This is a genomic window from Stenotrophomonas sp. TEPEL, from assembly GCF_004348785.1.
In the GTDB taxonomy this organism is placed as follows: domain Bacteria; phylum Pseudomonadota; class Gammaproteobacteria; order Xanthomonadales; family Xanthomonadaceae; genus Stenotrophomonas; species Stenotrophomonas indicatrix.
On record NZ_QQXJ01000001.1, the window covers coordinates 665,585 to 722,814 of the forward strand.

47 protein-coding genes (1 of these 47 cut by a window edge) are annotated in these 57,230 nt (G+C 67.1%); 24 read left to right on the top strand and 23 right to left on the bottom strand.

Annotated features, from left to right (window positions below):
- Window positions 1-115: 115 nt before the first annotated feature.
- Window positions 116-1,168 (bottom strand): NAD(P)-dependent alcohol dehydrogenase, encoded by a 1,053-nt coding sequence (locus TEP_RS03065; protein ID WP_132824223.1) that lies wholly within the window; start codon window positions 1,166-1,168, stop codon window positions 116-118.
- A 107-nt stretch (window positions 1,169-1,275) separates the two neighbouring features.
- Here TEP_RS03065 and TEP_RS03070 point away from each other — a divergent pair, with 107 nt between their 5' ends.
- The gene (locus tag TEP_RS03070) at window positions 1,276-2,160 is read left to right on the top strand and encodes a LysR family transcriptional regulator (RefSeq protein WP_025874084.1); all 885 of its coding nucleotides are present in this window, start codon (window positions 1,276-1,278) and stop codon (window positions 2,158-2,160) included.
- An 83-nt stretch (window positions 2,161-2,243) separates the two neighbouring features.
- Here the strand turns inward: TEP_RS03070 and TEP_RS03075 are convergent, their stop codons facing one another.
- Window positions 2,244-2,897 (bottom strand): TetR/AcrR family transcriptional regulator, encoded by a 654-nt coding sequence (locus tag TEP_RS03075; protein ID WP_132824224.1) that lies wholly within the window; start codon window positions 2,895-2,897, stop codon window positions 2,244-2,246.
- Window positions 2,898-2,981: 84 nt separating this feature from the next.
- On the opposite strand from TEP_RS03075, the gene TEP_RS03080 reads away from it, so the two are divergent.
- Window positions 2,982-3,677 carry a hydrolase gene (locus TEP_RS03080; RefSeq protein ID WP_132824225.1) on the top strand — a complete coding sequence of 232 codons (696 nt, stop codon included), beginning with the start codon at window positions 2,982-2,984 and terminating at the stop codon, window positions 3,675-3,677.
- 12 nt (window positions 3,678-3,689) lie between these two features.
- Here TEP_RS03080 and TEP_RS03085 read toward each other — a convergent pair whose 3' ends face one another.
- Complete coding sequence (locus tag TEP_RS03085) at window positions 3,690-4,106, bottom strand: VOC family protein (RefSeq protein ID WP_132824226.1); 417 nt, start codon at window positions 4,104-4,106, stop codon at window positions 3,690-3,692.
- A gap of 108 nt (window positions 4,107-4,214) precedes the next feature.
- Window positions 4,215-5,318, bottom strand: coding sequence for an alkene reductase (locus tag TEP_RS03090; RefSeq protein WP_132824227.1), 1,104 nt, complete (start codon window positions 5,316-5,318; stop codon window positions 4,215-4,217).
- Between the two features lie 131 nt (window positions 5,319-5,449).
- Here TEP_RS03090 and TEP_RS03095 point away from each other — a divergent pair, with 131 nt between their 5' ends.
- The 5 genes from TEP_RS03095 (at window position 5,450) to TEP_RS03115 (ending at window position 10,375) form a co-directional block, all read left to right on the top strand.
- A complete protein-coding gene (locus TEP_RS03095) occupies window positions 5,450-6,358 on the top strand; it encodes a LysR family transcriptional regulator (protein ID WP_132824228.1) in 909 nt (302 codons plus the stop codon).
- 56 nt (window positions 6,359-6,414) lie between these two features.
- Entirely contained in the window at window positions 6,415-6,690 is a 276-nt protein-coding gene (frmR, locus tag TEP_RS03100) for a formaldehyde-responsive transcriptional repressor FrmR (protein ID WP_005411009.1), read from the top strand.
- Window positions 6,691-6,753: 63 nt separating this feature from the next.
- Window positions 6,754-7,863: an S-(hydroxymethyl)glutathione dehydrogenase/class III alcohol dehydrogenase gene (locus TEP_RS03105; RefSeq protein ID WP_132824229.1), complete on the top strand. Its 1,110-nt coding sequence runs from the start codon at window positions 6,754-6,756 to the stop codon at window positions 7,861-7,863.
- 50 nt (window positions 7,864-7,913) lie between these two features.
- The gene (fghA, locus tag TEP_RS03110) at window positions 7,914-8,744 is read left to right on the top strand and encodes an S-formylglutathione hydrolase (RefSeq protein ID WP_132824230.1); all 831 of its coding nucleotides are present in this window, start codon (window positions 7,914-7,916) and stop codon (window positions 8,742-8,744) included.
- 185 nt (window positions 8,745-8,929) lie between these two features.
- Entirely contained in the window at window positions 8,930-10,375 is a 1,446-nt protein-coding gene (locus TEP_RS03115; RefSeq protein WP_132824231.1) for a GGDEF domain-containing protein, read from the top strand.
- A 119-nt stretch (window positions 10,376-10,494) separates the two neighbouring features.
- Here the strand turns inward: TEP_RS03115 and TEP_RS03120 are convergent, their stop codons facing one another.
- The 6 genes from TEP_RS03120 to TEP_RS03145 all read right to left on the bottom strand — a co-directional run bounded on the left by TEP_RS03120 (window position 10,495) and on the right by TEP_RS03145 (window position 15,842).
- Window positions 10,495-10,893, bottom strand: a complete 399-nt coding sequence (locus TEP_RS03120) for a hypothetical protein (RefSeq protein ID WP_132824232.1) — start codon at window positions 10,891-10,893, stop codon at window positions 10,495-10,497.
- Window positions 10,894-11,064: 171 nt separating this feature from the next.
- Window positions 11,065-11,403: a hypothetical protein gene (locus tag TEP_RS03125; protein WP_132824233.1), complete on the bottom strand. Its 339-nt coding sequence runs from the start codon at window positions 11,401-11,403 to the stop codon at window positions 11,065-11,067.
- 78 nt (window positions 11,404-11,481) lie between these two features.
- Window positions 11,482-12,423: a DegV family protein gene (locus TEP_RS03130; protein WP_132824234.1), complete on the bottom strand. Its 942-nt coding sequence runs from the start codon at window positions 12,421-12,423 to the stop codon at window positions 11,482-11,484.
- Window positions 12,424-12,518: 95 nt separating this feature from the next.
- Window positions 12,519-13,151, bottom strand: coding sequence for a DsbA family protein (locus TEP_RS03135; protein ID WP_132824235.1), 633 nt, complete (start codon window positions 13,149-13,151; stop codon window positions 12,519-12,521).
- Between the two features lie 19 nt (window positions 13,152-13,170).
- Entirely contained in the window at window positions 13,171-14,433 is a 1,263-nt protein-coding gene (locus TEP_RS03140; RefSeq protein ID WP_132824236.1) for an amidohydrolase family protein, read from the bottom strand.
- Window positions 14,433-15,842, bottom strand: a complete 1,410-nt coding sequence (locus TEP_RS03145) for an amidohydrolase (protein ID WP_132824237.1) — start codon at window positions 15,840-15,842, stop codon at window positions 14,433-14,435. Before TEP_RS03145 ends, TEP_RS03140 begins: the two co-directional genes overlap by 1 nt.
- Before the next feature lie 255 nt (window positions 15,843-16,097).
- Between TEP_RS03145 and TEP_RS03150 the strand changes: the two genes are divergently transcribed.
- From TEP_RS03150 to TEP_RS03160, 3 genes are all read left to right on the top strand, one after another.
- Window positions 16,098-19,727, top strand: coding sequence for an autotransporter serine protease (locus tag TEP_RS03150; protein ID WP_132824238.1), 3,630 nt, complete (start codon window positions 16,098-16,100; stop codon window positions 19,725-19,727).
- Between the two features lie 130 nt (window positions 19,728-19,857).
- Entirely contained in the window at window positions 19,858-20,634 is a 777-nt protein-coding gene (locus TEP_RS03155; protein WP_025874105.1) for an AMP nucleosidase, read from the top strand.
- A 43-nt stretch (window positions 20,635-20,677) separates the two neighbouring features.
- On the top strand, window positions 20,678-21,217 hold the full coding sequence (locus TEP_RS03160; RefSeq protein ID WP_049464768.1) for a DUF924 family protein: 540 nt from the start codon (window positions 20,678-20,680) through the stop codon (window positions 21,215-21,217).
- 121 nt (window positions 21,218-21,338) lie between these two features.
- On the opposite strand, the gene grxD is transcribed toward TEP_RS03160, so the two are convergent.
- Complete coding sequence (gene grxD, locus TEP_RS03165) at window positions 21,339-22,265, bottom strand: Grx4 family monothiol glutaredoxin (RefSeq protein WP_025874107.1); 927 nt, start codon at window positions 22,263-22,265, stop codon at window positions 21,339-21,341.
- A 60-nt stretch (window positions 22,266-22,325) separates the two neighbouring features.
- On the opposite strand from grxD, the gene TEP_RS03170 reads away from it, so the two are divergent.
- Window positions 22,326-23,105: a polysaccharide deacetylase family protein gene (locus TEP_RS03170; RefSeq protein ID WP_132824239.1), complete on the top strand. Its 780-nt coding sequence runs from the start codon at window positions 22,326-22,328 to the stop codon at window positions 23,103-23,105.
- A gap of 166 nt (window positions 23,106-23,271) precedes the next feature.
- Here TEP_RS03170 and TEP_RS03175 read toward each other — a convergent pair whose 3' ends face one another.
- The 3 genes from TEP_RS03175 to TEP_RS03185 are packed head-to-tail and all read right to left on the bottom strand — an operon-like array spanning window position 23,272 to window position 25,903.
- Window positions 23,272-24,003, bottom strand: coding sequence for a class I SAM-dependent methyltransferase (locus tag TEP_RS03175; protein ID WP_132824240.1), 732 nt, complete (start codon window positions 24,001-24,003; stop codon window positions 23,272-23,274).
- A gap of 4 nt (window positions 24,004-24,007) precedes the next feature.
- On the bottom strand, window positions 24,008-24,625 hold the full coding sequence (locus TEP_RS03180) for an SGNH/GDSL hydrolase family protein (protein ID WP_132824241.1): 618 nt from the start codon (window positions 24,623-24,625) through the stop codon (window positions 24,008-24,010).
- A 3-nt stretch (window positions 24,626-24,628) separates the two neighbouring features.
- Window positions 24,629-25,903, bottom strand: coding sequence for a pyridoxal phosphate-dependent aminotransferase (locus TEP_RS03185; RefSeq protein WP_132824242.1), 1,275 nt, complete (start codon window positions 25,901-25,903; stop codon window positions 24,629-24,631).
- A 122-nt stretch (window positions 25,904-26,025) separates the two neighbouring features.
- On the opposite strand from TEP_RS03185, the gene rsgA reads away from it, so the two are divergent.
- Both rsgA and TEP_RS03195 read left to right on the top strand, forming a co-directional pair.
- On the top strand, window positions 26,026-27,126 hold the full coding sequence (gene rsgA, locus TEP_RS03190) for a ribosome small subunit-dependent GTPase A (RefSeq protein ID WP_240790623.1): 1,101 nt from the start codon (window positions 26,026-26,028) through the stop codon (window positions 27,124-27,126).
- Window positions 27,127-27,297: 171 nt separating this feature from the next.
- Entirely contained in the window at window positions 27,298-28,551 is a 1,254-nt protein-coding gene (locus tag TEP_RS03195; RefSeq protein WP_132824244.1) for a flavohemoglobin expression-modulating QEGLA motif protein, read from the top strand.
- A gap of 429 nt (window positions 28,552-28,980) precedes the next feature.
- Here the strand turns inward: TEP_RS03195 and TEP_RS03200 are convergent, their stop codons facing one another.
- The 4 genes from TEP_RS03200 to TEP_RS03215 form a co-directional block, all read right to left on the bottom strand.
- Window positions 28,981-31,269: a TonB-dependent receptor gene (locus TEP_RS03200; RefSeq protein ID WP_132824245.1), complete on the bottom strand. Its 2,289-nt coding sequence runs from the start codon at window positions 31,267-31,269 to the stop codon at window positions 28,981-28,983.
- Between the two features lie 176 nt (window positions 31,270-31,445).
- Window positions 31,446-32,186 (bottom strand): acetoacetyl-CoA reductase, encoded by a 741-nt coding sequence (gene phbB / locus TEP_RS03205; RefSeq protein WP_132824246.1) that lies wholly within the window; start codon window positions 32,184-32,186, stop codon window positions 31,446-31,448.
- A 25-nt stretch (window positions 32,187-32,211) separates the two neighbouring features.
- The gene (locus tag TEP_RS03210) at window positions 32,212-33,540 is read right to left on the bottom strand and encodes a CitMHS family transporter (protein ID WP_132826436.1); all 1,329 of its coding nucleotides are present in this window, start codon (window positions 33,538-33,540) and stop codon (window positions 32,212-32,214) included.
- Window positions 33,541-33,615: 75 nt separating this feature from the next.
- Window positions 33,616-34,752, bottom strand: a complete 1,137-nt coding sequence (locus tag TEP_RS03215) for a porin (protein WP_132826437.1) — start codon at window positions 34,750-34,752, stop codon at window positions 33,616-33,618.
- 232 nt (window positions 34,753-34,984) lie between these two features.
- Between TEP_RS03215 and TEP_RS03220 the strand changes: the two genes are divergently transcribed.
- From TEP_RS03220 to TEP_RS03235, 4 genes are all read left to right on the top strand, one after another.
- On the top strand, window positions 34,985-35,674 hold the full coding sequence (locus TEP_RS03220) for a response regulator transcription factor (protein WP_025874118.1): 690 nt from the start codon (window positions 34,985-34,987) through the stop codon (window positions 35,672-35,674).
- Entirely contained in the window at window positions 35,667-37,058 is a 1,392-nt protein-coding gene (locus TEP_RS03225) for a sensor histidine kinase (protein ID WP_132826438.1), read from the top strand. Before TEP_RS03220 ends, TEP_RS03225 begins: the two co-directional genes overlap by 8 nt.
- Window positions 37,055-38,110, top strand: a complete 1,056-nt coding sequence (locus TEP_RS03230) for an ABC transporter substrate-binding protein (RefSeq protein WP_132824247.1) — start codon at window positions 37,055-37,057, stop codon at window positions 38,108-38,110. Before TEP_RS03225 ends, TEP_RS03230 begins: the two co-directional genes overlap by 4 nt.
- Window positions 38,111-38,182: 72 nt before the next feature.
- Window positions 38,183-38,839: a response regulator transcription factor gene (locus TEP_RS03235; RefSeq protein ID WP_132824248.1), complete on the top strand. Its 657-nt coding sequence runs from the start codon at window positions 38,183-38,185 to the stop codon at window positions 38,837-38,839.
- Between the two features lie 212 nt (window positions 38,840-39,051).
- Here the strand turns inward: TEP_RS03235 and TEP_RS03240 are convergent, their stop codons facing one another.
- Window positions 39,052-41,703 (bottom strand): PAS-domain containing protein, encoded by a 2,652-nt coding sequence (locus tag TEP_RS03240; RefSeq protein ID WP_132824249.1) that lies wholly within the window; start codon window positions 41,701-41,703, stop codon window positions 39,052-39,054.
- 68 nt (window positions 41,704-41,771) lie between these two features.
- On the bottom strand, window positions 41,772-42,941 hold the full coding sequence (locus tag TEP_RS03245; RefSeq protein ID WP_132824250.1) for a porin: 1,170 nt from the start codon (window positions 42,939-42,941) through the stop codon (window positions 41,772-41,774).
- A gap of 330 nt (window positions 42,942-43,271) precedes the next feature.
- Here TEP_RS03245 and TEP_RS03250 point away from each other — a divergent pair, with 330 nt between their 5' ends.
- Both TEP_RS03250 and TEP_RS03255 read left to right on the top strand, forming a co-directional pair.
- Window positions 43,272-44,627, top strand: a complete 1,356-nt coding sequence (locus TEP_RS03250; RefSeq protein WP_025874125.1) for a dicarboxylate/amino acid:cation symporter — start codon at window positions 43,272-43,274, stop codon at window positions 44,625-44,627.
- 229 nt (window positions 44,628-44,856) lie between these two features.
- A complete protein-coding gene (locus tag TEP_RS03255) occupies window positions 44,857-47,148 on the top strand; it encodes an NADP-dependent malic enzyme (RefSeq protein WP_093817969.1) in 2,292 nt (763 codons plus the stop codon).
- Window positions 47,149-47,541: 393 nt separating this feature from the next.
- On the opposite strand, the gene TEP_RS03260 is transcribed toward TEP_RS03255, so the two are convergent.
- Both TEP_RS03260 and TEP_RS03265 read right to left on the bottom strand, forming a co-directional pair.
- Window positions 47,542-48,297, bottom strand: coding sequence for a basic secretory protein-like protein (locus tag TEP_RS03260; RefSeq protein ID WP_032951610.1), 756 nt, complete (start codon window positions 48,295-48,297; stop codon window positions 47,542-47,544).
- Window positions 48,294-51,638: a GH92 family glycosyl hydrolase gene (locus TEP_RS03265; RefSeq protein ID WP_132824251.1), complete on the bottom strand. Its 3,345-nt coding sequence runs from the start codon at window positions 51,636-51,638 to the stop codon at window positions 48,294-48,296. Before TEP_RS03265 ends, TEP_RS03260 begins: the two co-directional genes overlap by 4 nt.
- Before the next feature lie 437 nt (window positions 51,639-52,075).
- On the opposite strand from TEP_RS03265, the gene TEP_RS03270 reads away from it, so the two are divergent.
- The 4 genes from TEP_RS03270 (at window position 52,076) to TEP_RS03285 (ending at window position 55,490) form a co-directional block, all read left to right on the top strand.
- Window positions 52,076-52,273 (top strand): zinc-finger domain-containing protein, encoded by a 198-nt coding sequence (locus TEP_RS03270; RefSeq protein ID WP_132824252.1) that lies wholly within the window; start codon window positions 52,076-52,078, stop codon window positions 52,271-52,273.
- 15 nt (window positions 52,274-52,288) lie between these two features.
- Window positions 52,289-53,404 (top strand): glycosyltransferase, encoded by a 1,116-nt coding sequence (locus tag TEP_RS03275; protein ID WP_132824253.1) that lies wholly within the window; start codon window positions 52,289-52,291, stop codon window positions 53,402-53,404.
- The gene (locus TEP_RS03280) at window positions 53,385-54,716 is read left to right on the top strand and encodes an O-antigen ligase (RefSeq protein WP_132824254.1); all 1,332 of its coding nucleotides are present in this window, start codon (window positions 53,385-53,387) and stop codon (window positions 54,714-54,716) included. Before TEP_RS03275 ends, TEP_RS03280 begins: the two co-directional genes overlap by 20 nt.
- 324 nt (window positions 54,717-55,040) lie before the next feature.
- On the top strand, window positions 55,041-55,490 hold the full coding sequence (locus TEP_RS03285; RefSeq protein ID WP_132824255.1) for a transposase: 450 nt from the start codon (window positions 55,041-55,043) through the stop codon (window positions 55,488-55,490).
- 146 nt (window positions 55,491-55,636) lie between these two features.
- On the opposite strand, the gene TEP_RS03290 is transcribed toward TEP_RS03285, so the two are convergent.
- The gene (locus TEP_RS03290; protein ID WP_132824256.1) at window positions 55,637-56,554 is read right to left on the bottom strand and encodes an LpxL/LpxP family Kdo(2)-lipid IV(A) lauroyl/palmitoleoyl acyltransferase; all 918 of its coding nucleotides are present in this window, start codon (window positions 56,552-56,554) and stop codon (window positions 55,637-55,639) included.
- Window positions 56,555-56,614: 60 nt separating this feature from the next.
- Here TEP_RS03290 and waaA point away from each other — a divergent pair, with 60 nt between their 5' ends.
- Window positions 56,615-57,230: the 5' portion of a lipid IV(A) 3-deoxy-D-manno-octulosonic acid transferase gene (waaA, locus tag TEP_RS03295; protein WP_132824257.1), read on the top strand. It continues 683 nt past the right edge of the window; the window shows 616 of its 1,299 coding nt (coding positions 1-616); the start codon lies at window positions 56,615-56,617; its stop codon lies beyond the right edge, outside the window.

The following is a 57,230-nucleotide window of genomic DNA, read 5'->3' on the forward strand; positions in this document are numbered from 1 at the left end:
GCATGGCCCGGCGCTACCCGCCACGAATCCGGTGGCGGCGGGCCATGCCCGGCGGGTGGCGTACGCAAAAAAACCCCGGCAATGCCGGGGTTTTTTCATTCCATCAGCGCAGCGATCAGGCCTTGAGGGTGGCCATGTCGATCACGAAGCGGTAGCGCACATCGTTCTTGGCCATGCGCTCCCAGGCTTCATTGACGTTCTTGATGTCGATCATCTCCACGTCGCTGACGATGCCGTGCTCGGCGCAGAAGTCCATCATCTCCTGGGTTTCGGCCATGCCGCCGATCGCCGAACCGGTCAGGTTCCTGCGGCCGAAGATCACGCTGCCACCGGTCAACGGCGGGTCCAGTTCGGTCAGCACACCGACCAGGCACATGGTCGCTTCGCGCTTGAGCAGGCCCATGTACGGGTTGGTGTCATGGCCGACCGGGATGGTGTTGAGCAGGAAGTCGAAGCTGCCGGCATGCGCCTTCATCTGCTCGGCATCGCGCGAAACCAGCACTTCGTCAGCGCCCAGGCGCTTGGCATCGGCACCCTTTTCCGGGGTGGTGGTGATCATCACCACGTGCGCGCCGAGCGCCTTGGCGAACTTCACGCCCATGTGGCCGAGGCCACCCAGGCCGATCACGCCGACCTTCTGGCCCGGGCCGACCTTCCAGTGGCGCAGCGGGGACCAGGTGGTGATGCCGGCGCACAGCAGCGGCGCGGCTGCCTTCAGGTCCAGCGTTTCGGAGACCTTGACCACGAAACGCTGCTCGACCACCACGTGGTCGGAATAGCCGCCGTACGTCGGTGCGCCGCTTTTACGCTCGCGGCCGTTGTAGGTCCAGGTCGCACCTTCGGCGCAGTACTGCTCCAGGTCGTGCTGGCAGGCGTCGCAGTGGCGGCAGGAATCGACCATGCAGCCGACACCGGCGTGGTCGCCGACCTTGAAGCGGGTGACCTCGCTGCCGACTTCGGTGACCCGGCCGATGATCTCGTGGCCCGGCACCATCGGGTAGATCGAGCCACCCCAGTCGTCGCGGGCCTGGTGCAGGTCGGAATGGCAGATGCCGCTGTACAGGATCTCGATGCGCACATCGTTCGGGCCGACCGCGCGGCGTTCGAATTCGAAGGGCACCAGCGGGTCGGTATGGGTGTGGGCGGCGTAACCACGGGCGAGGGACATGGGGAATCCTTGGCAGGGTTTGTCGAAAGGCGTTTTACAATACGCCCCGTACCGCAGGGTAAGAAGCGTATATATCGGCATGATTCATCAAGGCAGACTGCACAATCATGGCCACTGACAACCTGACCCACCTGGCCGCCTTCGCTGCGGTCGCCCGCCACCGCAGTTTCCGCCGCGCCGGTGCCGAACTGGCCCTGTCGACCTCGGCGGTGAGCTACGCGATCCGCGCGCTGGAGGAACGGCTGGGGGTGGGCCTGTTCCACCGTACCACCCGCAGCGTGGCCCTGACCGAGGCCGGGCAGCGCCTGCTGGAGCGCCTGCAGCCAGCGCTGGGGCAGGTGCATGACGCGCTGGAGGAAATGAACCACTTCCGCGCGGTGCCGGCCGGCCTGCTGCGGATCAATGCGACGCGGGCGGCGGTGGCGACCCAGTTGGGGCCGCGGCTGGCGCGGTTCCTGCACGCCCATCCGGACGTACGGGTGGAGCTGACCGAGAACGATGGCCTGGTCGATATCGTTGCCGAGGGCTACGACGCTGGCGTGCGCCTGCACGAGTTCGTGCCCGAGGACATGGTGGCGGTGCCGATGGGGCCGCCGCTGCGCGGGTTGATTGTCGGTTCACCGGAGTACCTGCGGCGCCGGCCGGCCCCGCAGCATCCGCGCGACCTGGCCGCGCACGAGTGCGTACGTTTCCGTTTCGCCAGCGGCCATCTGTACAAGTGGCAGTTCGAACGCGATGGCCAGACCCTGGAGATCGACGTACCGGGTCGGCTGACGCTGTGCGAGCAGGGCACCGTGGTTGGCGCGGTGCTCGATGGCATCGGCCTGGCCTATGTGCTGGAAGACACCGCGCGGCCGTATCTGGACGACGGCCGCCTGGTAGCGGTGCTGGAAGACTGGAGCGAGCCCTTCGCCGGGTTTGCGCTGTATTACCCGAAGCAGCGACAGATGCCCGGTGCGCTGCGTGCGTTCGTGGACATGCTGCGCGAGTGAATCGCGGTGAGTGATGCGGTGCCGACCAACGATCGGCACCCACCCGCGTCGGTAGATCCACGCCATGCGTGGATTGCTGCCCGCTACGAAGTACGCAGCATCGGTTCCATCAGCTGCAGGCAGTCGCGCAGGTGCGCATCCATCGATGCGTCCTCGGCAACCATACCAAGGGCGCGCTCGCGCAGAGGTTCTGCCACGGCCATCGCCAGCAGCAGACGCGCCATGCCCTCAGGATCCCCTGCGCGCAGCAGCCCACGCTTCTGCTGCCGTGCCAGCCAGTCGGCCAGCAGTGCACGGCCACGTTCGATGCCATTTTCCAGGTAGGTCCGCAGCAACGTCGGCTTGCCAGGGAAGTCGCTGGTCAACAGACGGAACACCTGCACCGCCTGCGTTGACAACGCCTGCGCACATACCGCCTGCAGGATGCCGTGCAGCAGCGGCACCACGTCCTCGGCGTGGCGTGCATCACGCTGCAGCTGCGGTGCGAAGCCATCGGTCCACTCGCGCACCGCCAGGCCGACCAGTTCGTCGCGGTTGCCGGCGTGCCGGTACACCGTCTTCTTGGCCACGCCGGCATGCGCGGCGACCGCTTCGATGGTGGTCGCTTCGTAACCCTGCGCCAGCAGCACAGCCAGAGTCGCCTGCAGCACGGCATGGCGGACATCGCCCTCTGGCCGCGCGGGACGGCCGCGACGACGGGGGGGAGCGATCGGATCCGGTGGGGCGGCGGCGGTCATTGGGCACAGTCTAGCGCATTCCGGCAATTGCGAAACGTTTAGCGTTTCCGTATTGTTCGGGTTTCAACGCCCCGAGGATTCACCATGGACACCGTCGCAAACGCTCATGTCTGGCTGGACCACCACGACCTGCTCGATCCCGCACCGATGCACCTGGAAACCGGCATCCAGCGCCGTGCAGACGGCACCCTGCTGGTGGCGGTGCGCACCGACCTGCATGGCTGCAAGGGCCGCATGCTGGACTGGTGGTTCACCTTCTTCGAGACCACCCAGCACATCCGCTGGTGGCACCCACTGGACCACGTTGAACACCGTGGCTGGGATGCGGCCTGGCTGCGTGGGCGCAGCTACCATGGGGCCAGCATCCATGCCGTCGAGTCGCTGGCCGACATCCCACCGGTGGCGGCACGCCTGAAGTTCCATGACCCGCGCACGTTGCTGGTACCCGAGCGTCTGCAGGCGGCGCAGGATGCAGGCGCTGTGTCAGCAGTGATCGCCGCGCGGATCGGATTTGGTGATCACGTGCGCCTGGATGCACACGGTGATCCCTGTGATGGACAGATGCTGCATGTTGCGCGTGATACACCGTTCGGCTGCGTGCTGCGCAGCCGCTTCGTGCTCGGCCTGGACAGCGAAGACCCGCAGCGCGATGCCAGCGATGCGATCGGTCTTGGCCTGTTGAAGCATTGCTATACGGAGTTCAGTTTCCTGTCACGCCTGCTGCCTTCGCTGTACTACGGCGAACGAGCAAATGGTGAACAGGTGCCGCTGCCGTGGTGAGCCGTGCCCCGGTCATTCGACCAGCGCGTCATACCCTGCATCGCTGAACTGGATCAGGCAGAACCCATGGCCGAACGGATCGGCCAGCACGGCGATCCTTCCCCAGCGGCGTTCGCGGATGGGACGTTCGAGCGCGGCTCCCGCCGCAACCGCGCGGGCGAGCGCCGCGTCGATGTCAGCGACCACCCAGTCCAGATGCACCGGCGTCCAGTGGCGCTGGTAATTGCGCACATCGCCGTCTTCGGTCGCTGCGCTGCCGGCATCGTTCTGCAGCAGGTAAAGCGGCGTGGGGCCACCGAGCAGTTCCAGCGCGCCGGGGCCGAGCCGGCGGCTGCTGCGCAGGCCAAACGCCTGGTTGTAGAACGTCTCGGCGGCGCTGATGTCAGGGACGTCGAGGTTGACGATGAAGGAGGCGGCGGAGGCGTTCATGGGGCAGGACCGAGGTCGGGCCGGGCCACGATGCGCTCATGGCCCGGCAGGATCAAGGCGCGGCACACCGGCGGTGGCCGGTGCAGCGCATCCACGCGTGGCGTGGATCTACGGGGCCGGCGGGTAGTCGAGGTAGCCCTCGCTGCCGCCGCCGTAATAAGTGCTGCGGTCGGGGATGGCCAGCAGGACATCGCGCTGCAGACGCTCGACCAGATCCGGGTTGGCGATGAACGGTTGGCCGAAGGCGGCCAGATCGATGATGCCTTCCTCGACCAGCCGCAGGGCGCGTTCGCGGGTCATGCCGCCGGCCAGGATCACCGTACCGCCATAGGCCTGCTTGAAGGCCTTGAGGAAGGCCTCGCCGATCGCCGGTGCGCCGTGCAGGTAGTTGTCGTTCAGATGCACATAGGCCAGCCCGCGCTTGCCCAGTTCCTCGGCCAGGTACAGATAGCTGGCTTCGTTTTCCGCATAGGCGGGCATGTCGAATACCTGGCTGTTCGGCGCAAGGCGCACGCCGATGCGGTGCGCGCCGATGCGCGCGGCCATCGCATCCACGGTGTCCAGGATCAGCCGCGCGCGGTTGCGCAGCGAACCGCCGTACACGTCCTGACGGTCATTGGTGACCGGGTTGAGGAACTGCTCGAACAGGTAGCCGTTGGCAGCATGCAGCTCGATGCCATCGAAGCCGGCGGCGATGGCATTTTCAGCGCCGCGTATGAAGTCGCTGACGATACCCGGCACTTCGTCGGTGCGCAGCGCGCGCGGCGGCGTCGGATCGGCATGACCACGGCTGCCGTCGTCCAGATACACGAACGAGGTGTTCTTCGGATCGCTCGCCACCGGCCGCGTGCCGGCGCTTACCGGCTGGCCGCCGTCTGGCTGCAGCGAGGCGTGCGACATGCGGCCGACGTGCCACAGCTGGGCGAAGATCGCGCCCTGCGCAGCGTGTACGGCGTCGGTGACAAGCTTCCAACCGGCCACCTGCTCGGCCGACCAGATGCCGGGCACGTCGACGTAACCCTGGCCCTGCGGTGAGACCGGGGTGCCTTCACTGATGATCAGGCCGGCACTGGCGCGCTGCCGGTAGTACTGCGCGGTCAGTGCATTGGCGACGGCGCCGGGGTTGCGGGCGCGGGTCATCGGCGCCATCGCGATGCGGTTGTGCAGGGGCAGTCCAGCGAGGTCGAAGGGGCGGAACAGGGCGGCGGTCATGTCAGTCATCTCGGAGCGGGGGAGGGCGCCAACGGCGCGACAGCACCATGATGGAGTTGACATGAGGGCGCATAAAGGCGGTAGATTTCCCGTCAGGCGGGACAATCTGTCCCCAATAAGCGAGCCTGCCGATGCTTCCCGTCGAATCCCTGAATGGCCTGGCGACCTTCGTCACCACGGCGCGCTCGGCCACCTTCACCGAAGCCGCCGACGCGCTGGGCATCTCCCGCTCGGCGGTCGGCAAGGCCATCGCCCGGCTGGAGACGCGGCTGGGCGTGCGCCTGTTCCATCGCACCACCCGACGCATCGCGCTGACCACCGACGGCGAGGCGTACTACGCCTCCTGCGCCGCGGCCCTGGATGAAATCGCGGCGGCCGAAGCCTGCCTGGGCTCGGCTGCGCATCTGCCGAGCGGCCGCCTGCGCATCGACATGCCGTCCTCGTTCGGGCGGCTGGTGGTGCTGCCGGTACTGCTGCGCATGTGCAATGAACACCCGGACCTGCAGTTGACGATGACCTTCACCGATCACTTCGTTGACCCGGTGGAAGAAGGCATCGATCTGCTGATCCGCTTTGGCGGCCTGCATCACGCCGAGCACCTGGTCGCGCGCAAGCTGGCCAGCCAGCGCCTGGTGACCTGCGCGTCGCCGGCCTACCTGCAGGCCCATGGTGTGCCGCAGACGCTGGACGAACTGCGCGACCATCGCAGCGTGGTCGGCTTCCGTCATGGCCAGTCGGTGGCGTGGCGGATCGGCAGCGAGGGCACCAACGGCAGCTTCATCCCCAGTGCCACGCACCAGCTCAACGATGGCGATGCGGTGATCGAGGGGGCGATCGCCGGGTTGGGGATCTGCCAGATGCCGATGTCTCTGGTGCGCCATCACCTGGAATCCGGTGCGTTGCAGACGGTGCTGGACCACTGCACGCAGCACCATGTGGACATCCACGCGCTGTGGCCACAGACGCGGCATCTGCGGCCGAAGGTGCGTTACGTGGTGGAAGAGCTGACCCGGCTGGCCGCAGAGGGGGCCTTTGATTGAGGTCCGGATCGGCTCCTGTATACTATCCCCCAGTATAGTTCCGAGGCCGGCCCACGATGCCGCACTCTCCCGAAGAGAAAAAGAAGGTTCTGGCCCGCGTGCGCCGCATCCGCGGCCAGTGCGATGCGCTGGACCGCGCGCTGGAAGCCGGCGCCGACTGCGGGCCGGTGCTGCAGCAGATCGCCGCCATCCGTGGCGCGGTCAACGGCCTGATGTCCGAAGTGATGGAAGCGCACCTGCGCGAGGAGTTCGGCCAGCCCGCCGCCTCCGATGAACAACGCGCCGAACGCGTGCGCGACATGAGCGCGTTGATCCGCTCGTACCTGAAGTGAACGACGGCGCGACTCAGCGCCGCGCATCCTGTTTTCCGCAAGCCCTTTCTGGAGAGTGCCACCATGAAATCCCGTGCCGCCGTCGCCTTTGGTCCCGGCCAGCCGCTGCAGATCGTCGAGATCGACGTCGCCCCGCCGAAGGCGGGCGAAGTGCTGGTCAAGATCACCCACACCGGTGTCTGCCACACCGATGCGTTCACCCTGTCCGGCGATGATCCGGAAGGCCTGTTCCCGGTGGTGCTGGGCCATGAAGGCGCCGGCATCGTGGTGGAGGTGGGCGAGGGCGTGACCAGCGTCAAGCCGGGTGACCACGTCATTCCGCTGTACACCGCCGAATGTGGTGAGTGCCTGTTCTGCAAGAGCGGCAAGACCAATCTGTGCGTGTCGGTGCGTGCCACCCAGGGCAAGGGCGTGATGCCCGATGGCACCAGCCGCTTCAGCTACAACGGCGAGCCGATCTACCACTACATGGGCTGCTCGACCTTCAGCGAATACACCGTCGTTGCCGAGGTGTCGCTGGCGAAGATCAACCCGGAAGCGAACCCGGAGCATGTCTGCCTGCTCGGCTGCGGCGTGACCACCGGCATCGGCGCGGTGCACAACACCGCCAAGGTGCAGGAAGGCGACAGCGTGGCCGTGTTCGGCCTGGGCGGCATCGGCCTTGCGGTCATCCAGGGTGCGCGCCAGGCCAAGGCCGGGCGCATCATCGCGGTGGACACCAACCCGTCAAAGTTCGAGCTGGCCCGCGAATTCGGCGCCACCGACTGCATCAACCCGAAGGACTTCGACAGGCCGATCCAGCAGGTGATCGTGGAGATGACCACCTGGGGCGTGGACCACAGCTTCGAGTGCATCGGCAACGTCAACGTGATGCGTGCGGCGCTGGAATGTGCGCACCGTGGCTGGGGCCAGAGCGTGGTGATCGGCGTGGCCGGTGCCGGGCAGGAAATCTCCACCCGCCCGTTCCAGCTGGTCACCGGCCGCAAGTGGATGGGCACCGCCTTTGGTGGCGTGAAGGGCCGCAGCCAGCTGCCGGGCATGGTCGAAGACGCGATGAAGGGCGATATCGAGCTGGCCCCGTTCGTCACCCACACCATGGACCTGGACAAGATCAACGACGCCTTCGACCTGATGCATGAAGGCAAGTCGATCCGTTCGGTCGTCCACTACTGAGCCGCGCCGGGCGGCAGGCGCTTGCCTGCCGTCCCTCGGGAGGAAACCTCATGGAACGTATCGAACACCGCGCCTGTGCCGGCGGTTGGCAGGATGTCTACCGCCATCATTCGACCACGCTGGGCTGCGACATGCAGTTCGCCGTGTACCTGCCGCCGCAGGCCAAAACCCGGAAGCTGCCGGTGCTGTACTGGCTGAGCGGACTGACCTGCACCGAGCAGAACTTCATCACCAAGGCCGGCGCACAACGCTATGCGGCCGAGCACGGCGTGATCATCGTCGCCCCGGACACCAGCCCACGCGGCGATGACGTGGCCGATGCCGAGGGCTATGACCTGGGCAAGGGCGCGGGTTTCTATCTCAACGCCACACAGCAGCCGTGGGCCAAGCACTACCGCATGCACGACTACGTCGCTCACGAGCTGCCGGCGTTGATCGAGGCGGGTTTCCCGGCAACCGACACACGAGGCATCAGTGGCCATTCGATGGGCGGCCATGGCGCGCTGGTGATCGCGCTGCGCAACCCCGGTCGCTACCGCAGCGTGTCGGCGTTCTCGCCGATCGTAGCACCCAGCCACGTGCCGTGGGGGCAGAAGGCGTTCGCCGCCTACCTCGGTGACAACCCCGCCGACTGGGAGCAGTGGGATGCCTGCGAACTGGTGGCCCACGCCGGCGAGCGCTTGCCTCTGCTGGTTGACCAGGGCGAGGGGGATGAGTTCCTGCACAGCCAGTTGCAGCCGCAGCGCCTGCAGCAGGCCTGCGATGCTGCCGGTCATCCGCTGAGCCTGCGCCTGCAGCCCGGCTACGATCACAGCTATTACTTCATCGCCAGCTTCATCGGCGAGCACATCGCCCACCACGCCCGCGCGCTGTACGCCTGACGTTTTGCTGGTCGTGCCGGCCGCTGGCCGGCAACCTGCAGCCCCGTGATTCCGTGAGGTTGCCGGCCAGCGGCCGGCACGACCACAGCGTGTGCCCGGAGTATCGTTTTGCCGCAGTGGATCACGCCACTGTGGCGTGCCGGCGCGCTATCGTGCCGCCATACGGCCTTGCGCATGGGGGATGCATGCTGGTTGTGCTGGCGCTGATGTTCCTGATCTGCCATGGCGTGGTCGTGGCGTTCTGGCCGGGTGCGGCCGGTGAGGGATCGTTCGTGTTCCTGGCCGTGGCCCCCCTGCTGGCGGCCGCGGCCTGCCTGTGGCGCGGCCAGCGCGACCGCGCTGCGCTGGGCTGGCGTGCCACTGCAGTGGCGCTGCTGCTCTGGGCCGGTGGCATGGCCTTCAACATGGCCGACGCACTGGGCGCCGGACGGGCCGACATCACCCCGCGCGCCAGCCTGCTGCTGTATGTGCTGTACGGTGTGCCGCTGGTGTTCATCCTGGCCCGCGCCCGTCGCGAACGCTGGACCATCAGCCTGATCGACGGCGTGATGGCGGCCCTGCTGGGTGTGTTGTTCTTCGTGCATACCCAGTCCTTCGCCGACCGCATCGATATCGACGACCAAGCCATGGCGCACATGCAGCGCATGTTCGACATCCAGAACCTGTGCATCGCCGGTTTCGCGGTGGTGCGCTGGCTGGCCGGTGACGTGCCGGAACGGCGTAGTTTCTTCCGCGCGCTGGCGCTGTATGCGCTGCTCTACCTGCTGGTCGCGTTCTACATCAATCACTACACCGCCGAGCAGTCATTCGGCGCCTACAACGATCTGCTGATCGACCTGCCGTTCCTGCTGCTGGCCATGCTGGCACTGCGGCAGGCGCCAGCGCCCGGTTTCTCGCTGCATCCGCGTCTGTCGCGGCTGGTGCAGGCCGGAGGACCGATCATCCTGCCCTTGCTGCTGCTGGTGCTCGGCACCCTGGTGGTGGACCACGCGCGCCCGTTGGCGCTGACCGGGTTCGTGGTGGCAACGCTGGGCTTCAGCCTGCGCAGCACGTTGCTGCAGCTCGACCTGCTGGAACGACAGGCGGGCCTGGACCAGTTGGCACGCCAGGATGGCCTGACCGGCGTAGCCAATCGCCGTCAGTTCGATACGCTGCTGGCGGCCGAATGGAACCGGGCGCGTCGCAGCGGCAGCGAACTGGCATTGCTGCTGGTGGACATCGACCATTTCAAGGCCTTCAACGACCAGCACGGTCATCCTGCTGGTGACCGCTGCCTGCAGGCGGTTGCCGCAGTGCTGCAGGCTACCGCCGGGCGCGCGGCCGACAGCGTGGCGCGCTACGGCGGTGAGGAATTCGCGGTGATCGTGCCCGGCAGCCCACTGTCGGGTGTGCTGGCGCTGGCCGAGCGCCTGCGCGAGGCGGTGGAAGCGCTGCCGCTGCCGGAAGGCCGGGTCAGCATCAGTGTGGGCGTGGGTTACCTGCATCCGCCGGCGCTGGCCACCGCCGAACAGTTGCTGGCCGATGCCGATGCCGGCCTGTACGCGGCCAAGCGTGCGGGCCGCAACCAGGTGATCCTGCACGCACACGTGCTGGACGACGACGGGGGCGCGCACGACACGCTGGACTGTTGAGCATGCCTGCGCGACTGCCACGGCAGGAACGTGCGGGGCTCGCACGACCGCCCGGTCGGATCCCGCAGGCGCAGGCGTTGTCGGCCAGCGGCCGGCACTCTCCTGGCAGGCAGTTCGCGTCAGGCCGCCGGTTTTTCGCGTTTGCGGAACAGCAGATAAGGCCAGATACCGATCAACACCGCTGCGATGACCGTGCCGTAGACCAGCGCGAACACCGACTTGCCAGGCTCGGTCCAGACCATGCCCAGCAGAAGCAGGCCGAACACGATGGTCGGCCCGCCCAGCAGGATCATGGCGAAGATCTTTATGCGTCCACTGGTGGGTGCGTTGGCGAGCTTGCCGACCATGTCGGTACCACCGAAATGCACCTGCAGTGCATCGTTGGTGGAACGGGCGGGTTGCGGTTTTGCGGGTTCCGGCGGCGCTACCGGCTGCTGCAGATCCATTTCCCGAGGCGCCGGCGGCAGCAGGTCCGACAGGTTGGTCTGCTCGATGAGCGCTTTCAGCTTGGGGTCCATGTGCAATCCGTGCGGTCACCGTTGGCGGCGGCACGATACCAGCACACCCAGATGCCGGATAGTGCCGGCCGCTGGCCGGCAGCTCGGCAAGGTGAAGCCGGTAAATACCAACCTTGGTTGGCAGCCTTCAGGAAAGCGCCAACCAAGGTTGGCGCCTACCAGAGGCGGAACTCAGCGCACGTCGCGCAGTTCCCAGTGGTGCCCGGCCAGCAGGCGCAGGCGCTGCTTGAACACGTCACTGTCGATGCGGGTGGTGGCCACCAGGTTGATGCGCAGGTCCTTCTGCTCACCGGTCACGGTGGCCTCCGGATCGGTCGCGCCCCACTGCGGCTCCACCGCATCCGGGTCCGGCTGCTTGTCGCGCCAACGCTCGAACAGGCTGCCATTGCGCAGCGCGTTCTGCAGTTCTTCGGCGAAGCCGGCAGCGCCCTGCGAATGGAAAGACAGGGCGGGGTCGTTGCCGCGGGCCTTGGACGGTTCGGGCAGGCTGATGTGGTACTGCGCAGGCATGTTGATCTCCTTGAGGTGCGGCTAGGCTGGCATAGGCGCGGTGGAATCGATGTGCAGATTCCAGCGCGCGGTTGGCCTTCATTCAAACCGATGCGGCCCATCGGCAAAACCCACGGTGACCGCGCCCTTGCCGACGTTGACCATGCCGGTCAGGCTCATCACCGATTCGTACACGGTCACGCCATGGTCGGCGCAGACCTCCTTCATCTGCGCATAGCCGGGCAGGGCACGCAGCTCGTCCAGTTCGCCGCCGTAGCTGACGCACACGGTCGGCGTCATCAGGCCGGCGCGTACGCGCTGGCCGACCACGCCGAACAGCTTCAGCACGGCATTGTCGAAACCCTTGATCTTCGCCACCGGCCCGGTCTCGCCGCGATAGCCATGCAGCACCGGCTTGATGTCCAGCGCACTGCCCAGTGCTGCGCTGAGCAGGCCAACGCTGCGATCGCCCTTGTGCCGGGCGCGGGCACGCATGTAGTACAGGTCGCGGGTGACCATGTAGCCGTGCACATTGCCGGCCAGTTCTTCCAGACGCTCGCGTATCTGCTGCACGCTTGCATCACTGGCGCGCAGGCGCACCGCTTCCACTGCCGTCACCGCCTGGGCGGCGAACAGGTTCTGGGTATCCAGCACGCGCAGCGCGAACGGGGAGTTGAAGCCGGCCGCCTGCCGCACTGGCTTGTAGTCGTTGAGGATGGCGAAGCTGGCCTGCAGTGCGTTGTCGTGGATCGGGCTGCGGGTCTTGGTGATGGTCATGCAGAACACATGGTCGTAGTCGATCACCAAGCGTTGCAGGAACAGGTCGCGGATCTGGTTGACGCTGAAGGGGATGGTCTCCGCTTCGGCGCCGTGCTCGGCGACGTGCGCGTGCAGGAAGCTGAGCGTTGCCTGCTCGTCGCGGTGGTCGGCGAGCACCGCTTCGCCGATCCGCACGGTGATCGGCAGCAGCACGATGTTGTGCTCGGCAATGAAGTCCTGCGGCAGGTCGCAGGCCGAGTCGACGACGATTCCGATGCGCATCCGCGGCTCCCCCTCCAGGGCGGTTGTAGGTTCGGAAATGTGAAAACTATCTCAAAACTGGACCGGGCGCGCGAGGGAAAAGCGCCACTGCCTGTTCAGCGACTGCGCTGCACCGCCACCGGCAGCGCCACCGCCTGCTGCCAGTCCGGCCGGTCCAGCAGGCTGGGGTCGTCCAGCACCGCCGCCATCAGCGGGTGGGTATCGTTGCCCCAGAACAGTTCGCCGTCGATGGCCAGGGTCGGCACGCCGAACACCCCGGCCTCGATCGCCGCCTCGGTGTTGCGACGCAGCTGCTCCTTGATGGCCGGCGCGCCAATGGCCGCCTCTACGTCGCTGATACCCAGCCGGGCGGCGGGTTCGCGAAGGGTCTCGGCCGAGTCGCCGGCGTGGCCGTCGCGCCAGATCCAGTCGAAAAGCGCGTCCACCGCCGCAGTGCTGGCACCGGCGGCCAGGCACAGGCGCAGGGCCGCCAGCGGGTTGAACGGATGCCCGGGCGGGAAACGCAGAGGGGTGCCCTCGGCCTGCGCAGTCCACAGCAGCTGGCGGTACATGAAGCGGCGCTTGGCCGGGATCTCCGCCGGGCCCAGGTTGCCCAGATGGTGCAGTACCGCACCAAAGGCGATGGGCACCGGTTGGATGCGCCCGAACTGCGGCAGCTGCTTCACCTTCTGCCAGTGCAGGTAGGAATAGGGCGAGACGAAGTCGAAATACCAGCGCAGGGTGGGCATCGATGGCTCCTGGTAGCGGTCAGGGCTGCGCGTTGCGCTGCAGGTAGCGGTCGCGCAGTCCGGTCTGGCGCGAGCGCATCGGCATCGCGCGGCCGCCCAGCCAGACCTGTTCGGCATAGTGCGCCACATCCAGCGGATCGCCTTCCCACAGCACCAGGTCGGCACGCTTGCCCGGCTCGATGCTGCCGATCTGGTCAGCCACGCCCAGCGCCTCGGCCGGTACCCGGGTCAGCCCGGCCAGGCCGTCGGCCCAGGGCAGGCCATTGGCCACCGCGTTGCCGGCCAGCTGGCGCATCTTGCGTGCATTGTGCGAGGCGTCATCGCGCTGGGCGAAAGCCACCGGTACGCCCGCGCGCTGCAGCCGCGCGGCGTTTTCCAGGGTGGCGCCGATCTGGTCGAAGGTCGTCGGCAGGTTGCCCAATGCGTCGACGAACACCGGCACCTTGGCCGCTGCCAGTTCCGGTGCCAGCTGCCAGGCCTCGGCACCGCCGGCAATGGCGATCTTCACCTTCTCGCGGGCCGCCCAGCGCAGCAGCTGGCGGATGTCGGCCGCGCGGTCCACTTCCACCACGATGCGGCCCTGCCCGGACAGATAGCGGGCCAACGTGCGGCGGCCGGCCGGGGTCAGCAGCGCATGCGGCGAGTCGGCGGCCACCTGGCCGCGTGCCTCGTCCACCATCTGCTGCAGCAGCATCCACTGCGCCGCGCGCGATTGTCCGGTCAGTTCAGATGCTGCAGCACCCAGGCGCAGGAACAGCGCGCGCGGGCCGATCAGGTCGGCACTGCCATCGAAACGCACCACGCCGCCCTGGCCGGCGACGAAGCCACCGCCGGTGGCCGCGCCCAGCGCAGTGAAGCCGATGCCGTCCAGGCGTGCCACCGGAATCAGCACGGACGCCGGGTTATAGGCCAGTGTCACGTCGAACTCCGGGCGCAGCGGCTGCTCGCCGATCTTCAGTGCGCTGTCGACCGTGCTTGATTCACCGGAGACTTCCTCGATGCCAATCTCGGTGATGCCACCGAACAGGGCAGGGGTCAGCATGCGGCCCTTGGCTTCGACCACCGGCACACCGGCCGGTGCGGACAGGCCCCGGCCCACCGCACGGATGATGCCGCCCTGCACCAGCACATCGGCATCTTCCACGTTGCCACGTGCGCTGGCGGTAGCGACGGTCGCACCGCGCACCAGCAGGTCCTGCGCCGAGGCTGCGGTTGTCATCACCAACAGCGCAACCAAGGTAGCGCCGGGCCATGCCCGGCGACGCTTGTTCAACATGCCCATCAGCGCAACTCCTGTCCAAGCTGGAAATCCGACCGCGGCGTTGCCGGTGGCGTGCTGCGGTCGTACACACGGCGGCCATCGACGAACACCTGCTCGGCCAGTGCATACGAACTGAAGGGGTTGCCGTTCCAGATCACCACGTCGGCCATCTTTCCGGCCTCCAGCGTACCGGTCTGCGCCTCGATGCCCAGCGCCCTGGCGGCGTTGGCGGTCATCCAGGTGATCGCCCGTTCCGGCGCGATCTCCGGCATGTGCGCGCGGCGCGCGGCGGCCATCACCTTGGCTGCCTCCTGGTTCAGGCGCTGGATGCCCTCGGGCGAGTCGGAGTGGACGATGGCGCAGCTGTTCTTCGGCCGGTCGACCAGCGCGATGTTCTCGGCGATGCCGTCGAAGGCTTCCATCTTGAAGCCCCACCAGTCGGCCCACAGTGCCCCGCACACGCCCTCGGCCGCCAGCCGGTCGGCCAGTTTGTAGGCCTCCACGCCGTGGTGGAAGGCGGCCACCTTGAAGCCGAATTCCTTGGACAGGTCGAGCATGGTGGCCATTTCGTCGGCGCGATAGCAGTGGATGTGCACGCGGATATCGCCCTGGATCGCACCGGCGAGCGTATCCAGCTTGAGGTCGCGCTTGCCGCCGGCATCACCGGCGCTGTCGCCCTTGTCGCTGCCGAACCAGCCCTTGCGCTTGGCCGGCTTCGGCGTGTTCTTGGCGATGTAGTCGGCCGCGTCGATGAAGGCTGCGCGGTAACCGGCCACGTTGCCCATCCGCGTTGCAGGTGCCACGCCCTTGCCGCCACCGTAGACGCGCTTGGGGTTTTCGCCGCAGGCCATTTTCAGGCCCCACGGCGCGCCGGGGAACTTCATCGCCTGGTAGGTGGTGGCAGGCACGTTCTTCAGCGTTACGCCGCGGCCACCGACCAGGTTGGCCGAGCCGGGCAGCACCTGCATGCTGGTCACTCCGCCTGCCAGTGCCGCCTGGAAACCGGGGTCCTGCGGCCATACCGAGTGCTCGGCCCAGACGTTGGCGGTGACCGGCGCGGTCATCTCGTTGCCGTCGCTGTGCGCGCCGACACCGGGGCTGGGATAGACGCCCAGGTGCGAGTGCACGTCGATCAGGCCGGGCGTCACCCACTTGCCGTCGGCGTTGATGCGGGTGACGCTGGCATCGACCTGCAGCGCATCGCCGACGGCGACGATGCGGCCATCGCGCAGCAGCACATCGGCGTTGTCGAGGCGCTGGCCGGTGCCGGTCAGCACCGTTGCGTCCTGGATCAGCAGCGGCCCATCGGGGTGCGCCTGGTAGGTGCTCGGGTAGGGATCGGCCACGAAGCGCGAAGCGCCCACGGCCGGCGCCGTGCTCAGCGATACCAGCGCCAGACCCAACCCGGCGCGCAACAACGTCGATGTCATGCAGATCCCCTTGGCAGCGTGTTCAACCCACCGACGCTAGCCGGGGAGCGGCGTGCTTGCCAAGTGACCTTGGGCAGGGGCGAAGTGGGGATTTTCCTGACAGTGCCAATGTGAAAAATATATTAAGTTGCGGGTGCACCCGCCGATAACGACATGCGGGTGAGCGCGCGCTGACTCGCCGCGCAGGTGTTCCCACACAGCTCCATGAGGGAGCAGCACCTGAAACAATCCATGGAATCAAGGACGTAATCCCCGATGACTGCTGCAACGTCGTATCGCTCCACTTCTCTCCGTCGTTCCTTCCTGCCTTCCCCGCTCGCATCGGCCATCGTCGGCTCGCTGCTGATGGCAGCCACCCTGCCGGCTCTGGCCCAAGGCAACTCCGACGACCTGTCCCGCTACCAGTACCAGCGCAGCCTGCAGGCCGCATTCGCGCGCCCGGTCGTGACCGCAGCACCGGCAACGGCACCGCTGCCGGCGTCTGTCGGCAGCGCACCGATGGCCAGCGTCGAGCCGCAGCCAGTGATGGGCGCTCCCGCTGACCGCGCCAGCTGGCGTACCACGGAGTTCAACCGCGACTGGGGCCTGCAGGCCATCAACGCCGACGCCGCCTATGCGCGTGGGCTGACCGGTGCAGGAATCCGCCTGGGCGTGTTCGACAGCGGCACCGGGCTGGACCATCCCGAATTCGCCGGCAAGAACCACCGCAGCATCCACCTGGCCGATCGCCTGGCTGACGGATCGTTGTGCACCAACACCACCATGCTGAGCGGACCGGATGCCTGCTTCAGCAGTGATGGCAATGACGTGGCCATCGACATGACCCTGCTCGACATGGACCAGGCGAACATCGACAACGTCAACAGCCAGGGCTTGTTCGAAGGGCTTGCCTATAACACCCATGGCACGCACGTATCGGGCACCATCGCTGCCAACCGTGATGGCTCTGGTACCCACGGCGTCGCTTTTGGTGCCGATCTTTCGGTGGCACGCCTGTTCTTCAACAGCCTCACCGTATGGGATGTCGATCCGTCGACCCTCCAGTACCGCAATGGCACGGTCGGCATTGGTGCGTCCGATGCGGTGTTTGCCGACCTGTACGAGCAGTTGAATGCGCAGCAGGTCCGGGCCGTCAACCACAGCTGGGGTTTCACCAACGAGCCGACCACCGCTGGCCAGCAGGACGCGCAGTTCTTCAACAACCCGGCCTACGACGACTATTTCCAGATCATCGGCGATGGTTCGCGTGCCAATGGCATGATCCAGGTGTGGGCTGCCGGCAATACCTATCCGTACAACACCTCGCCGGAAGACGCGCCGATTGCCGGCGTGCACGCCAGCCTGCCGCGCTTCCAGGCCGACCTGGAGCCGTACTGGCTGAGCGTGGTCAACGTGGACCGCAACCTGGTGCTGGCAGAAAGCTCCATGCGTTGTGGCCTGAGCGCCAACTGGTGCCTGGCGGCGCCGGGCAGCGACATCACCTCCACGGCCTACGGCGCTGACTCGCAGATCGTCGGTACACCGTTCCAGATCGGCAACGATATCGGTCTGGACATCCAGCAGCGCATGCCGACCTATGCCTATGAGGACATGACCGGCACCTCGATGGCGGCACCGCATGTCACCGGCGCGCTGGGCCTGCTGTTCGAACGCTTCCCGTACCTGGACAACGCGCAGGTGCGCGACGTGCTGCTGACCACCGCCACCGACCTCGGTGCGGCCGGCGTGGACGACGTCTACGGTTGGGGCCTGATGAACCTGGCCAAGGCCATTGAAGGTTACGGCTCGCTGCGCGTGGACACCAACGTGGTGATGAACCAGAAGGCCGGCGGCCTGAAGGTGTGGGAAGGCGACGCGTGGGACGACTGGACCAATGACATCGGCGGTCCGGGCAAGCTGACCAAGAGCGGCATCGGCTGGCTGCGCCTGAGTGGCAACAACAGCTTCAACGGCGCCGTGGTGCGCGAGGGCGTGCTGGAACTTGACGGCGTCAATACGCTGGGCAGCGTGTGGGTACCGGGCGGTCGCCTGGCGCTGAACGGTTCGCTGGTATCGACCCTCCTGGGTGTCGACGGTGGCGAGGCCTGGCTCAACGCCGGATCCGTGGCAAGCAACACCGACATCAATCTGTCAGCCGGCAAGCTGGTGGTTGCCGGTAACGTCGATGGTCGCTGGTTGAACGTGACCGGTGGCACCGCCAGCATCACCGAGACCGGCAAGGTCCGCATGGACAACATCGACATGCGCGACGGCACGCTGCAGGTGGACGGCACGCTGAGCAGCACCCTCTTCTACATGTACGGCGGCAATACCCGGGTGGGCACCACCGGCGTACTGGACAACACCCTTCTGGATATCGTCGGCGGCGTGGTGTCGTTCAACGGTACCCAGAACGGTGGGATGACCGCGGTGGAAGTGGGCGCTACGCTGAAGGGCACCGGCACGCTCGGCTACACGATCGTCAAGGGCACCATCGCACCGGGCAATTCCATCGGCACGCTGACCATCAACGGCGACTACGTGCAGACAGAGACCGGCGTGTACCAGGCCGAGGTAGCACCGGGCAGCCGCAGCGACCAACTGCATGTCACCGGCACCGCCACGCTCGGCGGCACCCTGGTGGCGCTGCCGGAGCCGGGCATCTACTACCTGGGTGAGCAGTTCAACTTCATCCGTGCCGATGGCGGCGTGAACGGACAGTTCGCCATCACCGACTTCAGCGCGTTCTCGCCGTTCATGCAGTTCAACCTGGCCTACGGCGCCACCGGCGCACGCATTGAAGTGACCCGCGGCAACTCGCTGGCCAGCTCGGCCAACACCGCAAACCAGCATGCCGTGGCTACCGTGGTCGATACGCTGGCGATCAACCAGGGGCTGCCCAAGCCGTTGACCACGCTGTTCCCGCAGCAGGTGGGCGCAGCGCTGGACAGCCTCAGCGGTGAACTGCATGCAGCTACGTCGATCGCCCTGGTCGAAGGCAGCCGCCATGTCCGCGATGCGGCGCTGTCGCGTCATGCGGGTGCGACTTCACCAGGCGGTGACGAAGCGGCGGCGACCGGTGTGTGGGTGCAGGCGATCGGAGGCAGCGGCACACTGGATGGCAATGCCAACACTGCCCGCACCGAGGCCAACAGCAACGGCCTGCTGATGGGCGTGGACCGCCAGTTCGGCGGTTGGCAGGTGGGCCTGCTGGCCGGCACCGGCCGCACCGACGTCAAGCAGCAGGACGGCCGTCGGGCGAAGTCGAAGATCGACAACACCCACTTCGGTGCATACGCCAGCCACAACTGGGGCGGTTTTGGTCTGCGTGGCGGCCTGGCGTGGAGCGAGCACGACATCGACAGCACCCGCGAACTGGCATTCGCCGGCTACAGCGATACGCTCAGCGCGCGCTACGACGGGCGTACCCGCCAGGCCTTCATCGAAGCGGGGTACCGTTTCGGCGGCCGCGAGGCAGGTCTGGAGCCGTACCTGCAGGTGGCACGTGTTGAAGTGGACATGAAGTCGATCAACGAGCGCGGTGGCGCGGCAGCCCTGCAGGGTGACGTGGACGATACCCGCACCACCCTGGCTACGGCCGGTGTGCGTTTTGACAAGGGTCTGAAGGCTTCGTTCCAGCAGGACAGCTGGCTGCACGTGCGTGGTGGGGTAGGGTATCGCCACGCTTCGGGCGACCGCAACCCGATGGCCAGGCTGGGCTTTGCCAGCGGCGGCGACGCCTTCGCGGTCAGCGGTGCGCCGATCGCCGACAGCGCGGTGGTGGCCGAGCTGGGCCTGTCGGCCTGGCTGACGGCCAACCAGCAGCTGGAGCTGGGCTACACCGGCCAGTTCGGCGATGAAAGCCGTGACCATGGTGCCAATCTGCGTTGGTCGGTGCGCTTCTAAGCCATCCGGTTGCCAAGGCAAACCCCGGGAGGGCGGCCGCAGGGCCGCCCTTCTTCTTTGCCGCAGCCGCATGTATGGCGGGGGCGGGCGGGGGCCTACAATATCGGCCCCACGCCGCACCGGAGCGCCCATGAAGAGCAAGCAGGACATCGTCGACAACTGGCTTCCGCGCTATACCGGCGTGCCTCTGGACCAGTTCGGCCAGCACATCCTGCTGACCAACTTCGGGGGCTACCTGCATACGTTCTCCGCGCTGACCGGGGCGCCGGTGATCGGCCTGGACCGGCCGATGGCCAGCGCCACCATCGACGGCATCACCATGATCAACTTCGGCATGGGCAGCCCCAATGCCGCGATCATCATGGATCTGCTGTCGGCGGTGATGCCCAAGGCCGTGCTGTTCCTGGGCAAGTGCGGCGGGCTGAAACGCAAGAACGAGCTGGGCGACCTGGTACTGCCGATCGCGGCCATCCGCGGCGAGGGGACCTCGGGCGACTACCTGCCGCCGGAAGTGCCGGCCTTGCCGGCTTTCGCCCTGCAGCGTGCGGTCTCGACCATGATCCGCGACCTCGGCCATGATTACTGGACCGGCACCGTCTACACCACCAACCGCCGGGTCTGGGAGCACGACGAGGCCTTCAAGGAGCGGCTGCGGGCGATGCGCTGCATGGCCATCGACATGGAAACCGCGACGATCTTCGCTGCCGGATTCGCCAACCACATTCCCAGCGGGGCCCTGCTGCTGGTTTCAGACCAGCCGATGATCCCGGACGGGGTGAAAACCGAGGCGTCCGACGCCAAGGTCAGCTCGCAGTTCGTGGAAAACCATATCCAGATCGGCATCGAGGCGCTTAAGCTTATCCGGCGCAACGGCAAGTCGGTCCGCCACCTGCGCTTCGACGAATGATGATGATGGCCTGGCGCGGTGCGCCGGCCCTGGGGAGTAGGTGATGGACGTTGCCGCGCAAGTGGTGGAATTCTGGAAAGACGCGGGCCCTGAAAAGTGGTTTACCCGCGATGATGCGTTCGACGCGCGGTTCCGTACGCTGTTCGCGGACGAACACCACGCTGCCGCATCGCGCGCCCGCGAGCACTGGCTGGGCAGCGCCGAGGGCGCGCTGGCGCTGATGCTGCTGCTGGACCAGTTCCCGCGCAACTGCTTCCGCGGCACGGCCCATTCCTATGCCACCGATGGCCTGGCACGGCACTACGCCACGCGCGCGATCGAGGAGGGGCTGGACCTGCAGCTGGTTCCCAAGCTGCGCGCCTTCATCTACCTGCCGTTCGAGCACTCCGAAGATCCGCTGGACCAGGACCGCTCGGTCGCGATGTTCGACGTGCTGGGTGACAAGGAATACCTGCAGTACGCCGAACTGCACCGCGACATCATCCGCCGCTTCGGCCGGTTCCCGCACCGCAATGCGGTGCTTGGCCGCATTCCGTCGCCGGAAGAACTGGACTACCTGGCCGAAGGCGGGTTCGCCGGGTAACCGGAACGTCAGCCCCCGCGCTTGGGACACGGAAGGAGTAGATCCACGCCATGCGTGGATGGGCTCAACAAAAAAACGCCGGCTTTCGCCGGCGTTTTTCCTGTGCATCAAGCGCAGCCGATCAGTACTTCGGCACGCCGTTGTCCACTTCGTCCGACCAGGCATCGATGCCGCCGGTGACGTTGAACACCTTGCTGAAGCCCAGCGCACGGAACTGTTCTGCTGCCTGCGCGCTGCGGCCACCGTGATGGCACAGGAAGGCCAGGGCGGTGTCCTTGGGCAGCGCTTCCAGCTCGGCGCGGCCGTTGCCATCGAAGCTCTTGAACGGCACGCCGACAGCAGCGATGGCGCGTTCTTCGGCCGGGCGCACGTCCACCAGCATCACGTTGCCGGCACGCACCAGGTCGTCGGCATCACGCACGCTGATTTCCTGCACCGGCTTGGGCGCGTTCGGGTTGTCGATTGCCAGGCCCTTGCCACGGATGTCGTCGACCCAGTCGATGGTGATGCCATCGGCGCGGCGGGCGCTGGCCAGGTCGAACTGCACGCGCAGGCCGTTGGACTCGGCGGCGATCGCGCCTTCATCGTACGGGGCCAGCTGGAAGTTCGGCTGGAAGCGGGCATCGATGCCCAGCTGCAGCGACGCACCCGGCGAATCGGCCAGCGCGCCCTTCAGCATTTCCACCGCGGCCGGGGTGACGGTGATGCGCGGCGGGGTGCGGTCCGGTGCAGCCAGGCCCAGCACGCTGCTCAGCTCGCCGCTGGCGGCCATCTGCAGCACGATGTCGCTGCCGCCGACCAGTTCGCCGTCGATGTACAGCTGCGGGATGGTCGGCCAGTCGCCATAGGCCTTGATGCCTTCACGGATCTCCGCGTCAGCCAGCACGTTGACGTGGGCGAACTCCACGCCCAGGTCCTGCAGGGCACCCACGGCCTTGGCCGAGAAGCCGCACTGCGGCATCGACGGCTGGCCCTTCATGAACAGCACGACGCGGTTGTCGTTGAGGATGGTTTCGATGCGCGAACGCAGGGCGGGATCGAGGGACATGGCAGTCATGGGTCCGAAAAATTCGAATCATCAATTCTACCCCCCATGGCATCATGGGGCATGACCAACGCAGGAACATTGCATCGCATCCCGACCCGGCCCTGGCGCTGGGTGCCCTGGCTGGTGCTGTCGCAGCTGGCCGTGATCCTGGTCTGGGTGCTGGCGGGCTGGCACTGGGGCCTGGCCCTGATGGTGGCAAGCCACGCGTTGTTCATGGTGCCGGTGTTCCTGCCCAACAGCCGCTTCTACGCACCGGTGCTGAGCCGGTTGCCTGCGGCCGGCAACAGCGTCTGGCTGACCATCGATGATGGCCCCAGTGAACAGACCCCGGCGGTGCTGGATCTGCTGGACCGGCACCAGGCGAAGGCGACCTTTTTCCTGGTCGGCGAGCGCGTATTGGCGCATCCGGCCCTGGTGGAGGAGATCCTGCGTCGCGGACACGACCTCGGCAACCACAGCCACAGCCATCCGCAGGCGCGCTTCTGGCGGCTGGGCCCGGGCACGATGGCGGCGGAGATCGAGGGCTGCCAGCAGGCGCTGCAGGCGGTGAGTGGGCGACCGGTGCGCTGGTACCGCTCGGTGGTGGGCATGACCAACCCGTTCGTGGCGCCGGTACTGCGCAAGCTGGGCCTGGTGCGCGTGGGCTGGAGCGCGCGCGGTTACGACGGCGTCGGCTGCACCCCGGATGGCGTGCTGGCGCGTCTGCTCCCGGACCTGCGCGCGGGCGCGATCGTGCTGCTGCATGAAGGTGCCGCACATGGCCACAACCTGGCCATCATCGAACGGGTGCTGCAGGTGCTGGACGAGCGCGGCCTGAAAGCCGAACTGCCGGCCAGGTGACCGGTAGCGCCGGGCCATGCCCGGCGAGCGCGCAGCGCGGCAAGAGCGAAGCGACCCGCGTTTGCTCATCGCTTTTCTCCTGTCTTCCGTGGTGGACGCGCCCGTAAACCGTCCGTGTCTATCCCGCCCGGGCAGCCCCCGTAGACCGCCGCCCACCACGAGGGGCTCAGCCGTTGGCCGCAGTTCCCGGCCTCTCGGCCACCAGCAACCAGCTGTTGAACGGCGTGCGCCCATGCAGCGGACGCAACGGAGCCACCTGCATGCCGGCAGCCGCCAGCGTGGCCTGCAGCCGCTGTGGATCCGGGTAGTGACGCGGTCGCGTGCCCATCCAGCCGACCAGCCAGGCCAGGCGGTCAGCCACCCGCGTGGTGCGGTCGCGGCGGTCACCGGTCGCCAGCGGCGTGCGCAGCAGCAGGCGGCCACCGGGCGCGACCCGCGCGCTCACCGCGCGCAGCAGCTCCAGTTGCGGCGCTTCGTCCAGGTACTGCAGCACATCCAGCAGCAGCACATGCCCACGATGCACCGGCAACGGCGCCTGCACATCCAGACAGTCGAACCGTACGTCGGCCAGGCCGCTGCCGGCGCGCTGCGCACGGGCGATCTTGTCGCTGTCCACATCCACCCCGAGGTACCCCTGCTGGCGGCCACGCTGGCGCAGCACATGCGCGAACAGGCCCAGCCCGCAGCCCAGGTCGAGCACCGGCTGGCCGTCATCGGGAAGGTGCTGCAGCACGCCGTCATACAGTGGGTCGCTGCCCAGCTTGCCGCGGGTGTAGTAGTAATCGCGGCGGCTGCCCCAGGCCTGCATCGGCCGGAAGGACTCGGCGATCAGGCGCGCCTGCCCGGCATCAAGCGGCGAACAGGGCAGGGGCGTGCCGTTCCGTGGCGTGCCGTCCATCGTCTCAGTCCGTTCCGCCCAGCAGGTGTGCGGCCACCGGCAGCGCACGCGCGCTCCACAGCGCGTACATCCGTGCGGACGGGTGCAGGCCATCCTCGGCGATCATCGCCGGGTCAGCGCCGGTGTCGCGGCTGATATCGGTGATGTCGACGAAGGCCACGCCCTGCTGGGTGCTGATCACCTCGGCGGCAGCGTTGAACTCGTCGGTTTCCAGTTCGATCTGGCCCAGGTCGCGACCGCTGCCTGCACCGTACGGCGTGGTGCCCCAGTCCGGGAAGGACAGCACCAGCACCCGGTCCGCGCGGCCACCGGCAAAACCAATCGCGCGCTGCAGCAGGGCGTGGAACTGCACCTGGTACTCGTCCAGCGGACGCCCGCGATACTGGTTGTTGACGCCGATCAGCAGACTGACGAAGTCGAACGGCCCTTGCGGCGCCCCTTCGTCGATGCCGGCGTCGAGCTCGTCGGTGGTCCAGCCGGTGGTGGCGATGGTCTGCGGGTCGCCCAGCGCGATGCCCTGCGCGCGCAGGGCGGCGGCGAGCTGGTGCGGCCAGCGGCCGTCGACCGCGACCGCTTCACCGATGGTGTAGGAATCGCCCAGAGCCAGATACGACAAGCCCATCGATCAAGCCACCGACCGGCGGGGCTTCAGCGGCACCACCTTGGTGGCGTCTTCGGCACGGCGGGCGAGGGCGCGGTCGATACGGGCGAACACGTCGCGCATCACCGACGCCTCCGGCAGCAGGGTCACGCGGAAGTGATGGCGGTAAGGCACGTTGAAGCTCGAGCCCGGCACCACCAGCACGCCGTCGTTGTTCATCAGGTCCAGCGCGAAATTATGATCGTCGAAGCCCTTTGCAGCGGCACCGACGACGGCCGGGAACGCATACAGCGCGCCGGCGGGGGCAACCAGCGACAGGTGCTCGCTGGCCTCGCAGGCTTCGATCACCGCACGACGGGTTTCATACAGGCGGCCACCCGGTGCGCACAGCTCCGAAATGGTGTCCGGGCCGTTCACTGCGGCGTCGATGGCGTACTGGCCCGGCACGTTGGCGCACAGGCGCAGTGCGCCCAGCAGGTCCAGCGCGGCGCGGAAGTCGCCCAGCCGCGCGTCGTCGCCGCTGAGGTGCGCCCAGCCCACGCGCCAGCCGCAGGCGCGGTGCACCTTGCTCAGGCCGCTGAAGGTCAGGCAGGGATGGTCGCCGGCCAGTGGCGCGACCGGCTGGAACACCGCGTCGTCGTACAGGATCTGGTCGTAGATCTCATCGACCAGCAGCAGCAGGTTGTGGCGGCGTGCGATTTCGACCACCTGCTCCAGCAGCTCGCGCGGGTAGCTGGCGCCGCTGGGATTGTTCGGGTTGATCAGCACGATGGCGCGGGTGCGCGAGGACACCAGCGTCTCGATCTCGCTCGGGTCCGGCTGGAAGCCGTTCTCGGCGGCGCAGCGGTAATACACCGGGCGGCCGTCGTTGAGGATGGTCGAGGCCGACCACAGCGGGTAGTCCGGCGAGGGCACCAGCACTTCGTCGCCCGGATTGAGCAGCGCACGCAGCGACAGGTCGATCAGCTCGCTGACACCGTTGCCGACGAACACGCGGTCCGGATGGGCATCCGGTGCGCCACGGCGAGCGTAGGCGGCGGCGATGGCCTCGCGGGCGACCGGCAGGCCCTGCTGGTGGGTATACGGATCGGTGCGGCCCATGTCATCGGCGATCGCGCGCTGCAGGTGTTCCGGTGCACGGAAGCCGAAAGCGCCGGGATTGCCGATGTTGAGCTTGATCAGCTTGTGGCCCTGCGCTTCCAGCTCCCGGGCTCGCCGCGCCAGTTCTCCGCGGATTTCGTAGCGCACTTCGGAAAGGCGCTCGCGGATGACCAAGGGCTTGGGCGAGGGAGTGGACATGGGCGGTGGGCCGGCAAAAGGCATGGGGCTTCCATGGTAGCGGAATTGCTGCAGCGCATGGCAAGGGCCGCAGGGCCCGCCAACATTGGGCTGGGCGGCACCACACAGGTAGAATGGCGGCGATGACCCAGACCCCCGATTTCACCGCTCTGCAGACCATTGGCTGGCCCTGGCCGGGCCCGCCGGAGCAGGCCGACTGGCAGGCTGTGATGGCCGCACACCCGCAGGCCCATCCGGCGCGGGTGATCGAGCAGCATCGCACCCACTATGTGGTGGCTGATGGCCCGGAGGCATCGATCAAGGCCGAATCGCTGCCGGAGTGGCAGCGCCCGCGCTTCCCCAGCCACGAACGGCCGGCGGTGGGCGACTGGGTGCTGCTGGATGGCATCCGCATCGTTGCCCTGTTGCCGCGCCGTACCGCCATCAAGCGTGGCGCTGCCGGTGAGCATTACCACCAGCAGGTGATCGCCGCCAACATCGATACCGTCTTCATCGTCTGTGGCCTGGATGCGGACTTCAATCCGCGCCGTATTGAGCGCTACCTGCTGCTGGTGGGCGGTGGCGGTGCCGAACCGGTGGTGGTGCTGACCAAGGCCGACCAGACCGAGTACAGCGAAGATGCGCTGGCGGTACTGGAAGAACTGGAGATGCAGGGCATCGCCCTGCACGCGATCAATGGCCTGGATGCCGACAGTGTTGCAGTGCTGGAGCCGTGGCTGGGGCCCGGCCGCACGGTGGTGCTGGTGGGTTCTTCCGGTGCGGGCAAGTCGACGCTGACCAACACGCTGCTGGGCGAGCAGCGTATGAAGACCAATACGGTGCGCGCCAACGATTCGCGCGGCCGCCATACCACCACCCACCGCGCACTGATGCCACTGCCGATGGGCGCCTGCCTGATCGATACGCCGGGCATGCGCGAACTGAAGCCGACCGGCGAAGAAACGCTGGCCGAAGGCGGTTTCGCCGACATCGAAGCGCTGGCCGCGCAGTGCCGCTTCCGCGACTGCATGCACCAGCAGGAACCCGGCTGTGCCGTGCGTGCGGCGATCGATGCCGGCGAGATCGAAGAGAGCCGGCTGCTGAACTACTTCAAGTTGAAGGAAGAAGTGGCCGCCGCCGCCGCCAAGCTGGCCGTGCGCCAGGCCGAGACCGCGCAGGAACGCGGTGGCAGGAAGGGCAAGAGCCAGCAGTTCCGCCCTGCGGGCAAACCGCGCCGGCGTTAACCCCGCGGCGCCGGAAACCCGCTTCCGGTAGGTGCCAACCTTGGTTGGCACTGTCACGGCAGGGGCAGCCCGGTAGATCCACGCCATGCGTGGATGCTTTCCGCGCATGCATATCTGTGCCAACCAAGGTTGGCACCTACCAACGCGCGGGCAGGGCGTTATAGTCCGCCCATGGAACCGACCGCGACGCTGGACCGTGACGTGGCCCACCATGCAGCGCTCGATGCGCGCCTGGTCGAGGCCGTAGGAGGCATCCGCCTGCTGGGCCTGACCAGCTGGCCGGCGACACTGCAGGCCCCCTTCCTGGACAGCGTGGCCCGTGGCCAGCCGACGCTGCCGGTGGTCAACTACCCGAAGCTGGATTTCAGCGCAGAGCGTCGCGCGCTGGCCGCGCTCGCTGCCGAGTGTGACGAAAGCCATCCGCTGGGCCATTACGTGCAGCAGTCCGCGCAGAGCTGGGATCTGGCTGCGCAGCTGCTGGAAGGCCTCGGTACCGCGGCCGTCGATGCCTGTTCGGTGCAGTTGTTCGGTTCGCCCGAGCAGCCGTTGCCGGGCAACGGACCGAGCACGCGCGATGCGGCGCGCCACTTCATCCAGATTGCTACCGAACTGGATCACGAGCTGCTGGCACCGGAAGAGCAGGTGCCGGTATCGGCCATCGCCCTGCAGCTGCAGCTGCAGAATGACCTCGATGCGTTCTTTGAATCACGCATCATCCAGGTGCAGCTGGACCCGGAGCTGGTCTCGAAGGCGGCTGCCGGACCGACCCGCATCCGCCTGCGCACCAGTGCGCGTTTCAGCGCCTACGATCGCGCGCAGCTGTTCCACCACGAAGCGCTGGTGCATTCGTTGACGGCGTTGAACGGTCGCGCGCAGCCGGTGCTGCCGAGCCTGGCGCTGTCCTCGCCACGGGTGACGGCCACCCAGGAAGGACTGGCGACGTTTGCCGAGCAGATCACCGGCAGTATCGACATCGAGCGGCTGAAGCGCATCAGCCTGCGTACCGAGGCGATCGCGATGGCGCGCGAAGGTGCGGACTTCATCGAGGTGTTCCGCTACTTCTGCGATGCCGGGCAGAACCCGGAAGAGAGCTTCGCCTCGGCGCAGCGGGTGTTCCGCGGAGTGCCGCCAAGTGGCGGCCTGGCCTTCACCAAGGACACGGTGTACCTGCGCGGGCTGGTGTCGGTGCATACCTTCTTCCGCCACATGCTGGCCGAGGATCGCCTGCAGGTCTGCCGCTGGTTGTTCGCCGGCAAGATGAGCCTGACCGATGCGATCGCCTTCGCTCCGCTGTTCGAATCGGGTGTGCTGAAGCCACCGCGCTGGCTGCCGCACTGGATGAGCCGGGCCAACGGCCTGGCCGGCATGCTGGCGTTCTCGCTGTTTGCCAACCGCATCCGGATGGACCAGCTGGCGCCGGAATGAAATGCGTTGGCGGCTTGTGGCGTCTTGATTGATATCGGGGAGAGCGGGGGGCTTGCGCTGGCCAGGACACGCCGCAAGTACGTCCCTGTAGGCTCGGCCACGGCATCCATGCCGTGGACGGTCCTGGCCAGCGCAAGCCCCCTGCTCCAGACGTTTTCCAGCGAGACGGCCAGCAATCCACCAGAGGGATTGCGCTTGAAAAGCGAAGAGCCGGGCAACGCCCGACTCTTCGCTTTTTGCTCTTGCTTTCCATTGCCTCCGCGCCGGCGCAGGAAATTGTCGAGCGCGGTGGGACGGGCCGAGGCAGGACCGTGAGGCGCATGGATGCGCCGACCGAGCCTACAGGGACGTACTTGCGGCGTGTCCTGCCTCGGCCCGTCCCACCTCGCCCCGCTGCGGTACTGATGCGCCGCAGCGCCCGCTTCTGACTTAGAACTCCGCCGCCACCGTCATGAAGATCTGCCGCGGCGCACTCGCATGGATTGCGTACCGCGTGCCCTTCGGATCGGTCGGTGCGAACGAACTCAGCTGGCCCGCATAGCGCTTGTTGGTCAGGTTGGTCGCGTTCAACGACACCCGCACGTTGCGCAGGCCCATGCCCGGGCCGAAGTCGTAGCCGGCGCCGGCATCGAAGGTGGTCACGCCCGGGACCGACTGGTCGTTGGTGTAGGTGTAGTACCGCTTGCCGGTGTACTTGGCGCGCAGGCTGGCGAAGAAGCCATCGCGGTTCCAGCTGATTTCACTGGAGGCCATGCGCTGTGGCGTATCCACCGTGATCTTGCCGGCCACTGGCACCACCGCGCCGCCGGACAGGTAGTCGTCCTCGTAGGTGGTCTTGTTCCAGGACAGCGCGTTGTACCACTGCAGGCCGTCGATCGGCTTGAGGATGAAGGTCAGCTCCGCACCGTGGCTCTTCACCGAACCGACGTTGATGAAGCGCGTCACGCACTCCGGACGCGTGCCTACCTCGATGCTCGAGCACGGATTCAACGACAGCAGACGGTTGTCGAACTTCACGTTGTAGGCCGCGATCGACGCCTGGTATTTCTCGCCGAACGTACGGAAACCAGCTTCCAGACTCTTGGACTTCTCCGGCTCGAGGCCGGCGCTGGCCGCGAACGATTCCGGCGACACCTGCAGCGGACCACCGCTGCCGCCGCCGACGAAGGCGGCGATGTTCTCGGCGTACGAGGCGAACACTTCATTGTTGGCGTTGAGCTTGAAGCCCACGCCCAGCTGCGGCAGCACCGATTCCTTGGCGGTCAGCGTACCCGAGGCGATGTTGGTTTCCACGCCCGGCTGGGCCTTGGCGCTCATGCGCGTGTTGGGGCTCTTGATGCCCACGTCCACGGTCAGGCGCTGGTCGAGGAAGCGCATGCGGTCCTGCACATAGAACTGGCGGGTTCGGATGTCGAAGTCCTGGTTGAACAGGCGACGGTCCGGATTCTGCAGGTACAGGTCGTCCAGGAACGGGCCGCTGATGTAGTAGAAATTGCGCGAGACGTTATGGTCGTTCTGCTCGTACCACACGCCGGCTTCCAGTTCGTGGATGCCCAGCGTCCACGACAGCGCAGCGGTCACGCCATCGCGGTTGATGGTGTAGTTGGTGCTGCGGATCGAGATCGGCAGCATCCTGTCGGTGCCCGGGTAGGACGGCTGGCCCGGTGCCCACCAGTGGCCCTGGCCACGGTTTTCATGGTGGTAGCCCAGCAGTTTCAGGCGGCCCTGTTCACCCAGGCGGATGTCGGCGTCGATCGAGTACAGGTTGTCATCGCGCAGCGCACGGCTCTGGTAGTAGGCATCGTCGATGCTGTTGACGCCGCCGCTGAATGCACAGCGCGCCTTGTTGTAGGTGCCCGGTGCGCAGTATGCAGCCGCGACGGCGCGATCCCAGTCCGGTGCATAGATGTTCCAGTCATAACCCAGGCCGCGCGCCAGCATGTCCTTGGAGAGGTAGGCATAGTTGGCCTGGCTGGCGCGCGAGGTGGCGACAAAGGCACCGAAGCGGTTGTCGCCCACGTTCCATACCGCCTTGGCATTGAACTGGCGGGTGGTCTGGTTCTGGTACGGCGCGGCCCACATGTCCTGGTCCTGGTGCACGCCGGACACATAGGCCGAGAAGCCGTTGATGTCGCCGGTGTCCACCCGCAGGTAGCCGCGGCGCTGGTTGTCATCGCCGACGGTGATGCTGGCGCGGCCGCCGAATTCGGTGGACGGGTCCATCGAGAAGTACTGGATGGTGCCGCCAAGGTTGCTGGTCGAGGCCACGCCCAGCGAGCCGATGCCCTGCGACAGCTCGGCGCCGGCCAGGTTCTCGGCGATCAGTGCACGGGCGATGCTCAGGCCGTTGTAGTTGCCGTAGCTGTTGTCGCCCAGCGGGATGCCGTCCAGCGTGTAGCCCAGGCGGCTCTTGTCGAAGCCACGCAGGCTGATGGTCTGCGATTCCTCGTTGGCACCGAATGCATCGTTGGATTGCACCGACACGCCGGGCAGGCGGTCGAGGATCTTCTGGCCGCTGGTACCCGACGGCAGCACCTGCTTGTCGACGGTGGTGATGCGCTGCACCTGGCGGGTCTCGCCCTGGCCGATGACCGAGACGGTATCCAGCGTCTGCGCGCTCAGCGCGGTATCGGCGGTGGCGTCGGTGGCTTCAGCGGCGTGGGCGCTGGCGGCGGAAAGCGCGATCGCCACGGCGATCGTCAGGTATCGGGTCTGCATGATGGTCCGTTGCATGGGGGATGGTCACCGGCCCGGGGGCGTGGTGCACGGCCACTATGCGAACGGAACATGAAACCTTGTTTACGAAAAACCAACGAACGGCATCGTGGGGGAAGCCGCGCAGGGCGTGAATCTGCCGGGGGAGGGAGGCAGACCCACGCCCTGCGTGGAGAGGACTAGCCCATGTACAGGCCACCGTTGACCGGATAGTCGGCACCGGTCACGTAGGAGGCTTCATCCGAAGCCAGCCAGGCACACAGGCCGGCCACTTCTTCCGGGCGACCCAGGCGCCGCACCGGTACCGACGCGGCCAGTCGATCCAGCACGTCCGGTGGGAAGCTGCTGATCGCCTGGCTGGCGATGTAGCCCGGCGACAGCGTGTTGACGGTGATCCCGCGCGAGGCGACTTCAGCGGCCAGCGCGCGGCTGAAACCGTGCATCGCGGCTTTTGCCGTGGCGTAGTTCACCTGGCCGATCTGGCCCTTGTGGGCGCTGACCGAACCGATGTTGATGATGCGGCCCCAGCCACGCGTGGCCATGCCATCGACCACCTGCTTGGTCAGGTTGAACAGCGAATTGAGATTGGAGGCGATCACCGCATTCCAGTCCTCCACCGTCATCTGCCGGAACAGCAGGTCGCGGCTGCCGCCGGAGTTGTTGACCAGCACGTCCACCTCGCCGACCTCGGCACGCACCTTGGCGAAGGCCGCCGTGGTCGACGCCCAATCGGTGGCGTTGCCTTCGGAGGCGATGAAATCAAAGCCCTGTTCGCGCTGCTCGCGCAGCCAGTTGGCCTTGCGCGGCGAGTTGGGCGCGCAGCCGGCGACCACGGTATGGCCGGAACGGGCCAGGCTCTGGCAGATGGCAGTGCCGACACTGCCCATCCCGCTGGTGACGTAGGCGATGCGAAGAGTCATTGCAGAACGCTCCTTGGTAAGGAAATCAGGCCGTGAAGGGATAGAGCCCGAACAACAGGCCGCCGATCATCAGCAGCAGCGAAATGGCGATCGCCCACTTCAGGGTGAATTTCTGGTGGTCGGCGAATTCAACCTTGGCCAGCCCCACCAGCAGATAGGTGGAAGGCACCAGCGGGCTGAGCAGGTGCACCGGCTGCCCGGCCAGCGACGCGCGGGCCATTTCCACCGGGGTGATGCCGTAGTTGCCGGCCGCCTCGGACAGGATCGGCAGCACGCCGAAGTAGAACGCGTCGTTGGACATGAAGAAGGTGAAGGGCATCGAGGCCACGGCGGTGATCACCGCCAGGTACGGGCCCCAGCTGTCTGGGATGATCGCCAGGAAGCTGTGCGACATCGCCTCGACCATGCCGGTGTTGTTGAGGATGCCGGTGAAGATGCCTGCGGCGAAGATCAGCGCCACCACCGACAGCACGCTGCCGGCATGGCTGACCACGCGGCGGCGCTGTTCGGCCAGGTTCGGGTAGTTGATCACCAGCGCGATGGCGAAGCCGATCATGAACAGCACCGGCATCGGCAGCACACCGATGATGAGCGCGCTCATCAGCGCCAGGGTCAGCACCAGGTTCACCCACAGCAGCTTGGGGCGCTTGGTGTCTTCGGCGTCTTCCACGGTCGGCAGCGTGTTGCCGTCGTCGGACACGCTGTTGTCCATCCAGCTGCCGCCCTGGGGCAGGGTCACCACGCCCAGGCGACGACGCTCCTTCAGGCCCAGGTACCAGGCCAGCAGCAGCACGCCAGCGCAGGCGATCACCATCGAGGGAATCAGTGGCACGAACACATCGGCCGGATCCACGTGCAGTGCGGTGGCCGCGCGTGCGGTCGGGCCGCCCCACGGGGTCAGGTTCATCACGCCACCGGCGAGAATGGTCACGCAGGTCATGTTCAGCGCGTTCATGCCCAGCCGCTGGTACAGCGGCAGCATCGCCGAGACGGTGATCATGTAGGTGGTCGAGCCATCGCCGTCGAGCGAGATCAGCATCGCCAGCACGGCGGTGCCAAGCACGATCTTCATCGGGTCGCCCTTGACGAAGCGCAGGATGATCCGCACCAGCGGATCGAACAGGCCTGCATCGATCATCACGCCGAAGTAGAGGATGGCGAACATCAACATCACGCCGGTCGGCGCGATCTTCTTGATGCCTTCCAGCATCATCTCGTCGATGCCGGCGGCGAAGCCACCGATCAGGGCGAAGATGATGGGAATGGTGATCAGGGCAACGAGCGGCGACAGTCGTTTGCTCATGATCAAGTACATGAACGTAATGACCATGCCAAAGCCGAGGATGCTCAGCATCATCTGCGGACTCCTAGAGGAAACAGGACGTGGGACGTGGAAGGGGCCCGAGCGTGCGTGCCCGGGGAAAACGCGTCAGAAGTCGAACTGCAGGCGCCCGGTGACCGCGCGCGTGCGATCCACCGTGGTGCCGGCGAGGCGGTCGCGGTTGCGGCTTTCGATCACGTTGAGCATGAAGCGCAGGTTGTCGCGCAGGTACCAGTTGCCGCCCAGCGTCCAGCCTTCGGTACTGCCACGGCGCAGGTCCGGCGCACCATCGAGGTGCTGGGCGCCCCACATCTGGTCGTAGCGCAGGGCCACTTCGAAGGCACCGGCCTTGTGGCGGATGTTCTTGACCCGGGCGAAGCGGCCGGTCTTGCGGTCGTAGGCGCGGCTTTCGCCGGTAACGAACCAGCTGAGCATGCCGTAGGCGGCCATCACGTCACCGCGCTGGGCGCCATCATCGAAGGTGGCGCCGCTGAACTCGCCCTGCCATGACAGCGGGCCGCGCACCTGCGCATATTCCAGCGACCACTTGTTGACGTCGGTATCGCGGCCAGCGGAGAAGTCGACCAGGGTCAGGCGGCTTTCGTCGGACAGATGGCCGGCCGGACGCGGACGGATCTTCAAGCCCGGGGTGCCGTTGCCGCCCGGGTTGTCATAGGCCTCGCGGGCCAGCGACAGGCCCAGGTGCAGCACGTCGCCCTCGCTGGGTGACGGCGCCCAGGTAACGCGTCCACCCGCAGCGCGGCCCTTGACCTGCCAGGCGTCGATGCTCTCCAGGCTGTACACGCTGGCCGCCCAGGTGAAATCGCCCGGGTTGGCCTGCCATGAGGCGCCCAGCCGGTACAGCGGCGCCAGCGTGGTGCCGGCGTTGCCGCGCTCCAGGAAGCTGCCGTAGTTGGAACCGGTGCGGTCGTCCAGCGAGAAATACTGCTTGAACTGGCCCACGGTGACGCGGCCGCCATCGCCGAAGCTGCGGCTCAGGTAGACGTCCTTGGCCTCGACCCGGTCGCCGGAGAAATCGGCTTCCAGCTTGTAGTCGACCACGAAGAACTTGCCGGACACGTCAACCCAAGCGCGGCGGATCTCGGTGTCGTCCTTGTTCGGCGTACCCCGGTTGTCGTTGTTGAAGGTGGCGAAGTCCAGGTGCAGGCGGCCGCCCACCGTGGCGGTCACTGGACGCTCGTCTTCGGCGAAGGCCGGCGCGGCCAGCGCAGCCAGGGCCATCATGGCGGCAGGACGCCGCCAGGCAATGCTCAATTCCACAAACCCTCCCAGGTGCGCGCCAGGCGCGCGGCAATCGTGGGCACCGGACGGTGCGCGGCCGCAGTCTGTGTCGCGCAAGCTGTCATCGTCCTGTCAGCGGTTTGTGCGGTGCAGCGTAAAGGCCGCCGGGCATGGGCCCGACGGGCAGGTCCGGCGCCATGCGGTAGCATTCGCTTCCCCTCCCACTGTTGTGCCCATGCGCCTGCTGCTGGTCGAAGACAACCCGGACCTGGCCGATGCGATCATCCGTCGCATGCGCCGCAGTGGTCACGCGGTGGACTGGCAGGCCGACGGCCTGGCCGCCGCCAGCGTGCTGCGTTACCAGAGTTTCGATCTGGTGGTGCTGGATATCGGCCTGCCGAAACTGGATGGGCTGCGGGTGCTGGCCGGCATGCGCGAGCGTGGTGACAGCACACCGGTGCTGATGCTGACCGCACGCGATGGCATCGAAGATCGTGTACAGGCACTCGATGTCGGTGCCGACGACTACCTGGGCAAGCCGTTCGACTTTCGTGAATTCGAAGCGCGCTGTCGCGTGCTGCTGCGACGTGCACGCGGGCAGGCTAGCGAAGTGGTGCAGATCGGTGGTTTCCAGTTCGACAACGCTGCACACCGGGTGACCCTGGATGGCGAGCCGATCGAGTTGCCCAACCGCGAGTATCGCTTGCTGGAGATCCTGGTCGGGCGCTTGGGCCAGGTGGTGGGCAAGGATGAGATCGGCAATGGCCTGTTCGGCTTCGATGACGAAGCCGGGCCGAATGCCATCGAGCTGTACATCGGTCGCCTGCGCAGAAAGCTGGCGGGCGCACCGCTGCGCATCACCACGGTGCGTGGTGTCGGCTATCTGCTTGAAGCCAGCGACGGCCCGGCCGATGCCGATGGCTGACGCGCGCAGCGCAGGTGCCGCCCCCGGGTCGCTGCGGCGCACCCTGCTGCTGTACCTGGGCGCGTTGCTGGCGGTGTTCGCGGTGGCGCTGCTGTTCGCTGCACGCGACTACGGCCAACGCGCGGCCAACCGTTCCTACGACCATCTGCTGGTGTCTTCGGCCCTGTCGATCGCCGATTCGGTGGCATTGGTCGATGGCCAGTGGCAGGTGGACCTTCCGTATGCCGCGCTGGACCTTCTGGCGATGGCGCCGGAAGACCGCGTGTTCTACCGGATCGCCGACAGCCGCGGCAACCTGATCACCGGCTACGGTGACCTGCCTGCGTCGCCGCGGCGGCCGGGTACGCAACCGCAGTTGTTCGATGCGCCCTACAGCGGCGAGATCGTGCGTTTCGTCGTGGTCGGCCGCAGCTTTGCCGCGGCCTCCGCGCAGGGCGAGGTGCAGGTGCAGGTGGGGCAGACCCGGCGTGCGCGCGAAGCGGTGGCGCAGGAGCTGGTCACCCGCGCGCTGCTGGCCATCGGCGTGCTGTCGGGATTGCTGCTGGCACTGGTGGCGTTCGGCGTGCACCGCGCGTTCCGGCCGCTGGTGCGGGTCGAGCGCGAACTGTCACGCCGTGAGCCGTCCGACCTGAAACCGCTCGATGCGCGCGTGCCACGCGAGATGGACCAGATGGTGGCCGCGCTGAACCGCTTCATGGAGCGCCTGTCCAGCAGCAATGAAACCCTGCGTGCGTTCATGGCCGAGGCCGCGCACCAGATGCGTACGCCGTTGGCCGCGCTGCGCGCGCAGGCACAGCTGGCACTGGACGACGACGATCCGGAAGACATGCGGCGCAGCCTGCAGGCGATCGAGCGCAACGCCACCCACATGAGCCGGCTGCTCAACCAGCTGCTCAGCGATGCCAGCGTGATCCATCGGTCACATCTGCAGCGCTTCGCCACCGTGGACCTGGCCGAGACCGTGCACCAGGCCCTGCATGAAGCGCTGCCGCAGGCAGGGCCCGCCCCGCGCGTGCAGCTGGCGATGACGGCCGAGCCGGTGCAGGTGCATGGCGACGCGCTGCTGCTGCGCGAAGCCATCAAGAATCTGGTCGACAACGCGCTGAAGTACGGCGGTGATGGCCCCTTGCAGATCGCGCTGACCGCTGAAGGCGGGCAGGCCGTGCTGACCATCGCCGACCACGGCACCGGTATCGCCGCCGCCGATGCCGAACGCGTGTTCGAGCGTTTCGCGCGCGGCGAAGGCGCACCCTCCGGCGGTGCAGGCCTTGGCCTGGCCATCGTCAAGCGGGTGGTCGACAGCCATGGCGGCCAGATCGATCTCAGCAATCGACCGCAGGGTGGCCTGGTCGCCACCATCCGCCTGCCCCGGAGCAGCACATGATCCGCCTGCTCGTCGTTGTTGTTGCCCTGTTGCTGGCGGTGCCGGTCCTCGCCGCGCCGGGCGATGTACGCCGCTTCCCCGCCCAGGGCGCCGCCACCGCGCAGCTGCGCATCCACGGCACCACCGATATCGAGGTCTTCGCCGAGGTCATCGCTGACTACCAGCGGCTGCATCCGGGCAGCGAGGTGGTGTACGAAGATATCATCACCCAGGATCTGTACGCGCGTTACCTGCATGACCGCACCGGACCTGCGTCGCCGGATCTGCTGATCTCCAGCGGCATGGACCTGCAGACCAAGCTGGTCAACGACGGCCACGCGCTGCCGCACCGCTCGCTGCAGACCCAGGCGCTGCCTGCGTGGGCGCAGTGGCGTGGCGAGGCATTCGGCATCAGTTACGAGCCGGTGGTGATGGTCTACAACACGCGCAGGCTGCCGGCCTCGAAGGTGCCGCACACGCGTCGACAACTGCTGGACCTGCTGCGTGCGGAAGGGGCGCCGTTGCGCGGCAAGGTCGGTACCTACGATATCGAACGCAGCAGCGTGGGTTACCTGCTGGCGACCCAGGATGCCCAGCGCGGCAGCATCGCCGGCGCCCTGCTCGGTGCGCTGGGGGACAACGCGGTGGTGCGCGAGGAACGCACCGGCGTGCTGCTGGACCAGGTGGCCAGCGGTCAGTTGTCGCTGGTCTACAACGTGCTGGGCTCGTATGCGCAGGCGCGTATCGACGCGGGCGCACCGCTGGCCATCGTCGAGCCGGAGGACTACACGCTGGTGGTGCTGCGTACCGCGGTGATTCCGCGCACCGGAACGCACCCGCAGGAAGCGCGACGCTTCCTCGACTACCTGCTGTCGCCACGCGGCCAGCAGGTGCTCGCGCGGGAAGCGCGGCTGATGCCGATCGTGCGCAGCGATGCAGGCGGCGGGGATGCCCCTGGCCGCAGCCGTCGCCCGATCCAGCTCGGCCCGGGGCTGTTGGTGTACCTGGACGCGCTGAAGCGGCGGCAGTTCCTCGATGCCTGGCGCAGCAGCGTGGAGTCGGCAGGGCGGTAGCGCCCGTACAGATGCTGCGGTAGCGCCGGGCCATGCCCGGCGAAGGCAGTTCGCTGCCCGTACAATGGCCGCATGAGCGAATACACCATCCTGATCGCCGATGACCATCCGCTGCTGCGTTCGGCGGTGGTGCAGTCGTTGCGGCAGAGCCTGCCGCTGGCGCAGGTACGCGAGGTGGCCAGCGCCGAAGCACTGGCCACCTCGCTGGACGCACAGCCCGATGTGGATCTGGTACTGCTGGACCTGACCATGCCGGGCGCACATGGATTCTCCGCGCTGCTGCACGTGCGCGGTTCGCACCCGGACATTCCGGTGGTGATCCTGTCCTCCAACGACCACCCGCGGGTGATCCGTCGCGCGCAGCAGTTCGGCGCGGCCGGTTTCATTCCCAAGTCCGCGCCTGCCGAAACCATCGGTGAAGCGGTGGCAGCGGTGCTCGAGGGGGGCCTGTGGTTCCCGGCGATGGCCGCTGAGCGTTCCGAGGCCGACGCGTTGCTGGCCAGCCGCCTGGCGCAGCTGACGCCGCAGCAGTTCCGGGTGCTGCTGTGCCTGGCCGACGGGCTGCTCAACAAGCAGATCGCCTATGAACTGGGCTTGGCCGAAAACACGGTGAAGGTGCACGTGACCGCCATCCTGAAGAAGCTCGAATGCCACAGCCGCACGCAGGCGGCGGTGCTGGTGAAGGCGCTGGAGCCGGAAGGCGATGCGGGCGTTGGATTGGATGGCTGACAGAGACGGGACGTTGGCGCATGTACTGCGTCGTTGTGGATGCTGTTCCGCTTTCCTGATCAGTTCCCGCTGATCGAATTCAGTTCGGGATCGGTAGAGAACATGAATCTGTTCTCGTATCCCGCGCCGAGCTTCAGATGCTTCGGTGTAGCTGTATGTGGGAGACGATCGCTCTGACGCCCACCGATGCCCCTCGCTCAGGTGCGACTGGCTTACCCGCGATGCCGCAACAGCAGCTGCGTCATCAACGCCCGCAGCGCCGGCGGCCGCACGGGCTTGAGCAGGAAGCCCCAGCCGTTCTCGGCAGCATGCACTTTCAGCGCATCATCGCGCTCAGCGGTCACCAGGATCACCGGTGGCCGCGCCTTCCACAGCGTGCACAGCGCTTCATACAGGTCCGGTCCGTGCCATTGCCCCATGCGTACGTCCAGCAGCAACAACTGCGGCACGTTCAACGCACTGGCGATTTCCAGTGCCCCCTGGGGGCCATCGGCAAGTTCCACATGGCATCCCCAGCGTTCCAGCAGAGCACGGGTTGCGGCACAGACGTGGGGGTCATCATCGATGCTCCAGACCCGACATTCGCGCAGCGGGCTGTCATCGGAGGGTTCGGTCGCGACGACCGGCGCCGTCGGCGGCGCAATCACCTCGTCGGCGCGCCCGAGTGCCACGCTCACCGCGAATACGCTGCCCTTGCCCAGCGTGGAACGCAGGCTGATGCGGTGGCCGAGCAGTCGGCCGATGCGTTCAACGATGGCCAGGCCCAGGCCGGCGCCCCGTTCCTGCTCCACGCCGTCGTTGAGGCGTCGGAATTCTTCGAAGATCTCGCCCTGCAGGCTTTCCGGAATACCTGGTCCCTGGTCATGCACCTCGATGCGCAGCTGGTCGCCTGCACGCCGGCAGCCGATCAGCACGCGGCCACGTGGCGTATAGCGCAGCGCATTGGACAGGAAATTCTGCAGGATGCGCCGCAGCAGTGCTTCGTCGCTGACGATCACCGCACGGGTGTCCACCCAGTCCAGCTGCAGGCCGCGGCTCTGTGCGGCGATGCCGAACTCGCGCGCCAGCGTTTCCAGCAAAGGAGAGAGCGCGAATGCGCGCACCCGTACCTGCAACGCCCCCGACTCCAGCCGTGAAATATCCAGCAGGCTGTTGAGGATCGCGTCCTGCGCGGCCAGTGCGGCGTCGATATGGTCGCTGGTCTGTTGCTGTTCCGGGTCGGTGAGCTTGCCGCGCAGCACCGACACGAACATGCGCGCGGCGTTCAGCGGCTGCAGCAGGTCGTGCACGGCCGAGGCGACGAAGCGGGTCTTGTAACGGTTGGCCTGTTCGGCTTCGCGGCGGGCTTCGTCCAGATCCTGGGTGCGTTCGGCCACGCGGTGTTCCAGCGCATCGGCCAGCGAGCGCAGTTCGCGCGCGGCGTTCTTGTAGCTGGTGATATCGGCATAACTGGTGACGAAGCCGCCATCGGGCAACGGGTTGCCGCGGATCTCCAGCACCGTGCCGTCGTCCTTCTCGCTCTCGCGCATGTGCGGGCGGCCACTGCGCAGGTGGGTCAGGCGGCGTTCGATGGCCTCGTCGATCGGGCCGGGCCCCAACAGGCCGCGACGTGCGTTGAAGCGGAACAGTTCCTCGATCGGACGGCCCACCCGCACCAGCCCCGCCGGGAAGCGGAACAGCTCCAGATAGCGCGAATTCCACGCGACCAGACGCTGTTCCTTGTCGATCACCACCACGCCCTGCGGCAGATGTTCGAGGCTGCGGCTCAAGCCAACGTCGGCATCGGTCGCGGCTTCCAGCAGGCCGTCCTGGGCGGTCCGCAGTTCCTGTGCATGCTGCTTGAGCAGGGTTTCCAGTTCACGCCGGCTGCGCTGGCGGTGCTTGGACAGGCGACGCCGTTGCTGCACGAACAGCAGCAGGAAACCCAGCGCCAGCCAAGCGGCGGCGCCGGCCACTGCCGCGCCGCGGCCGGCGCTGGTGGCCGCGCTGGCGTCGTGCAGCAGGTGCAGGCTCCAGTCTTCGTCGGGCAGCGCCAGGGTCTGCCACAGCATCGCCTGCGGCAGTGCCGGGTCGAGCAGGCGCACCATGCGGCCACCATCGGCCAGCACGTCCTCGGTGCGCACGCGCAGCGGCTGCAGCGAACGGTCGGCATACTGCCGCGCCGCGCGCATCTCGCGGCGTTCCTCCGTGCCGAGCGGACGCAGCAGGCGGTAGCGCCAGGCATCGCGGTTGGCCAGGAACACCACGTCATGGTTGTCGCTGGTCAGCACCACGTCCGGGCTGTTCAACCATTCCTGTTCCAGCGCCGACAGCTCGATCTTGATCACGATCACGCCGATGCGCTGGCTGTCGGCATCGAGGATGGCCTCGGACATGAAGTAGCCCGGCACACCGGTGGTCATGCCGATGCCGTAAAAGCGACCACGGCCATGGGCCAGCGCCTGCTGGTAGTACGGACGGTAGCTGTAATCCTCGCCGACGTTGCTGGTCGGCTGGTCCCAGTTGCTGGCGGCCACGGCCACGCCATCGCGGCCGACCAGGGTCAGTGTCGAGGTGCGGGTAACCTGGTTGGCGCGCTGCAGCTTGAGGTTCAGGCGCTGCCGCTCGGCGGGCGAGGGCGGCACCTGCAGTGCATGCAGCAGGTCCGGGTCCAGCGCCATCACCTGCGGCAGGGTGCCGAACCGGTCGATGCGCTGTTGCAGGCCCTGGCCATACAACTGCAGCTGGCGCTGCACCTGCGCGCTTTCGGTGCCCAGCGCGCGACGCCAGGCATAGTGGCCTGCGGCGGCCGCGCACAGCACGGTGCCGGCCACCATCACCAGAACGGTCAGCAACTGCAGGCGGTGGCGGCTGAGCCAGTACATGGCGGCAGTCTACGCAGGGCCGGCGGGCGTGGCATGCACGCCCGCCGGGATCTGACGTGTGGAAGGGATCAGAAGTGCATCTGCGCGCGAAGTTCGAAGATCTCCGGAGTGCTGTGCACACCGCGACGGCTGGCGTCGACCTTCACGTAGTTGGCCTGGAACTTGAAGTGGCTGGTCAGGTACCAGTTGGCGCCCAGGGTCAGGTCGTGCTGGCGGCCACCGAGGATGCTGCCGTCGTCCAGGTCCAGGCGGCTGTAGCGGGCCACCAGTTCCACCGCACCGTAGTCGTGCGCCGGCTTGATGTTGGCAACGGCGCCGGCGTTGTACGGGCGTGATTCGCCGGTCAGCACCCAGCTGGCCATCGCGTATTGGCCGTGGCCGGTGTAGTCGGGCTTGCCATCATTGCAGGTGACGGTGGCCTGCAGCGCTTCGGCCTGCAGCGAGAACGGACCGCGGATCCAGATGCCTTCCAGGCCGGTGCGGCGGATCTGGTCGGCGGTGACCAGGGCCCCCGAATCGACCAGGCGGATATCGGTCAGGCCGGCTTCCGGACGGGCCCGCAGGCGCGCGCTTGCCTCGTGGTGCACGTCGCGGCCATCGTGGTAACCACGCGGATTTTCCTGCGAATAGGCCAGGCCGAGGTGGATCACATCGCCCGGTGCCTTCACCGGCGTCCACACCGCACGCACCGCCTGGGTGGTGCCGGGGTTGTCGCCCTGCAGGTCCTTGCCGCCATAGGCGCCGGCCTGCAGCAGGTACTGCGGACGCTCCAGCACCCATTCCACGCCGGTGCGGCGGCCTGCGTAGAACGCCTGCACGGGCAGCGCGGTTTCCAGGAAGCTGCCGGCCCGCGAGGAGGTGTTGGCATCCAGGCCGACCGGGGTCTTCATGTAGCCGAAGCGGAAGCGGCCGACATCGCGGCCGAAGAACGCCTTGCTCTCCAAGCGCACGAACACGTCCAGCCAGGTATCGGCCTGGAAGTCGTAGTAGACCATCGCGTCGTACACGCCCTTCTTTTTCAGGGTCGCGCCGAACTCCTTGCGGCGCACCGCATCGTCATCCTCGATGCCGCTGGCGGACGAGAAGTCGTTGTAGTCGTAGGCGATGTTGGCGGTGGCGGCCAGTTCGGTGCCGTCACCGAAGGCGTACTTGGTCGGCCAGTTGTCGAAATCCGCAGCGGATGCGAAGGCGGGGAGGGCGGCCAGGGAAAGGGCCAGCAAGGTGGGAATCGGGCGCATGGGTGGTGCGGCTCTCTCGGATTGCGTGTGGACAGGACAACAACGGCCGCGATGGCCGGAACTTTCGCAATGACGCGCCCGGCCGTTCAGGTCGGGCCACCGGCGCCCCGCGATCAGGGGTGCGGCGCCAGTGTAGGCAGCGCAGCCACCTGAACCGGGGGGCTAGTACCAATAGGTTATCTGCGCCGGCGTGCCCGGGGCGTACAAAGGCGTCCATTGGTCGCACCCCTGCGCCTGCAGTCACGGGGCGTGCGGTCAGTTTCCACGGTAACGGTTCCCGTGCATTTCCGGGTCCGTACGTGCCTGAAAACGCCCCTTCCGGAGTCCGCCATGCACATCCCGACCGCTGCGCCGGTGCCCAGCAAGCCGTTGCCGCTCTACCGCCAACTGTATTTCCAGGTGATCGTGGCGATCGTCCTGGGTGCTGTCCTCGGCCACTACGAGCCGCTGATCGGCGAGAAGATGAAGCCGCTCGGCGATGCCTTCATCAACCTGGTGAAGATGATCATCGCCCCGGTGATCTTCCTGACCATCGTCACCGGCATCGCCGGCATGACCCACCTGCGCACGGTGGGCCGGGTGTTCGCCAAGGCGATGGCGTATTTCCTGTTCTTCTCCACGCTGGCGCTGATCGTCGGCATGATCGTGGCGCACGTGGTGCAGCCCGGCGCCGGCATGAACATCAACCCGGCCGAGCTGGACCAGACCGCGGTGCACAGCTATGTCGAGAAGTCGCACGACCTGACCCTGGTCGGCTTCCTGATGGACATCATCCCGAAGACGCTGATCAGCGCCTTCGTTGATGGCAACATCCTGCAGGTGCTGTTCGTGGCGGTGCTGTTCGGCATCGCGCTGGCCTCGGTGGGCGAGAAGGGCAAGCCGATCCAGAACTTCCTGGAAGCGCTGGTCGCGCCGGTGTTCAAGCTGGTGCACATCCTGATGAAGGCTGCGCCGATCGGTGCCTTCGGTGCCATCGCCTTCACCATCGGCAAGTACGGCGTCGGCTCGCTGGTCAACCTGGCCTGGCTGGTCGGCTCGTTCTACCTCACCGCGTTCCTGTTCGTTGCGGTGATCCTGGGCGTGGTCTGCCGCCTGTGTGGCTTCTCGGTGTTCAAGCTGGCCCGTTACCTGAAGGCCGAGCTGCTGCTGGTGCTGGGCACCTCGTCGTCGGAGTCGGCGCTGCCGTCGCTGATGGAGAAGATGGAACGTGCCGGCTGCAGCAAGTCGGTGGTCGGCCTGGTGGTCCCCACCGGTTACTCGTTCAACCTGGACGGCACCAACATCTACATGACCCTGGCCGCGCTGTTCATCGCCCAGGCCACCAACACCGAGCTGACCCTGGGCCACCAGATCGCGCTGCTGCTGGTGGCGATGCTCAGCTCCAAGGGCGCTGCCGGCGTCACCGGTGCCGGCTTCATCACCCTGGCCGCCACCCTGGCGGTGGTGCCGGAAGTGCCGGTGGCGGGCATGGCGTTGATCCTGGGCGTGGACCGCTTCATGAGCGAGTGCCGCTCGCTGACCAACTTCATCGGCAATGCGGTGGCCACGGTGGTGGTCTCGCGCTGGGAAGGTGCGCTGGACCGCGACCGCCTGAAGCTGGCGCTGGATGGTCGCGAAAGCGAACTGCCGCCGCCGGTCGATGCGGTGCCGCTGGCGATGACCGAGGCGCTGCCCGCCAAGGGCTGATCCGGGTGTGTGGTACTGCGGGGCCGGTCACGACAGTGGCACGGCCCCGCAGCGTTTCAAGGCGTCCCACGGCTGTCATCGCCAGCGCCGAAGCTGTGCTCTGGCAACGTCGCATACGCCACGGAATTGTGCGGTCGCAGCATCACTGCGACAGCATAGCGACAGGTCCGACCGCTTCAACGGGGGTATGATCCCCTGTCCCTTCTGCCCATTCATGTAACCCACATCGATGTCCAACGAAGATTTCAAACAGGCCGCCCTCGATTACCACCGGATGTCTCCGCCCGGCAAGATCAAGGTTTCCGCTACCAAGCCCATGCTGACCCAGCGCGACCTGTCGCTGGCGTATTCGCCGGGCGTGGCGTACGCCTGTGAAGCGATCAAGGCCGATCCGCAGCAGGCCAGCGAGCTGACCGCCCGCGGCAACCTGGTGGCGGTGATCTCCAACGGCACCGCGGTGCTGGGCCTGGGCAACATCGGCGCGCTGGCCGGCAAGCCGGTGATGGAAGGCAAGGGCGTGCTGTTCCAGAAGTTCGCCGGCATCGATGTGTTCGACATCGAAGTGGACGAGAACGACCCGGACAAGCTGGTCGACATCATCGCCTCGCTGGAGCCGACCTTCGGCGGCATCAACCTGGAAGACATCAAGGCACCGGAGTGCTTCATCGTCGAGCGCAAGCTGCGCGAGCGCATGAAGATCCCGGTGTTCCATGACGACCAGCACGGCACGGCGATCATCGTCGGTGCTGCGGTGCTCAACGCCATGGCGATCACCGGCAAGAAGATCGAAGAAGTGAAGCTGGCGACCACGGGCATGGGCGCGGCCGGCATTTCCTGCGTGAACATGCTGGTGCAGCTGGGCCTGAAGCCGGAGAACATCCTGGCCTTCGACCGCGAAGGCGTGATCCACACCGGCCGTACCGACCTGGACCCGGAAAAGCTGCGCTACGCGCGCGACACCGACAAGCGCACCCTGGCCGAGATCGTCGACGGCGCGGACATCTTCCTGGGCCTGTCGGCGCCGGGCATCCTGACCGCCGAGATGGTCAAGACGATGGCGCCGGACCCGGTGATCTTCGCCCTGGCCAACCCGACCCCGGAAATCATGCCGGAACTGGTGCGCGCTGCGCGTCCGGACGCGATCATCGGTACCGGCCGTTCGGACTACCCGAACCAGGTCAACAACGTGCTGTGCTTCCCGTACCTGTTCCGCGGTGCGCTGGACGTCGGTGCGACCGCGATCAACGAGGAAATGAAGATCGCCTGCGTGCGCGCGATTGCCGCGCTGGCCCGCCGCGCCGCCACCGACATGGGCTCTGCCTACGGCGGTGAGACCCCCAGCTTCGGCCGCGAATACCTGATCCCGCGTCCGTTCGACCGCCGCCTGCTGGTGGAGCTGTCGGCCGCCGTGGCCCAGGCCGCGATGGATTCGGGCGTGGCCGCCCGCCCGATCGCCGACATGGAAGCCTACCGGCAGAAGCTGTCGCAGTTCGTCTACCGCACCAGCCTGATGATGAAGCCGGTCTACGATCGCGCGCGCAGCGACAAGCAGCGCGTGGTGTATGCCGAAGGCGAAGAAGAAGTGGTGCTGCAGGCGGTGCAGAACGTGGTCGACGACGGCCTGGCACATCCGATCCTGATCGGCCGCCCGGACGTGATCGAATCGCGCATCGAACGCCTCGGCCTGCGCCTGAAGATCGGCGAGAACATTGAAGTCACCAACATCAATGACGATCCGCGCTTCAACGAATACTGGCAGTACTACCACGGCCTGACCGGCCGTCGTGGCGTCACCGTGGCCGCCGCCAAGAACCTGATGCGTTCGCGCCCGACCCTGATCGCTGCAGTGATGGTGGCCCGTGGCGAAGCCGATGCGATGCTGACCGGCATCGTCGGCCGCTTCCACAAGAAGCTGGGCTACGTGCGCAGCGTGCTGCCGCTGGAATCGAAGGTCACCTCGACCTCGGCGATGACCGGCGTGATCAACCAGCAGGGTGTGTTCTTCTTCGTCGATACCCACGTGCAGGAAGACCCGACCGCAGAGCAGCTGTGCGAAGCGACCCTGCAGGCCGCTTACCGCATGAAGCTGTTCGGCGTCGAACCGAAGGTGGCACTGCTGTCGCACTCCAACTTCGGCAGCCACGATTCGAAGGATGCGCTGAAGATGCGCCAGGTGCGCGAGCTGCTGCTCAAGCGCAACCCGCGTCTGAACGTGGACGGCGAAATGCAGGGCGACACCGCATGGGATGAAGCCCTGCGGCAGAAGCTGCTGCCGGGCTCGACCCTGCAGGGCCGTGCCAACCTGTTCGTGCTGCCGAACCTGGAAGCGGCCAACATCGCCTACAACCTGGTGCGCGTGTTCACCGATGGCGTGGCGATCGGTCCGATCCTGATGGGCGTCAACAAGCCGGTGCACATCCTGACCACCAGCGCGACCTCGCGCCGGATCCTGAACATGACCGCGATCGCCGCGGTTGATGCGCAGATCCGCAAGCAGATCGAAGCGGAAAAGAAGGCATAAGCCTTCGTTCCGCTGCGATCTGCAGAAACGCGCCCCGGGGCGCGTTTCGTTTCCGCAACGCGGAAACCGGATCGGGTAGCGCCGGGCCATGCCCGGCGAGCGCGCAGCGCGGCGCTTCCCGTATTCCGCCGGGCATGGCCCGGCGCTACCGGAGAACTGCAGCCGCCCGGTAATCGCCCTGCAACCTCGCTGCGGCCCAATACGCCCACGCGGCCTGGCCGTGGGAAGGGACCGGACCGGCCTTCCCACCCTGGGCCCGACCAACTTTCCATGGGCGGAGCAATGTCATGCGCAGTCGAGTGAGCAAGCGGTATTGCCAGCAGTTGTTCGCGCTGTACGCCGGCTTCGTGCAGTCGCGTTGAAGGCCGGGGCATCGCCCCGGCAACGTCGAACTTACCGCCGCTTCGCGCGCCGCGCGGGCGGCGGCGCAGGGGCCGGGGAGCGCGGCTTGGCATACTCCGCCCACAGCGCCGGCAGGGTCTTGCCGGTGTGCTTCTGCCATAGCGCCGGCGCATAGCGCCCGTCGCGCAGATCCTTGTCCAATGCCAGCACCAGTCCCGGGTGCGCCGCTTCGGCCCACTTCAGGAAGGCACCGGTCACCCGGTAGCCGCTTTCCACCGTCTGGCCCTGGCTAAGCTTGTCCGGCAACGCCCAGCCGGCAGCGGCGTTGTTCATGCCGTAGCGATCGCGGGCGTAGTCGGCAATGCCCTCCACCAGCCAGCCCGGCACGCGCTTGTCGCCATAGCTGGGGTAGCCCTGCACGATGTGCATCGCTTCGTGGGTGACCAGATCAATGTCATCCGGGTGCTGGACCAGCCAGCCCGGATTGATCGTGATCGTGCTGGCCTTGTCCTTGTCGCCGACGAAGGCGACGCCGTTGTACGCCGGATCGATCACGATGCGCACCTCGTTCGGCGCGGCCGGGCGGAAGTCCGCACGCTCGCGCAGGTAAGCAAAGTAGAACGTATCGATGATGCGCTTGCGCACCGGCGCGGCCAGCGCGCCGGTGGCATCCTGGTAATACAGGGTCACCCCGTCACGGCTGACCTGCCCATCGAAGGCCTGGGTCTGCGGTTGTGCGTGGCTGAGGCTGGGAAATACAAGGGCGGCAAGAGCGAGGGGGAGCAAACGTAGGCGCATGGACGTCATTGTAGGGGGGAGGGCGCCAACAGTTCGATCTCGGCCAGCTGCAGGCGCCCCGGCGCAGCCAGGCGCAGACGGTACTCGGCGTAGCGTGAGGGCGAGGCGATACGGAACGGGCGGGTCTGGCGCGGCGAGGTGAAATCTTCGCCGCGTCGCTGGTCCAGCGTTACCCAGCGCCCGTTGCCGGCACGCGCTTCCAGCGTCCACTCACCGCCACGGATCGTGCCGTCACCGCTGGTCAGCGTGTACATCGTCGGTACGCCATCGCCCACGTGGCTCAGTGCGATGGTCACGCCACCGCCCAGCGGCACGGCCGTGTTGGCATCGTCGTCGATCAGCGCGGGCACGGCGCGGCCATCAGCCAGTGCCGCCTGCGCGCCGTTGCCGAGCAGATCGTGCAGCAACTGCGGGCGCTGGCCACGGGCGGTCAGCGAGCGCGGTACATCATCCACGCCGCTGCCCCAGCGTGACGGCTGCGGGCCCATCACGAAGTCCAGGGTTGCACCCTTGGCGATCACGTCGTGCGGCACCCAGGTCTTGGTCCACGGCTTGCCGTTGATCTTCAGCGACTGCACGTACACGTTCTCCGGCGAATTCTGCGGTGCGTTGACGGTCAACACCGCGCCGCCCTGCAGCTCGACGCGCGCATGCTGGAACGCCGGCGAACCAATCACGTACTCCGGCGCACCCATGCGCAGCGGATACAGGCCCAGCGAGGCCAGCACGTACCACGCCGAGGTTTCGCCGTTGTCCTCGTCGCCCGGATAGCCCTGGCCGATCTCGCTGCCGACATACAGCCGCGACAGGATCTCGCGCACATGCTGCTGGGTCTTCCACGGCTGCCCGGCATACAGGTACATCCACGGGATGTGGTGTGCCGGCTGGTTGCTGTGCGCGTACATGCCCATGCGCACGTCGCGCGCTTCGGTCATCTCGTGGATGGTGCCGCCGTAGGAGCCGGCGAATGCGGCGTCGGCGGTTTCCGGGGTGGCGAAGAAGGTATCGAGCTTGGCGGCCAGCTTGTCGCGGCCACCGTACAGCGCGGCCAGGCCTTCGCCATCGTGCGCGGCGGTGAAGGCGAACGTCCAGCCATTGGATTCGGTGTAGTCGTGGCCCCACACGCGCGGGTCGTAGTCCTTGGCCTGCAGGCGCCAGCTGCCATCGGGCCTGCGGCCCTGGAAGAAGCCGGCGGCCGGATCGAACAACGTCGCGTAGCTGCCGGCGCGGTGACGGAAGTAGTCTGCCTCGGTGGCGTAGCGTTCGCGTGCGGACGGTGTCGTCGCGCGCTTGGCCAGTGCATCGGCCATGTTGGCGATGCCGAAATCATTGAGCGCACCTTCCATCGTCCACGACATGCCTTCATGCACGTCGGCGCTGGCATAGCCGCGGAACGTGGAACGATCCATGCCCTTGCGGCCGACGTGGCGGTCCGGTGGCACCACGGTGGCGTTCTTCAGCGCTGCGGCGTAGGCCTCTTCCGGATCGAAGCCACCGATGCCCTTCAGCCACGCATCGGCGAAGGCGACGTCCGAGCTGGTGCCGACCATCAGGTCCGCGTAGCCCGGCGAGGACCAGCGCGCGACCCAGCCACCGGCGCGGTACTGCTCGATGAAACCCTGTACCAGCTGCCCGGCATCATCCGGGGTGAACAGCGCATACGCCGGCCAGGTGGTGCGGAACGTGTCCCAGAAGCCGTTGTTGACGAAGACCTTGCCGTCGCGCACCGGTGCGAAGCTGCGCGTCGCGCTGCCGTCGGTGTTGTCATCGGCGGCGCTGGCCTGGCTGGCATAGCGCCACTCGGGCGCGGCGGCGGTGCCCGCATTCTCGTGGCCGGAATTGGGGTACAGGTACAGCCGGTACAGGCTGGAGTACAGCGTGGTCTTCTGGTCGTCACTGGCATTGCCGATGTCGAAACGGGCCAGGCGCGCATCCCACGCATCCTGTGCGCGTCCGGCCACGCTTTCCAGCGTATCGGCGGCGGCGATTTCCAGCGCCAGGTTGTGGCGCGCCTGCTCGACGGAGATCAACGAGGTGGCGATGCGCATCGTCACCCGGCGCTCGCTGCCCGGGTCGAACTTGATGTAGCCGGTCGGGCGGCCGGTGCCGATCTGGCCGCTGCTGCGCCACGGCCTGTCGAAGCTGGCGACCACGTACATGCGGGTGGCGCCGTTGGACAGGCCGCTGCGGGTATCGGTGTAGCCGGTCAACGTCTGCGTGGCGGCATCGAGGGTGAGTCCACCACGGGCATCGACGTTGTCGAACAGCAGGTTGGCGTCGCCACCTTCGGGGAACTCGAAGCGGAACAGCGCGGCATGGTCGGTGGGGGCGATGGACGCGGCGATGCCGTTGTCGAAGCGCACGTCGTAGCGATACGGGCGCGCGTTTTCCTGCGTGCGGTCGAAGGACAACGCCCGCTTGCTGCGATCAGCCTCGGGCACACCGCGCGTGGCGGAGGGCATCACCTGGAAGGTCTGGCGGTCGCCCATCCACGGGCTGGGCTGGTGGCTCAGCGCCAACGCCTGCAGCTGCGGCCGGTTCTTCGCATCGTTCTGCTCGTTCCAGCGGTACAGCCAGTTCAGGGCGCCGGCATCGGTCACCGGCGTCCAGAAGTTGAAACCGTGCGGTACCGCAGTGGCCGGGAAGTTGTTGCCGCGCGAGAAGGTGCCGTTGGCCTGGGTTCCGCGCGTGGTCAGTACCCAGTCGGAGACGCGCTGCGGCGCCTGCCGTGGCTGCACGTCCAGGCGCACGTCGTCGATCCAGCCCGACACGGGCGCGCCACCGGCGCTGGCCACCTCGAGCTCGATGGCCAGCACGCGGCGGCCCTTCAGCGCCGGCATGTCGCCCAGCCTGACCGCCTTGCGCGCCCACTGCTGCGGGTACAACGTCTTCGAATCGCCCTGCGCCCGTGCGCCCAGCGCTACGCCGTGCTGGTCTCGCGCGCCGCTGGCGGAGACGCGGCTGCCATCGTCCAGCAGCAGGTCCAGCGAGACATAGGTGGAGGCCACGGTGTCCTTGCCGACGATCTCCGGCAGTACCAGCCAGGACAGCGTGGTGTCGCTGTCGATGGGTAGATCGGTCTTGAACAGTTCGCGGCGTGCCTGGCCGCCACCGGCGCTGTAGTGCAACGCATGCAGGCCGCTGTAGCCGACGTTGCGCTTGGCCGCGTACGGCGCGCCGGGGCCACTGCCGACTTCGATGGACAGGGTGCCGTCGGACCTGGCCGGTGCCGGTTCGCCCGGCTCGAAGGAGGTCTGCAGCCCTTGCGCCAGCACCGGCGTCGCAGTGGTCGCACAGGCCAGGGCCAGAGCGAGCGGAAGCAGGGCGCGGCGCGGATCGGACAGGGTCATGCAGGGTCTCCCGGTAGGGCAGGCGGCAGGCAGAACCCGCATCGGCGAACACCACGGACAGCATCGCCCCGTCCGCCGCAGGGCAGTCGGGAGGCGATGCAGGTCCGGTGGGGGGCGGGCCATGCGATCGGGTCAGGAATGGATCGCTGCCGATGCTGCAACAGCCGGCAGCGCCCTGACAAGTGCCATTTAGTTCGATCCAAATGCGGGAATTTCGAACGACGACCGATTCCGCACGGAACTGACTGGCCTGCCTGGGATTTCCCGCCGATGGGGGCAGGGCGACGGCGGCGCGGGAGGGGCAGGGCGGTCGCACGTGGCCGCACCTGAGAAGGCTGCAAGCGGGCTGCCGCGCGCAGCGGCCACGCAGCGCACGGTGTTTGCCGGGCCCAGATGCTAGAATCGCAGGCCTCGCAATCCGTTCATCGACATCCGCCATGAGCCATACCGCCACCGCGCCCGCCAACGCCGAAAAGCGCTACACCGTGCACCGCAGCGATCTGCCGCTGAGCTGCCCGACCCCGGAAATGGCGCTGTGGAACTCGCATCCGCGGGTGTACCTGCCGATCGAAGACGAACCCAACGGGCAAGCGCAGTGTGCTTACTGCGGCGCCGTGTTCGTGCTGGTCGACTAAACGGCTGCCCTCTCGATGCGCCGATTGACCGTGGTGCAGTTGCTGCCGGCGCTGCACTCCGGCGGTGTCGAGCGCTCGACCCTTGAAATCGCCGCGGCCCTGGTCGCTGCCGGCCATCGCGCGCTGGTGGTGTCCGCTGGTGGTCGCCTGGTGCAGCCGCTGCTCGACAGCGGTGCCGAGCACCTGACCCTGGATATCGGTCGCAAGTCGCTGCTGACGCTGCGCCATCTGCCTACCCTGCGTCGACTGTTCACCGAAGTGGGCGCCGATATCGTCCACGCCCGTTCGCGCCTGCCGGCGTGGCTGGGGCTGTACGCGATCCGTGCGATGCAGCCGGCGCAACGCCCGCATTGGGTGACTACCGTGCATGGGCTGAATTCGCCCAGCCGCTACAGCGCGGTGATGACCAGCGGCGAACGCGTGATCTGTGTGTCCAACAGCGTGCGCGACTACGTACACACGCATTACCCGACGGTGCCGCACGACAGGCTGCAGGTGATCCCGCGCGGGGTGGATGTCAGCCAGTTCCCGCGCGTAGCACGCGCTGATCGGCGCCCTCGGCTGGCGCTGGCGACCGACTACCCGTGGCTGGCCCAGGTCGACGGACCGCTGTTGCTGCTGCCCGGTCGCGGCACCCGCCTGAAAGGCCAAGCCCACGCGTTGCAGCTGCTTGCCGATGTCCGTGCAGCAGGCGTGCCGGCACAGTTGTGGATGCTGGGCACCGACGAGCCTGGCCGGGAAGCCTATGTGGCAGAGCTGCGCAGGCAGGCGGCCACGCTGGGCGTGACCGGGGCGGTGCACATCAGCACGCCGACTGCGCGCATCGCCCAGGCGTACGCCGCCAGCGATCTGGTGCTGCAGCTGTCGGATAAACCGGAAGCCTTTGGTCGCACCGTGGTCGAAGCGTTGTCGGTCGGCCGCCCGGTGCTGGGTTGGAACCATGGTGGGGTCGGCGAACTGCTGCAGCAGCTGCAACCCGGTGGCGCAGTGCCGCTGGGCAATGCGCAGCTGCTGGGTGAACGTGCGCTGGCCCTGCTGGCACAGCCGCCGTCGCTGCCGGGCCGTATCCCGTTTACCCTGCAGGCCATGCAGCGCGATACCCTCCGCCTTTATGCCGACCTCGCTGGCTGACGCCACGCCGCCCCTGCGCGATGAGCGCGCCGGCCGCTGGGCACCCTGGTGGGTGCTGGCCTACGTCGCGCTGTGGCCGCTGCCGGGTATCGCCGAAACAGTGCTGGGCCTGGGGGCGTTGTACGCCGCCGCACGCATGGTCATCCGCCGGGTGCAGCATCGCCCCCATCTGCTGAGCCCGGCAGCGTGGGCGCTGACATCGATCCTTTTCCTTGGCTACTGGTTGCCGCAGGCGTTCTCGGCCTTCGATGCCGTGGACCCGTCGGCGTCGTGGACCAAGGCTGCGGCGGGACTGCGCTATCTGCCTTTCATGTGGCTGGTGGCGATCGCGGTGGCCACTCCGCAGCGGCGGCGCCTGACCCTGGGTGGGTTGGCGGTGATCACCGGCCTGTGGACGCTCGATGCGCTGGTGCAGGCACTGGCAGGCACCAGCCCCTGGTTCTGGTCGCTGCAGCAGATCAAGCTGGCCATCAGCGGCCACGCATTGTGCCCGGCCGAGGAAGCCGCGTTGGCCGACCGTCTCAGCGGCGCGCTGGGGCCGTGCAACCTGAAATTCGGCCAGGTGCTGGCCAGTCTTTCGCCGTTCCTGTTGTTGCCGGCGGCGCGCCGTTTCGGCAATGCGGGCTGGCTGCTGGCCGCTGCTGCAGTGGGCGTGGTGCTGCTGCTGGCCGGCTCGCGTGCCTCATGGATCACCTTCGGCCTGGTGGTCGCCTACAGCGGCGTGCGCCAACTGGGCTGGAAGCGGCTGGGTCTGCTGGCACTGGCCGCTGTGCTCACGGCGGGGGTGTTGACGGCCAGCGTGCCGCAGCTGCGCGAGCGAGTGGCGCGCACGGCAATGGCCTGGGACGGTGGCGAGGACGGGGTCGAGCAGGCCCTGTCCGGCCGTACCCGCATCTGGAGCGCGGCGGCCTGCATGATCGAGGCACATCCGATCAATGGTGTCGGTGCACGTGGCTTCCGCGATGCCTATCCCCACTGCGTTGCAGATGAAGGGCCGGCGGTGTGGGGCACGATGCCGGCGCTGCACGCCCACCAGATCGTGCTGGAGATCCTGGCCGAGACCGGTGTGCTGGGGCTGCTGCTGTGGCTGGCGGCGGTGGCACAGGCATGGCGGGCATGGCGTTTCGCCCCGGCCCCGGCGCGCGAACGTGCACGCCCGGCCATGCTGGCACTGGCGGTCACCGTGTTCCCGCTCAATACGCACCTGGCGTTCTATTCCGCGTTCTGGGGCGGCTTGACCGTCCTGCTCGCCGCGCTGTTCGTCGGCACGTTGCTGGCGCGCGAACCGGACGATCAGCCGGGCGCCGGGTAATGTCCGCATCCACGCATGACGTGGATCTACTGAATCGCGCGGGGGGTTGGGGAACGTCCCATCCACGCATGGCGTGGATCTACTGGATTGTGCGGGACGGGGCCTATCCACGCATGGCGTGGATCCACTGGACTGTGCGGGGTGGCTGGTCGCATCCACGCATGACGTGGAGTTACGGGGGGCGTGTCTGGCGGGGGAGCAGTAGATCCACGCCATGCGTGGATGGGCTTTCCCATGAACACTGCCGGTGTCGCGGCTTTTCCCGACTGGCCGCAGGGTGGTCCGCCAATGCAAGGATGACCGGGCAAACCGCAGTCTGTCCCCATGGCAAGCTCCAGACTCCGCTACGGTCGCTACTCCCGCACGGGAAATGTCTATTCCCTGACCACGACAACACACGGCCGGGAGCCATTCTTCTCCGACGCTGGCAATGTCGCTGTGCTGGTGGACGCGCTGCGCTTCGTCGAACGCAGCGGCATCAGCCACAGCCTCGCCTGGGTGGTGATGCCCGACCACCTGCACTGGTTGATGGAGCTGCAGAAGGGATCGCTGGCCCAGTGCATGGCGTTGCTGAAATCACGCAGCAGCCGGCAGCTGAACCGGATATCGGGACGAAAAGGGCCGCGCTGGCAGCACGGCTATCACGACCATGCGGTGCGTACCGATGAATCCCTTCATGACAAGGCGATGTACATCCTGGGCAATCCGGTGCGGGCCGGATTGGCTGGTGGGGTGGGGGACTACCCTCACGCCTGGTGTCGTTGGCCGTTGTAGATTCCGGCATCGGAAGGAGGAGCATCCACGCATGGCGTGGATCTACTGATCGGCATTCCCGGTAGATCCACGCCATGCGTGGATGAAACCAGCCGCCGAGTAGATCCACGCCATGCGTGGATGGGACGTTCCTTCCCTACCACCCGTCATTTGTAGAAATCGCTGCGCCCACCGGGCTGGCGCTTGAAGCGGCGATGGATCCACAGGTACTGGTCCGGTGCCTCGCGCACCATCTGCTCGATGGCCTGGTTGACCCGCGCGGTATCGGCTTCGACGTCCTCGCTGGGGAAATTCTCCAGTGGCGCGCCGATCTTCAGGAAGTACTTCCCGCCTTCGCGGCGGTGGAAGTAGGGGATGACCGCACAACCGGTCATCCGCGCCAGCTGGTGGGTGGCGGTGATGGTGGAGGCGGTGTGGCCGAAGAACGGCACGAACACGGTGTCCTTGCCGCGCATGTCCTGGTCAGGTGCGTACCAGAGGAAGCCGCCTTTCTTCAGGTGGCGCACCGTCGCGCGGATGTCCTCGTTGGCGTACATCGCCTTGGCATAGCGCAGGCGGCCGAACTTCACCGCCCACTCGTACACCGGGTTCTTGTGCTTGCGGTACATGCCGGACAGGTCGACGTGGTCGCACAGCAGGCGGCCGCACATCTCCAGGGTCATGAAGTGGCCCGAGACCAGCAGCACGCCGCGGCCTTCGGCCTGCATCTGCTTGAGGTGTTCCAGCCCTTCGATGTGCACCTGCGGGCGGATGCTGTCGATGCTGCCCCACCAGGAACGCGCGCATTCGAAGATGCCCACACCCAGGGCGTCGAAGCTGTCGCGCACCAGGCGCTTGCGCCAGGCCTCGTCCTTCTCGGGGAAGCACAGCTTGAGGTTGACCTCGGCGGCATGGCGGCGGCTGCCGGCCAGGCGCCAGGCGATCGAGCCGACCCCGCGGCCCAGCACGCGCTGCAGCGTCCACGGCAGCCGGGCGATCCCGAAGGCAATGAACATGACGGCAAACATCGGCCAGTTGCGTGGATCACGCAGCGACGGACGGACGGCGGTGGTGGCATCGGACATGCTGCCATTCTACCAATCCGGCCGCGTGTCTTTCCCGGGGGGCTCCCGTATCCTTGCCGCATGCGTAAAGACCCTGTCGAATGGATCCTGCGTGGCCTGTACTCGGCCGTGCTGTACCTGCTGCTGCCGATCACCGTGTACCACCTGGTCTGGCGCGGCTTCCGGGTCCGTGAATACTTCCGGCGCTGGGATGAACGCTATGCGTCCTATCCGCAGCCCAGCGGCCAGCCCCGGGTCTGGCTGCATGCGGTCTCGGTGGGCGAGGTCAACGCCGCTGCGCCGCTGGTCAATGCGCTGCGCGCGCAGCGGCCGGACATCCGCTGGGTCATCACCACCATCACCCCGACCGGCTCGGAACGGGTGCGCGCGCTGTGGGGCGATGCGCTGGACCATGTGTACCTGCCGTACGACGTGCCGGGCAGCGTCAACCGCTTCCTGGGGCACTTCCAGCCCAGCCTGGCGCTGATCCTGGAAACCGAGCTGTGGCCGAACATGCTGTTCGGTTGCCGCGATCGTCGCATTCCGGTGTACATCCTCAATGCGCGGCTGTCGGCCCGATCATTGCGCGGCTACCGCGTGCTGGCGGCGTTGATCCGGCGTGCGCTGCGCACGGTCACCTGCGTGGCCGCACAGTCGCAGGATGACGCTGCGCGGTTCGTGCAGCTGGGCGCGGCGC

Excerpts from the sequence above, each read along its gene's own strand:
- TEP_RS03175 (WP_132824240.1), bottom strand. The coding sequence starts at position 24,003 with ATGGACGGCACGCCACGGAACGGCACGCCCCTGCCCTGTTCGCCGCTT.
- TEP_RS03145 (WP_132824237.1), bottom strand. The coding sequence starts at position 15,842 with ATGACATCGACGTTGTTGCGCGCCGGGTTGGGTCTGGCGCTGGTATCG.
- TEP_RS03150 (WP_132824238.1), top strand. The coding sequence starts at position 16,098 with ATGACTGCTGCAACGTCGTATCGCTCCACTTCTCTCCGTCGTTCCTTC.
- TEP_RS03170 (WP_132824239.1), top strand. The coding sequence starts at position 22,326 with ATGACCAACGCAGGAACATTGCATCGCATCCCGACCCGGCCCTGGCGC.
- TEP_RS03160 (WP_049464768.1), top strand. The coding sequence starts at position 20,678 with ATGGACGTTGCCGCGCAAGTGGTGGAATTCTGGAAAGACGCGGGCCCT.
- TEP_RS03180 (WP_132824241.1), bottom strand. The coding sequence starts at position 24,625 with ATGGGCTTGTCGTATCTGGCTCTGGGCGATTCCTACACCATCGGTGAA.
- TEP_RS03185 (WP_132824242.1), bottom strand. The coding sequence starts at position 25,903 with ATGTCCACTCCCTCGCCCAAGCCCTTGGTCATCCGCGAGCGCCTTTCC.
- TEP_RS03155 (WP_025874105.1), top strand. The coding sequence starts at position 19,858 with ATGAAGAGCAAGCAGGACATCGTCGACAACTGGCTTCCGCGCTATACC.
- TEP_RS03230 (WP_132824247.1), top strand. The coding sequence starts at position 37,055 with ATGATCCGCCTGCTCGTCGTTGTTGTTGCCCTGTTGCTGGCGGTGCCG.
- TEP_RS03125 (WP_132824233.1), bottom strand. The coding sequence starts at position 11,403 with ATGCCTGCGCAGTACCACATCAGCCTGCCCGAACCGTCCAAGGCCCGC.
- TEP_RS03140 (WP_132824236.1), bottom strand. The coding sequence starts at position 14,433 with ATGGGCATGTTGAACAAGCGTCGCCGGGCATGGCCCGGCGCTACCTTG.
- TEP_RS03275 (WP_132824253.1), top strand. The coding sequence starts at position 52,289 with ATGCGCCGATTGACCGTGGTGCAGTTGCTGCCGGCGCTGCACTCCGGC.
- phbB (WP_132824246.1), bottom strand. The coding sequence starts at position 32,186 with ATGACTCTTCGCATCGCCTACGTCACCAGCGGGATGGGCAGTGTCGGC.
- TEP_RS03115 (WP_132824231.1), top strand. The coding sequence starts at position 8,930 with ATGCTGGTTGTGCTGGCGCTGATGTTCCTGATCTGCCATGGCGTGGTC.
- TEP_RS03255 (WP_093817969.1), top strand. The coding sequence starts at position 44,857 with ATGTCCAACGAAGATTTCAAACAGGCCGCCCTCGATTACCACCGGATG.
- rsgA (WP_240790623.1), top strand. The coding sequence starts at position 26,026 with ATGACCCAGACCCCCGATTTCACCGCTCTGCAGACCATTGGCTGGCCC.
- TEP_RS03105 (WP_132824229.1), top strand. The coding sequence starts at position 6,754 with ATGAAATCCCGTGCCGCCGTCGCCTTTGGTCCCGGCCAGCCGCTGCAG.
- TEP_RS03265 (WP_132824251.1), bottom strand. The coding sequence starts at position 51,638 with ATGACCCTGTCCGATCCGCGCCGCGCCCTGCTTCCGCTCGCTCTGGCC.
- TEP_RS03260 (WP_032951610.1), bottom strand. The coding sequence starts at position 48,297 with ATGACGTCCATGCGCCTACGTTTGCTCCCCCTCGCTCTTGCCGCCCTT.
- TEP_RS03270 (WP_132824252.1), top strand. The coding sequence starts at position 52,076 with ATGAGCCATACCGCCACCGCGCCCGCCAACGCCGAAAAGCGCTACACC.
- TEP_RS03080 (WP_132824225.1), top strand. The coding sequence starts at position 2,982 with ATGGACACCGTCGCAAACGCTCATGTCTGGCTGGACCACCACGACCTG.
- TEP_RS03065 (WP_132824223.1), bottom strand. The coding sequence starts at position 1,168 with ATGTCCCTCGCCCGTGGTTACGCCGCCCACACCCATACCGACCCGCTG.
- TEP_RS03250 (WP_025874125.1), top strand. The coding sequence starts at position 43,272 with ATGCACATCCCGACCGCTGCGCCGGTGCCCAGCAAGCCGTTGCCGCTC.
- TEP_RS03200 (WP_132824245.1), bottom strand. The coding sequence starts at position 31,269 with ATGCAGACCCGATACCTGACGATCGCCGTGGCGATCGCGCTTTCCGCC.
- TEP_RS03220 (WP_025874118.1), top strand. The coding sequence starts at position 34,985 with ATGCGCCTGCTGCTGGTCGAAGACAACCCGGACCTGGCCGATGCGATC.
- TEP_RS03135 (WP_132824235.1), bottom strand. The coding sequence starts at position 13,151 with ATGCCCACCCTGCGCTGGTATTTCGACTTCGTCTCGCCCTATTCCTAC.
- TEP_RS03245 (WP_132824250.1), bottom strand. The coding sequence starts at position 42,941 with ATGCGCCCGATTCCCACCTTGCTGGCCCTTTCCCTGGCCGCCCTCCCC.
- grxD (WP_025874107.1), bottom strand. The coding sequence starts at position 22,265 with ATGTCCCTCGATCCCGCCCTGCGTTCGCGCATCGAAACCATCCTCAAC.
- TEP_RS03280 (WP_132824254.1), top strand. The coding sequence starts at position 53,385 with ATGCCGACCTCGCTGGCTGACGCCACGCCGCCCCTGCGCGATGAGCGC.
- TEP_RS03215 (WP_132826437.1), bottom strand. The coding sequence starts at position 34,752 with ATGATGGCCCTGGCTGCGCTGGCCGCGCCGGCCTTCGCCGAAGACGAG.
- TEP_RS03225 (WP_132826438.1), top strand. The coding sequence starts at position 35,667 with ATGGCTGACGCGCGCAGCGCAGGTGCCGCCCCCGGGTCGCTGCGGCGC.
- TEP_RS03285 (WP_132824255.1), top strand. The coding sequence starts at position 55,041 with ATGGCAAGCTCCAGACTCCGCTACGGTCGCTACTCCCGCACGGGAAAT.
- TEP_RS03085 (WP_132824226.1), bottom strand. The coding sequence starts at position 4,106 with ATGAACGCCTCCGCCGCCTCCTTCATCGTCAACCTCGACGTCCCTGAC.
- TEP_RS03130 (WP_132824234.1), bottom strand. The coding sequence starts at position 12,423 with ATGCGCATCGGAATCGTCGTCGACTCGGCCTGCGACCTGCCGCAGGAC.
- TEP_RS03240 (WP_132824249.1), bottom strand. The coding sequence starts at position 41,703 with ATGTACTGGCTCAGCCGCCACCGCCTGCAGTTGCTGACCGTTCTGGTG.
- TEP_RS03235 (WP_132824248.1), top strand. The coding sequence starts at position 38,183 with ATGAGCGAATACACCATCCTGATCGCCGATGACCATCCGCTGCTGCGT.
- TEP_RS03210 (WP_132826436.1), bottom strand. The coding sequence starts at position 33,540 with ATGCTGAGCATCCTCGGCTTTGGCATGGTCATTACGTTCATGTACTTG.
- TEP_RS03075 (WP_132824224.1), bottom strand. The coding sequence starts at position 2,897 with ATGACCGCCGCCGCCCCACCGGATCCGATCGCTCCCCCCCGTCGTCGC.
- fghA (WP_132824230.1), top strand. The coding sequence starts at position 7,914 with ATGGAACGTATCGAACACCGCGCCTGTGCCGGCGGTTGGCAGGATGTC.
- TEP_RS03090 (WP_132824227.1), bottom strand. The coding sequence starts at position 5,318 with ATGACCGCCGCCCTGTTCCGCCCCTTCGACCTCGCTGGACTGCCCCTG.
- TEP_RS03195 (WP_132824244.1), top strand. The coding sequence starts at position 27,298 with ATGGAACCGACCGCGACGCTGGACCGTGACGTGGCCCACCATGCAGCG.
- TEP_RS03070 (WP_025874084.1), top strand. The coding sequence starts at position 1,276 with ATGGCCACTGACAACCTGACCCACCTGGCCGCCTTCGCTGCGGTCGCC.
- TEP_RS03120 (WP_132824232.1), bottom strand. The coding sequence starts at position 10,893 with ATGGACCCCAAGCTGAAAGCGCTCATCGAGCAGACCAACCTGTCGGAC.
- TEP_RS03095 (WP_132824228.1), top strand. The coding sequence starts at position 5,450 with ATGCTTCCCGTCGAATCCCTGAATGGCCTGGCGACCTTCGTCACCACG.
- frmR (WP_005411009.1), top strand. The coding sequence starts at position 6,415 with ATGCCGCACTCTCCCGAAGAGAAAAAGAAGGTTCTGGCCCGCGTGCGC.
- TEP_RS03290 (WP_132824256.1), bottom strand. The coding sequence starts at position 56,554 with ATGTCCGATGCCACCACCGCCGTCCGTCCGTCGCTGCGTGATCCACGC.